This window comes from Pseudomonas sp. NPDC089530, assembly GCF_050280705.1.
GTDB lineage: Bacteria > Pseudomonadota > Gammaproteobacteria > Pseudomonadales > Pseudomonadaceae > Aquipseudomonas.
The window spans coordinates 1-55667 of sequence record NZ_JBNNVU010000035.1 but is presented as its reverse complement, the minus strand read 5'-3'; the positions used below and the strand labels follow the sequence as shown (position 1 = coordinate 55667).

Below are 55667 nucleotides of genomic sequence, written 5' to 3'. Positions count from 1 at the left end.
CATGTTCCTCGAGGCCCTGGGCCTGGAAGAGCCGGGCTTGAACCGCGTGATCCGCGCCGGTTATGAAATGCTCAACCTGCAGACCTACTTCACTGCTGGCGTCAAAGAGGTTCGTGCCTGGACCGTCCGTGTAGGGGCTACCGCCCCACAGGCTGCTGCCGTGATCCACACCGACTTCGAAAAAGGCTTTATCCGCGCCGAAGTGATCGGCTACGACGACTTCATCCAGTTCAAGGGTGAAGCCGGTGCCAAGGAAGCCGGTAAATGGCGCCTGGAAGGCAAGGAATACATCGTCAAGGATGGCGACGTGATGCACTTCCGCTTTAACGTCTAAGCGACGACCGGAATCCTCGCGGATTTCGCCAGCCCCAAAAACCCCTTGAGGAGAACGGCCTCAAGGGGTTTTTCTTTTCTATCGAGGTCCATCGGGCGGCTGACTCCGCCGGCGGGCTTTCAGGCCATGGTCATTGGCTTTGCTGCCGATCAACCTTGAGACTGAACAGGCACAAAGAATCCAATAAAGAACAAATGAATCAACAATGACTCATTTGAGCAACTACAATATCCGGATGTCAGCAAGGAGCATTCCTTGCTACGAACCTTCCACATTCGCTTGAAGCTCATGAATGACCCATGGCACTCCATGACCAACGCTTTCTCAAACAGCTGGCCACTGCACTAGTCAATCATCCCCGCGCCTCCATGAAGGAGCTGGCGCAATGGGTGGGTGTCAGCAAGGCGACCCTGAACCGCCACTACGGAACCCGCGCCAACCTGGAGCAACAGCTCGAGAGCCACGCCAAAGAGGTGCTGGCGCGGATTACCAGCAGCACCGAGCTGCACAGCGCCGAGCCACTGGACGCCCTGCACCACCTGATAACGGAACACCTCGCCCACCGCGACCTGGTGGCGCTGCTGATGTTCGAGAGTCGCCCAAACACGTCGATACAGGAAAACGAAGCGTTCTATCTCGAGAAACTGGACGCCTTCTTCCTGCGCGGACAGCAGCAAGGCGTTTTTCGCATCGACATCAGCGCCGCCGCCTTCACCGAGCTGTTCATCAACCTGATCCATGGCATGGTCGACGCCGAGCGGCGTGGACGGGCGGCCAGCTCCCACTCCGCCCACACCCTGGCGCAGGTCTTCCTCCATGGCGGCGTCGCCCGCAAGCGCCCGGTGACCCGGGGTACGCGGCCCACCGCACTGGCCAGCCACTAAAAGCGAAAATGGCTGACTGGATCGCTCCAGCCGGCCATTGCCAAGGGTTTCACTGTATCGGCGGTTCTCGATTCTCCTTCCAGCCACCGCCCAGGGAGCGGAACAGGTCCACCAGGGCGATCTGCCGCTGGGTGCTGGTTTCGATGAACGCCGTCTCGTTGACGAAGTTCGTGCGCTGGGCATCGAGGTAGCGCAAGTGGCTGTCGATGCCGCCCTCGTAACGGGCCTTGGCCAACTTCAGCGACTCATTGCTGGTGTTGGCCAGGGCGCGCCGCGCCGCTTCTTCCCGACGCAGGGTGTCGGTGGCCGCCAGGGCGTCCGCCACTTCCCGGAACGCGGTCTGGATAGTGCCCTCGTATGCCGCCACGGCAGAGTCCTTGCGCGCTTCGGCAAGGCTCAGGCCTGCGCGATTGCGCCCGGCATCGAAGATCGGCAGCGACAGCGTCGGCACGAAGCTCCAGGAGCGCGAACCGCCATCGAACAGCCCGGACATCTGCGCGCTCGAAGTGCCGAAGCTGCCAGTCAGGGTGATGCGCGGGAAGAACGCCGCCCGGGCCGCGCCGATATCGGCATTGCGGGCCTGCAAGCGATGTTCGGCGGCCAGGATATCCGGACGACGCTCGATCAGGGTCGAAGGCGATCCCGCGGCAATGTCCTGCACCAGCAGCGGTTTTTCCTGCTGCGACTGCGGTATCGACTTCGCCGCATCCGCGGTGCCCAGCAACAGCACCAGGGCGTTGAACGCCTGCTGTTTCTGCCGCAGGTTGCTCTCCTGATCGGCACGGGACTGTTCCACCAGGCCCAGGGCTTCCTGATAGTCCAGCGCCGTGGCGGTACCCGCCTGGCGACGCTGGCCGATCAGGGCCAGCGAGCTTTCGCGGCTGGCCAGGGTCTGCCGGGTCAGGTCCAGACGACGCTGGGCGCCATCGTGGACCAGGTACGCCTGGGAGACCTCGGCGATCAGCGCGATCTGCGCCGAACGCGCGGCCTCCTCGGTGGCCAGGTATTGCTGCAGCGCCGCGTCGCTGAGGCTCTTGACCCGGCCGAACAGGTCCAGCTCGTACTCCGGCAGCGACAGGCCCACCTGGTACGTGCTGGCAACCCCCGCCTGGCCATTGCTGGACAGGTCGGCGGGCAGCCGCTGGCGGTTGCCCGAGGCCCCCGCATTCAGCCCCGGCACCCGGTCGGCCCGCTGGATGCGGTACTGCGCCCGGGCCTGTTCGATGTCCAGCAGGGTCTGGCGCAGCGAACGGTTATTGTCCAGGGCGGTGCCGACCAGGCGGCGCAACTCGGGATCGACAATGAAGGTCTGCCAGTCCAGCTCGCTGGCGAGCCGACCCTGCTGGGCGGACGAGCCGCTCCAGCTGTCGGCCACCGGCGCGGCCGGGCGCTCGTAGGTCGGCGCCAGCGAGCAGCCGCCCAGGGTCAGGGCGATCAGCAGCGCCGATACGGTAAAAGCAGGGATACGCATGCTGATCACTCCTGGCTCAGGGCTGTGTTTTCGACAGGGGCCGGCTTGCTGCGCAGCACCGACAGCAACCAGACGAAGCAGATGGGCACGAACAGGACGCCCAGGAAGGTGGCACTGAGCATGCCGCCGATCACCCCGGTACCGATGGCGCGCTGGCTGGCCGCACCGGCGCCGGTGGCGATGGCCAGGGGCACCACGCCGAGGATGAAGGCCATGGAGGTCATGATGATCGGGCGGAAGCGCAGGCGCGCGGCCTCGATGGCGGCGTCACGCAGGCTGTAGCCCTTCTCCCACAGTTCCTTGGCGAACTCGACGATGAGGATCGCGTTTTTCGCCGACAGACCGATGATGGTGATCAGGCCGACCTTGAAGTACACGTCGTTGGGCATGCCCACGACCATCACCGCCAGCACCGCCCCCACGGCGCCGATCGGCACGATCAGCATCACCGACAGCGGGATCGACCAGCTTTCGTACAGGGCCACCAACAGCAGGAACACCACCAGGATCGCCAGGACGAACAGGCCCGAGGCCTGGCCCGCGGAGACCTTCTCCTGGTAGGACAGGCCGGTCCATTCGTAACCGATGCCCGCCGGCAGTTGCGACGCCAGGTGTTCCAGCTCGGCCATGGCCTGACCGGTGCTATAACCCGGACCGGCGTCACCGACGATACGGATCGACGGATAGCCGTTGTAGCGCACCAGTTGCACCGGCCCCTCTTCCCACTGGCTGATCACGAAGGCACTGAGCGGTACCTGGTCGCCCTGGTTGTTGGGCACGTACAGCTGGAGCACGCTTTCCGGCGTCATCCGCGCCCCCTGCTCGGCCTGGATCACCACCCGTTGCTGGCGGCCAGCGTTGGTGAAGTCGTTGACCACATCGGAACCGAAGGCCGAGGACAGGGTAGAACTGATGGTCTCGAAGTTGACCCCCTGGGCCCGGGCTTTCTCACGATCGATCACCAGGCGCAATTGCGGCGCCTCGGCCAGGCCTTCCATCATGCCGTAGAGAAACTTCGGATTGCCGGCGATCTGGCCCAGCAGCGTATCCCGCGCTTGCAACAAGGCCTCGCGACCAAGACCACCGCGGTCCATCAGGCGCAGGGCAAAACCACCGGAGTTGCCCAGGCCGTCGATAGGTGGCGGCGAGACCGCCATGATGGTGCCGTCGTTTGGCAACGCAAAGTGCTCGTTCAACGCCGCTACTTCGGCGCCAGCCGACTCTTCCTTGCCGCGTAGCGACCAGTCCTTGAATACAGGGAATGCCAGCGCCGCGTTGTCGCCTTGACCGGAGAAGCTGAAGCCGGAGACGAGGAACATCGAGTCCACGGCATTGCGCCCCTTGATGTACTCCTCCAGCTCCTTGCCGGTGGCATCGGTACGCATGCGGCTGGCGCCCGGAGGCAGTTGCACGTCAACGATCATGTAGCCCAGGTCTTCGCTGGGCACGAAGGCTTCCGGCAGGCGCAGGTAGGTGTAGCCGAGCACGGCGACGATACCGGCGTACACCAGCATGAAGCGCCCGGCACGCTTGACCAGCCCGGAACTGAGTACCGAGTAGCGCTCGGTGACACGGGCGAAACCACGGTTGAAGGCACCGAAGAAACCACCTTTTTCATGGTGCCCTTCAGGGATCGGCTTGAGCAGCGTGGCGCACAAGGCCGGGGTGAAAGTCAGGGCCAGGAAACCGGAGAACAGGATCGAGATCGCCAACGATACCGAGAACTGCTGGTAGATGACGCCCACCGAGCCGCTCATGAATGCCAGCGGCATGAACACCGCGGACAACACCAGGGTGATACCGACGATGGCGCCGGACACCTGCTTCATCGCCTTGACCGTGGCGTCGGTCGGGGACAGTCCCTCTTCGGCCATGATCCGCTCGACGTTCTCCACCACCACGATCGCGTCGTCCACCAGGATACCGATGGCCAGCACCATGCCGAACATGGTCATCATGTTCACCGAGAAGCCCAGCAGGTACATCACCGCCAGGGTACCGAGCAGGCACACCGGCACCACGATGGAGGGGATCAGGGTGTAGCGCACGTTCTGCAGGAACAGGAACATCACCAGGAACACCAGGACCATGGCTTCGATCAGAGTATGGATCACCTTCTCGATGGCCACGTCGACGAAACGCGAGGTGTCGTAGGGTACGGAGTACTGCATGTCGCTGGGGAAGAACTGCGACAGCTCGGCCAGGCGTGCCTTGACCAGGGTCGCGGTCTCGATGGCGTTGGCCCCCGGGGACAGCTGGATCGCGCCCCCCACCGCCGGGGTGCCGTTCAGACGCGAGGAAATGTTGTAGCTTTCGCTGCCGACTTCCAGGCGCGCGACATCGGTCAGCTTGACGGTGGAACCATCGGGGTTGGAGCGCAGGACGATCTGGCCGAACTCTTGTGGGTTGTCCAGGGTGCCCTTGACCGCCAGGGTCGCGGTCAGTTCCTGTTCGCTGGTGCCCGGCGCACTGCCGAAGGCACCGGCCGGTACCTGGACGTTCTGCCCGCGGATCGCGCTGCTCACGTCCTCGATGGACAAGCCATAACCCACCAGTTTCTGGGGATCGATCCAGACCCGCATCGCGGCTTCGGAGGAAAAGAACTGCAGCTTGCCGACACCCGGCAGGCGGCGCAGTTCGTTGTTGATGTTGCGCGCGGCATAGTCGCCCAGGGCGGTGGTATCGCTGCGCTGCACGCCTTCCTTGTAGTTCAGGGCGTAGATCAACAGGAAGCCGGCGCTGGTCTGCTCAACCTGCAGGCCCTGGGTGAGTACGGCCTGGGGCATGCGCGCCTCGGCTTTCTTCAGGCGGTTCTGCACGTCCACCTGGGCCAGGTCCGGGTCGGTGCCCGGCTGGAAGGTCACGACGATCTCGGCAGTACCGTTGGAGTTGTTGGTCGACTCGAAATAGAGCAGGCCCTTGGCACCGTTGAGCGACTCTTCGAGCACGCTGGTCACCGACTCCACCAATACCTTCGCCGAAGCGCCCGGATAAGTAGCGGTCACGGTGATTTGCGGTGGAGCAACGCTTGGGTACTGCGCCACGGGCAGCTTGGAAATGATCAGCAGGCCGGCCAGGGAGATGAATAGCGCCACCACCCAGGCAAAATTCGGGCGCTTGATGAAAAACTCAGACATCAGAAAATCCTCGTGTCGTACCCAAGCTTATTGTTGCGGCTCGGTTTCCTGAGCCAGCTTCGGAGTGACCCTGACGCCCGCTTGCACCGCGGCCAGGCCACCGACTATGACCTGGTCCCCGGCCTTGAGGCCTTCAGTGATCTGCCAGCGCGACCCCTGCATGACACCGGTGGTCACGCTACGGGCTTCGGCACGCTCGTCCGCGCCGACCACCATCACCTGGGAGCTGCCGTCGCTGCTACGCTTCACCGCGCGTTGCGGAACCAGGATGGCCTGGCTGTCGGTGCCTTGAGGCGTCTTGACGCGGACGTACATCCCCGGCAGCAATACGCCATCCGGGTTGGCGAACTTGCCACGCAGGGTGAGCTGGCCGGTGCCGGGGTTGACCGCCACGTCGGTGAACTGCAGCGAGCCCTGGCGCTCGTAGGGAGTGCCCTCGACGCGAATCGTCAGCGCCTTGCTGTCGCCCGCGTCCAGGCTGCCGGTCTTCAGGGCCTCGCGCAGGCGCAGGGCATCGGCGGCGGTCTGGGTGAAGTCGGCGTAGATCGGGTCCAACTGCTGGATACGCGCCATCAGGGTGGTTTCGCCCTGGCCCACCAGGGCCCCCTCGGTGACCAGCGCGCGGCCCACGCGGCCGGAAATCGGTGCCGTGACCGAGGCGTAGCCCAGGTTCAGGCGGGCGGTTTCCAGATCGGCCTGGGCCGAACGGGTCGCCGCCTGGGCACTGTGCATATCGGCGCTGGCGGTGTCGTAGTCCTGCTGGCTCACGGCCTCGATCTTCACCAGCGGCTCGTAGCGCTTGACCCGTGCCTGGGCTTCCTTCAACCCGGCCTGGGCCCGTGCCAGATCGCCCTCGGCGCGGGACACAGCGGCCTTGAGCGGCGCGGGATCGATCTGGAACAGCAGGTCGCCGGCCTTGACGTCGGCACCTTCTTCAAAGCGCTTCTTCATCACGATCCCCGCCACCCGCGCCCGCACTTCCGCAACGCGCACCGGCTCGATCCGGCCCGGCAGTTCCGAGGTCAGCGCCAGGGACTCCGGCACCACCGAGAACACCTCCACCGGCAGCACCATCTCGGCCACATCCTGTTGCTCGTCCGCGGGACCACACCCAGCCAACGCAATGACAGCCGCCAATGCACTGACCCTTCCTATTGCACGCAAATCGACCATGGCACACCCGACTCTTGATTGGTAATGTCCAGAATGGTACTTTCGAATCATAAATGAGTCAATAAAGACTCATATGATCTCTTTTGTCTCAGCCTCTCTGAAGCGCTGCACATTTTTCTACCTGATGCGCGTATTCGAGGACTCAATCAGGACTTGCGAATGACCCTGACGCCCCATGACGAACGATTCATCAAGGCGCTGGCCGTAGCCATCGTCGACCACCCGCGCGCCACGCTGAAGGAATTGGCCGAAGCGGCAGGCATGAGCCGAGCCACCCTGCATCGCTTTTGCGGAACCCGTGACCACCTGCTCAAAATGCTCGAGGACCATGGCAAGGACGTGCTGCACCGGATCATCGAGGCCTGCTGCCTGTCGAGCACCGCCCCACAGGAAGCCCTGCGCAATCTGATCAGGGAGCATCTGGCCCATCGCGAGCTGCTGAGCTTCCTGGTGTTCCAGTACCGTCCCGACTTCCTCGACCCGGAGCTCGACGGGGCCCGCTGGCAGTTCTATATCGAGGCCCTGGACGCCTTCTTCCTGAATGGCCAGCACCAGGGCGTGTTCCGCATCGACATCACCGCCGCGGTATTTACCGAACTGTTCATCAATCTGGTGTACGGCATGGTCGATGCCGAGCAGCGCGGGCGGGCGGCGAGCACCAACTCCGCCCATACCCTGGAACAAATGCTGCTGTATGGCGCATCCCCCCGGGACCCGGGGGAAATCTAGGCAAGACAGTTCCATGCGCTTGAAAACCGACGGCGCCTGGCAGGTGCCGCAACGGCGGGTATCGGCTCGATGAGAGGAATGACATGACTGCAAACACGCTGAGCTTCAGGAAAGAGCTCGGCCTGTTCTTGCTCGGGGTGGTGTTGTGTTACTGGCTGGCGCTGCCTATCTTGCCGTTCCTGGCTTTCCCCCATAAGGCCCTGGTGATTTCGGGCCTGGTGGTTGCCGGCGAGATCCTGCCCCTGGTCGCCATCGCCATTCTCGGCAAGGAATACTGGGGGCAGATCAAGCAATGGCCCCGGCAGCTGTTTCGCTGGCCTGGCAAAAGCCGCAACGACAATGGATAAGGCAAGCCCCCATGACACAGCTATCGGCCCTGAATGCCCGCGAAGTCTGCCAGCGCCTGCGTGACGCGCCCTGGGCGTCTATCCGCTACGCCGGATAGAGGGACAACCCACCCGCGAACGGGTACTGGTGGACATCGAAGGCTGGCAACTGGTCCTGGATTTCGACGGCCGGCACCTGCGGCACTGCCAGAGCTGTACCAGCGCCGAAGGGCGGCACTGGCAGCTCGACACTCGGCAACGCTTCGGCACCGATCCGGTCAGCCTGCTCAGCACCTGGGAATTGGCCCAGGTCGAGGGCCTGCTCGGCGCTACCGGCTAAGCGGCCTTTCATCGAGCTACAGGCATTCCTGGGCGGCCCGTTCGAACTTCGAGGGGGTGAAGCTCGACGCCAGCAAGTGGCGCTCGTACAGGAACACCTTGCCGCCGTTCGGCGCCTTGTAGGCCTCCAGCACGTTGTCCGCCGCGACTTTGCTGGGGACCACGATCCGGTAGCTGCGCTGGGTCTGGGAAACCGTCGGGGTCAGCGCCTGGCCCTGCAACTTGGGCACCAGGCAATCGGCGTATTCGGCGGGGGTCTTGTTCGTCTGCAGGACCAGCGTCGGGTCGTTCGGCGCCGAGGCGCAGCCGGCCAGCAACAGGGAAGCAAGGGTCAAGACAGATAGGGGGAAAGCACGCATCGGCGAAATCCTGGAATAACAATCGGGTTCGTTGCGCAACGGTTCGGCGTCACGGGCGCCGCCGCTGCGTTCATCTATGGGGGCCGGACGCTCATTCCTTGGGCGGCGTCTTCGACGGGGGCGATTTTCCCCGGTTGGCCGGCAAAGCAGAATGTGCATTTCTTGATTGTCACTATCACTTGAACCGATATTTGCGCTCCGTGCAGACTGTCAGGCAGTCCGACTACAACTAAAAAAGGAATTACTCGTGCGAACTTTCGACCTGATCCGTGACGCCGTCCTGCCAGAATTCCGGGAGCGGGTAGCCGATTACCTGATCGACTACGAAACCGCCCTGGCCGACCACAACATCGATGCCGAATCACGGCGGGCCGTGGCCTATCAACTGCGGGGCTATCTGCGGGGCTTGAACACCACGCGGGTGCTGGGCATGGCGGACTGGGAAGAACTCGACCGGCGGGTGCTGGCGACCTGGCTGACAACCGAGTGACGACGCGCCGAACAGATATTTTCTGGACCTGATCGGCCATTTTCGTTGAAGCCATCGGCTATTTCTGCACAATGCGTGCAATTGAAAACTGACTCGAGGCCCACCGATGCTCCTGACCCCTCACGACGAACGACTTATCAAGGCGCTGGCCCAGGCCATCGTTGACCGTCCGCGGGCGACCCTCAAGGAGCTGGCCGAAGCCGCCGGGGTGAGCAAGGCCACCCTGCATCGCTTCTGTGGCACTCGCGACAAGCTGCTGCAAATGATGGAAGACCATGGCAAAGGCGTGCTCAACCAGATCATCCAGAGCATCGACCTGCAGCAGGCCGAACCCGTAGCGGCCCTGCGCTCGCTGATCGACGCGCACCTGACGCACCGCGAAATGCTGATGTTCCTGCTGTTCCAGTACCACCCCGAGACCCTGGCCGAGGATGGCGAGGGCAATAACTGGCAGTCCTACATCGACGCACTGGATGCGTTCTTCTTACGTGGCCAGCAATCGGGCTGCTTCCGCATCGACATCACCGCCCAGGTGTTCAGCGAACTGTTCGGGACCCTGATCTTCGGCATCGTCGACGCCGAGCGCCGGGGCCGCGCGGCCAGCGCCAACTCGGCCATCGTGATAGAGCAGATGTTCCTCCACGGCGCCCTGGCCCCCGCCAAACCGGCCTGACACCCGACGCCCCCAGTCCTCCTGCACGACAAGAGCGATCGCCCACGACAACGCCGAAACGCCCCACATCGGCAACGATTCTGCTTAAATTCCACGCACTCGCTCATTGCCACGCACAGACTGAGACATAGCACTGATGCCAAAGAAAATTATCCTGGTCGACGATCACCTGCTGACGCTCATCGGCATCCGTGCCTCGCTCAGCGGTGACAGCACCCTGCAGATCGTCGGCGAAGCCCAGGATGTCGAAGGGCTGTTCCAGCTGTTGGCCGAGCAGCCCTGCGACCTGGTCATCACCGACCTGATGATGCCGCACAGCCAACAGGCCGACGGCATCCGCCTGATCGAACAATTGCGCCGGCGCTACCCAAGCGTCGCGGTCATCGTGGTGACCATGCTCAACAATCCGGCGCTGCTCGCTTCGATCCTCAAGCTGGGGGTCCAGGGGCTGATCAGTAAGCGCGGCGTCCAGGGTGACCTGCAGATGGCGGTTCGCGCGAGCCAGGCCAAGCCCTTCGTCTCCCCGTCCATCCGCCATCTGCTCAACCCCGACGACCAGCCCCTGACTCAGGCGGAGCAACTGTCCCCCCGGGAAGTCGAGGTGTTACGCCTGTACGGCGCCGGGCTTTCAGTCAACGAAATCGCCCTGCACCTCAACCGTTCCAAGCAGACCATCAGCAGCCAGAAGAGCAGCGCCATGCGCAAGCTGGGCCTGGACAATAACGCCAGTCTCTACCTGTACATCCAGGAAGTCGGGCTGACCTGAGAGCGCGAAGCCTCTATGCCGAACCCACTAGCGGGCCTGCCACGACTGATTCTCTGGATCGTGCTCTTGCTGGGCAGCATCACCGCCCTGGGCGCCGCCGAGCCGGAGCCCAGGTCGAGAAACCTGTCGCTGACCGCGCTGACCACCATGCGCCAGGCGCTGCCCTCGCGCCCGCTGCGGGTCGCCGAAGTGAGCGCCTCCAACGAGCAGCCGCAGCCCCGTGGCAACGATGTGCTCAACCAGATCAGCCACGACTACCTGGAGCACATCAGCCAGTTTCTCGAACTGCCGATCCAGCCCGTGCCCTTCCCTTCGGTGGACAGCGCCATCGCCGCCCTGGCCGCCGGGGACATCGACCTGATGCCCCGCGCCACCGAGTACGAAAGAAGGCAGACCGGGTTCCTCTACAGCACGCCCTACCTGGACAACGAGCCGATCATCGTCGGCCGCATCGCCGACAAGGACCTACCCCCGGACCTGGCCGGCAAGCGCGTGCTGGTCCCGGCCTACTACGTGCAGGCCGACACCGTCCGCCAGGCCTACCCCAAGGCCGAGCTGGTCGAGATCGACAGCATTGTCGAAGGCCTGCAACGCCTGGCCGACGGCAAGGCCGATGCGCTGATTGGCGATCAGTTGCGCAGCAACTTCTACATGCGCAGCCTGGCCAACCTCAAGCTGCAGAACAAATACGTCGCCAACCTGCCGGCGATGGGGTTCAGCTTCGCCGCCCGGGCGCAGGACGAAAACCTGGTTGCCCTGATCAATGCCGCGCTGCGGACGATTTCCCGGGCGCGCCGACAAGAGATATTGCAGCACTGGGAGCACTCGCCCTGGCTGTTCGCCCCGACCGACTCCTTTGCCTTGAACAGCGCGGAAGACAGCTGGCTCAAACGCCTGCCGTCGCTGAACCTGATCGCCCATGAAATTCCCAACTACCTGTACCGCAAGGCCGACGGCCAATGGGCCGGGCTTGCCTACAACGTGCTGCGCAGCCTGGCCGACGACTATCAACTGCAACTGAACATCATCGACAGCCAGTCTCCGGACCTCGACCAGCAACGCCTGGAACACGACGAGGCGCAGATCGCCCTGTCGCTGGCGCCGACGCCGTCCCGGCAAAAGAGCCTGTTGTTCAGCGACGGCTTCGGCACCGAGTACTGGGCCTTCATTACCCGCGACGACGCCAGTTCTCCCAGCTCCCTGGCGGCCCTGGGCGGCAGGCGCCTGGCGCTCCCGGCCGGGCATCCCCTGCAGTCGCTGCTCGAGAGCCGCTACCCGAACATCGAACTGGTGCTGACCGATCACTATTCCCAGGCCGTGCGCCTGGTGGAACAGGGCATGGTCGATGCCACCCTGAATAGCGCCGCCGACGCCCAGCAACTGGATAATCCCCAGCTGCGCACCGGCAAACAGTTCCAGGCCCAGCCCGCCCCCCTGGTGTTCGCCGTATCGGCCACCCACCCGGAACTGCTGAGCATCCTCAACAAACTCCTGTATTCATTGAAAAACGCGGACGGCAACCAGGACCGCATCAGCATCCTGGCGCAGCCCACGGCCAAGGGTTCGCTCTGGGACTACCTGCCGAACTGGGTGTGGCAGACCGCAGCCCTGGTGCTGGTGCTGGTGGTGCTGTCCCTGCACTGGAACTGGCGCCTGCGGATCCAGGTCCGCAAACGCCGCGCCGCGCAGAATCAGCTCAAGGATCAACTGGCCTTCCAGTTCGCCCTGCTCAACGGCTTGCCCATTCCCCTGTACGTACGCGACCTGCAGGGCCGCCTGAGCACCTGCAACCACGCCTACGAACAGTTCTTCGGCCAGTCCCTCGAGGAGATCCGCGGCACCACGCCCCAGGAACAGGGGATCGCCCCGCCCGCCCTGGCCCGGGAGCTGGAGGAACAGCACCAGCGGCTGCTGGATAACCGCCAGTCGCAGTTCCTCGACAGCGTGATCGAGGTCAACGGCCAGACCCACCATATCTACCAGTGGCTGGTGCCCTTCTATACCGCGCTCGGCAAGCAGCAGGGCCTGCTGGGCGGCTGGATCGACATCAGCGTGCGCAAGCACCTGGAACACAAACTGCTCGAAGCCCAGCAACAGGCCCTGGACGCCAGCGCGGCGAAAAGCCAGTTCCTCGCCACCATGAGCCATGAACTGCGCACCCCGCTCAACGCCATGGTCGGCCTGCTGGAACTGGAAACCAGCGGCGCCCACGCGCCCTCGCAAAACCTCAGCATCGCCCAGCAGTCGGCGCAGTCGATGATCGACCTGATCGGCAACATCCTCGATCTGGACAAGGTCGAGACCGGCCAGATGGAGCTGGCGCCCAGCCTCACCGCCCTCGACCAGTTGCTGGAAAACTGCCTGGAGCTGTTCGCCGTCCAGGCCCGGGACAAACACCTGGAACTGAAGCTGGAACACAGTCTGGACCCACGGCGGCGCTACCAGGTGGACGCCATGCGCCTGACTCAGATCCTGCACAACCTGCTGTCCAACGCCCTGAAGTTCACCGAGCGCGGCCGGGTCGAACTCAAGGTCCAGGAGTTGGACTCGGCGCCCCACCAGGGCCGGCTGATGTTCCATGTCAGCGACACCGGTGTCGGGATCCCCGAGGCGCTCCAGGCGCAGATTTTCGCCCCCTACCAGCAGGCCAATGCCGCCGTCGCTCACCTGCACGGCGGCTCCGGCCTGGGCCTGAGCATCTGCAAGCAACTGGTCGAACTCATGGGGGGCAACATCCGCCTGGCCAGCGCCCCTGGCCGCGGTTGCCGGGTCAGTTTCGAGCTGCTCCTGCCCTGGCAACCGGTCGCGGACGAGCCGCAGCATGTCCTCCCGGCCCGCGCGACAGGCGCGGCGCTGAAGGTGCTGATCGTCGACGACGTGTCCACCAACGGCCTGGTGCTCGAACAGCAACTGCTCAGGCTCGGCCATCGCGGCACCTACCTCGGCAACGCCAGGGCCGCCTTGCAAGCCCTGGAGCAGGAGCGCTTCGATGTGCTGGTCACCGACTGCAACATGCCGGACATGGACGGCTACGCCCTGACCCGCCACGTCCGGGCGCAGGAACAGGCACGCGGGTTGCCCAGGCTGCCGATCATCGGCTACACCGCCCGCGCCCTGGCGGATGAAAGGCAGCGTTGCCGGGCGGCCGGCATGGACGACCTGATGATCAAGCCCATCGTCCTGGAGCGCCTGCGGGAAATCCTCGACGGGCTGAAACCCCACGCACCGGCCCCCGCGCACGAACCGCCGCCCGGCGAGACCGCCCCCGCCACCTTCGACCTCTCCCACCTGGGGGGCCTGCAGGACGATCCGCAGCTCAAGAAACGCCTGTACCAGGAGCTGCGGCGCAACCTGGAACAGGAGCGCGACCTGCTGAACGCCCCGCTGCCGGACAACCCCGAGTTCATCGAACAGTGGGCCCACCGGGTCAGCGGGCTGGCCTGCACCGTCGACTCTCCGGCCCTGATGCAGGCCTGCCTCGACCTGCAAATGGCGGCCCGCGAGGGTGAGCCGAATCTGGAGGCGCCGCGCCAAGCCCTGCTGGCGGTCATCGAGCGGATGCTGGGCGACATCGAACGCCACGGCTGACCCGCTCCGGGCAATCTCCGGCGCAAGGATTGCGGCCGCCACCGGCCCTTGCGCCAGCGCCTGAAACATCTTGTTCCATTCCCTCCCCGCGCCTTTCGTACTCGTCTCATACAAGGCTCCAAACCTGCTCGGCATCCTAGGCGCCCTTCGGTACCGGGGCTTCTGGACGCCATGGAGCGCCTGGCATCGAAGACTTCAATAACTCCTAAAACAAGGTGATTCGATGCTTCATAACACCCGCGCCAGTGCCATGCGCAAGCTGCCCCTGGCCATCACCCTTGGCCTTGCATCCCTGGCCACCCAGCAAGCCTTCGCCCACGGTTATGTCGAAAGTCCGAAGTCCCGTGCCTACATGTGCTCCTCCAGCGGTGGCAACCTCAACCGCGATTGCGGCGCCGTCACCTACGAGCCACAAAGTGTCGAGTACTCGCCATCGGTCGCCCACCACTATCCCAAGGACTACTGCGCGGGTGACTTCACCCAGTGCGGCCCGGCGAACGGCACCATCCCGGCCGGCGGCATCACCAGCTTCTCCCAGCTCAACGAGCAGACCGCTACCCGCTGGCAGAAAACCACCATCAAGCCGGGCATGAATGAATTCACCTGGCACTACAAGGCCGGTCACGCCAGCGCCTACTACCAGTTCTACATCACCAAGAAAGACTGGAACCCGAACCAGCCGCTGACCCGCGACTCCTTCGAGCTCAAGCCACTGTTCGATGAAAAGGCCAATGGCGTGAATCCAGGTTCTGGCGGCAGGACCAAGCACAAGGTCAACATCCCGGCCGACCGCAGCGGTTACCACGTGATCCTGGCGACCTGGAAAATCGCCGACACCGCCGCGACCTTCTACCAGGCCATCGACGTCAACATCGACAACGAGGGCGCGCCGGTTCCTGACTGGAAAATCCTCGGCGCGGTACAACCTGAAGAACTGCGTGTCGGCGACAAGGTCAAGACCCGCGTGTTCACCAATGCCGGTGAACAGCAGAACCGCCAGACCGTGTTGAACATCGAGACCGCGGACCAGGCCAAGGCCAACAACTGGCCGTTCCTGCTGGCGCAGAAGGTCAACAAGGCCAATGCCGGTTACCTCATGGGTGAGCTCAACGCCAATAACGAAGTGGTGCCCAACTACGGCAAGAACACCATGTACGCCAAGAACAACAGCGACGTGGTGAACGTGGAAATCCAGAAAGACCAGCCGAGCATCCCCGGCGAGCTGAAGATTTCCGGCCTGCAGGCCGAGTACACCCTGAAGGACGGCGCGACCGACCTGCACTTCAACGCGATTGCCCAGGGCGGCAAGTACACCATCAGCTCGACCGTGTTCAACGGCAAGAACGAGAGCATCGCTCACGTGCAAGCCGAGCCGGGCAACAACACGCCGCACTTCTCCATCCCGCTGCGCAATGCCAGCGAAGGCGAGTACGACGTGGTGGTCGTGGCCAAGCCGGAAAAAGGCGAGCAACTGCAACAAAGCCAGCGCATCAAGCTGAAAGCCGAAGAAGTGGGTGGCGGCACCGGCGAGTACGACTTCGTGTTCCCCAAAGGCCTGAGCAGCTACAAGGCCGGCACCAAGGTCCTGGCCAAAGACGGCAAGGTCTACGAGTGCAAGCCGTTCCCTTACAGCGGCTACTGCATCCAGTGGAACGCTGGCGCCAACCAGTTCGAACCTGGTGTGGGCAGCAACTGGCAGAGCGCCTGGATTCGCAAGTAATCCATAACCTGACCAACCGCAGCGTGGGGCCTCGGCACCGCGCTGCGGACCTTGGGGAATCGATATGAGCCACCTTCACTATGCAAAACCGCGCCGGCTGCTGCACTGGACGTTCGCCGCCGTGGTCCTGTGGGCCACCCTCAGTGGCTACGCCAGCTTTCTGCTGCAGCCGCCCGCAGAGATCAAACAGACCCTGGCCTTTATCAACGTTTCGCTGACCACCTTGCTGGTGCCGCTGTTCGTCCTGCGGCTGCTGTACATGCTGCGTCACCCGGCCCCGGCCGCTCCCGCCCACCAGAGCGCGGTCGAGCGCAAGCTGGTACAGGCCGGGCACGCCGCCCTGCTGGTGACCCTCGGCACCGTGCTGTTCAGCGGCGTGCTGATGATGTCGCGCCCGATCGACGTCTTCGGCCTGCAACTGCCGCACCCCTTGCAAGACCCGGCGGCCATCGGCTTTTTCGAGGATCTGCACCACTACAGCTGCCTGGCCCTGGCCCTGCTGGTGGCCGGCCATATCGCCGCGGTGATCCTCCATCAACTTCGCGGCCATGGCGTGCTCAAGCGCATGTTGCCGAAACGCCCATGAAGACCATTTTCTCATGGCGCCCGCGCTGGCCCGGGCAACGCTGCCTGCTGCCCGTCAGCCTGATTGCCCTGGGCGTCTGGCTGACCTGGCTCGGTTTCGACAGTTGGGCCTACCAGCAAGTGATGGCGGGGCGGCCGGTGCCGGGCGCGGTGCCGACCGTCAGTGCCGAGAAACTGCTGCCCACGCCCCTGGACGAACGCAACATCGCCAAGGTCTTCGGCGCCGTGCCGGTCGAGTTCGACGACTCCCAGGCCAGCCTGCCGCTGATCCTGCTGGCCAGCCTGCAGGGCAGCCAGCCGGAGCAATCCAGGGCGCTGATCCAGTACGCCGACAGCCGGTCCTTCTACTCCCCGGGAACCCGCCTGCCCGACGGCAGCCTGCTCAAGAGCGTCAGCGCCGACCAAGTGGTGGTGCTGCGTAACGGCCGCGAACAGACCCTGTTGCTGCCCGGGCGCCAGCTGCACCTGCTCAATCCCCAGACAACCCCGACGGAGGTCGCCGACCCGAAACCCACGGCCCTTCTGCAAGCGATAGAGAACACACCATGAAACTGCCTCAGATTGCAGGCGCCGTGCTCAGTCTCGGCCTGTTGTTGAACGCCCTACCCAGTACCGCGGCCCTCACCACCCAGCGCCTGTGGACGCTGAACATGAAGGACGCCGAGCTGCGCGACCTGGCCAACGAAGTCGGCGCCATCACCGGCAAGACCCTGGTGGTCGACAACCGGCTGCAAGGCAAGGTCAGCGTGCAATCGTCCAAGGCGCTGGACCAGGACGGCATCTACTCGCTGTTCCTCAGCGTGCTGCGCAGCCAGGGTTTCGTCGCCCTGGACCAGGGCGACCGGGTGCTGATCATGCCGTCGGTGGAAGCCAAGACCAAATCCAGCGAACAGTCGGGCGATGAGTTCGTCACCCGGGTCCTGGACCTGCGCAACGCCAGCGCCGCGGAGATCTCCGGAGTGGTCCGCCCGCTGGTGGGCGACGACGCCTATGTCGCGCCCTCGGCCAGTTCCAACGCCCTGGTGGTTTCCGACAGCGCCAGCAACGTCGAGCGTATCCGCCAGGTGGTCAACGAACTGGACCAGGCCGGCAACCGCTCGTTCAGCACCGTGGCCCTCAAGCATGCCTGGGCCAACGAAGTGGCCCGCACCCTCAACGAAAGCGTCGGCCAGACGGGTAACGGCCCCAGCAGCGCCAAGGCCGTGGGCGATGCCCGCAGCAACCGGGTGATCCTCGCCGGCACCGCCCAGGACCGGCAGCGCATGGCCGCCCTGGTCAAAGACCTGGACGTGCCGGGCAACGCCAACGACAGCGCCCGGGTGGTACGCCTGCATCACGGCGACGCCAAGCAACTGTCGAAGCTGCTCGACGGCATCGGCAAGCGCCTGGAAGACGGCAAGCGCGGCACTGGCGAAAGCAAGGGCAGCGGCAGCTCGGTGCTGGTCAGCGCCGACGAAAGCCAGAACGCCCTGGTGCTGATGGCCGACCCGGCGCAACTGAGCATGCTCGACAAGGTCATCACCCAGCTGGACCAGCCACGGGCCCAGGTGCTGGTGGAAGCGGCCATCGTCGAAGTCAGCGGCGACATCAACGAAGCCCTCGGCGTGCAATGGGCCGCACGGGCCGGCAACGTCGCCGGCGGCACCAACTTCAGCGGCACCGGGTTGTCGATCGGCACCCTGCTGAACCAGGGCAAGGACAAGAGCGTCACCCTGCCGGACGGCGCCATCATCGGCATCGGTACGAGCAACTTCGGCGCGCTGGTCACGGCGTTGTCCAGCGACTCCAAGAACAACCTGCTGTCCACCCCGAGCCTGCTGACCCTGGACAACGAGGCGGCGGAAATCCTCGTCGGCCAGAACGTGCCGTTCCAGACCGGCTCCTACACCACCGACACCGCTGGCGCCAGCAACCCCTTCACCACCGTGGAACGCCAGGACGTCGGCGTGACCCTCAAGGTGACGCCGCATATCAACGACGGCAACACCCTGCGCCTGAAGGTCGAACAGGAAAGCTCGGAACTGGCCAGCGCCCCACCCGGCATCGCCACCAGCGACGTGATCACCAACAAGCGCTCGGTGAAAAGCACCATCCTCGCCGACGACGGGCAGATCATCGTGCTCGGCGGCCTGATCAAGGACAACGTCAAGACCCAGGTCAGCAAGGTGCCGGTACTGGGCAGCATTCCCCTGCTCGGCCGGCTGTTCACCAGCACCAAGGACGTCACCGAAAAGACCAACCTGATGGTCTTCCTGCGCCCGACCCTGGTGCGTGGCAGCGCCGATGCCGTCGACGTCAGCCAGCGCAAGTACGAGGACCTGCGCAAGCTGCGGGCCAACGGCGACAGCCGCAGCGGCCTGGCCCTGCCCGCCGATTCGCGCCAGCTGTTCGACGGGGCGCCGCGGGACGGGGCCATCGACATGCGCGCCAAAGAGCCACGCCGATGAACCCGGTCGCCCGCCTGCCCTTCGGCTTCGCCAAGCGCCATGGGGTCCTGTTGGAACCCCATGAGAACGGCCTGCAGCTCTACTGCCGGGCTGACACCCCGGTGGAAATCCTCGCCGAGATCCATCGCTGCCACGGCCCGCTGCTGCAGCACCGGATACTCGACAGCGAGCCTTTCGCCGAGCGACTGGCCGAGCAATACCGCGACGGCCGCGACGACGCCATGCAGATGGCCGAAGGCCTGGGCGACCAGATCGCCGGCCAGGACGACCTGGCCAGCCTGGCCGAGCAACTGCCGCAGATCACCGACCTGCTGGAGCAGGAAGACGACGCGCCGATCATTCGCCTGATCAACGCGATCCTCGGCGAGGCGGTGAAGGTCAAGGCCTCGGATATCCATCTGGAAACCTTCGAGCAGCACCTGTCCGTGCGCCTGCGGGTCGATGGTCTGCTGCGCGAAGTGCTGCGCCCGCGGCGGGAGCTGGCGGGGCTGCTGGTGTCGCGGATCAAGGTCATGTCCAAGCTCGATATCGCCGAGAAGCGCATCCCCCAGGACGGGCGCATTGCCCTGCGCATCGGCGGCCACGAGGTGGATGTGCGGGTCTCGACCCTGCCTTCGGCCTATGGCGAGCGGGTGGTCATGCGCCTGCTCGACAAGCAGGCCGGGCGTCTGAACCTGGAACGCCTGGGCATGGCCGAGACGATCCGCGGCCGGCTGGAAGACGCCCTGCTGCGGCCCCACGGCATCCTGCTGGTCACCGGGCCCACCGGTTCCGGCAAGACCACCACCCTGTATGCCGGGCTCAGCAGCCTGAACAACCAGACCCGCAACATCCTGACCATCGAGGACCCGGTGGAATACCACCTGGCCGGCATCGGCCAGACCCAGGTCAACACCAAGGTCGACATGACCTTCGCCCGCGGCCTGCGCGCCATCCTGCGCCAGGACCCGGACGTGGTCATGGTCGGCGAGATCCGCGACCGCGAAACCGCCGACATCGCCGTGCAGGCGTCCCTCACCGGCCACCTGGTGCTCTCCACCCTGCACACCAACAGCGCCATCGGCGCCGTCACCCGCCTGCTGGACATGGGCATCGAACCCTTCCTGCTCTGCACCTCGCTGCTGGGGGTGGTCGCCCAGCGCCTGGTGCGGGTGCTGTGCCCCGACTGCAAGCGCGCCGCCCCGGCCGACGCCGCGGCCTGCCAGCAGTTGCACCTCGACCCGCAGCAGCCGCCGCTGCTCCATCACCCGGTCGGCTGCCCGGCCTGCCAGCACGGCGGCTATCGCGGCCGCCAGGGCATCTACGAACTGGTGCTGTTCGACGAGCCGCTGCGCCAGCTGATCCACGAAGGGGCCGGCGAAGCCGCCCTGACCCAGCACGCCCGCCAGCAGGCCCATAGCCTGTTCGCCGACGGCCGGGACAAGGTCCTGCAAGGCCTGACCAGCGTCGAAGAACTGCTGCGCGTCACCCGGGAGCACTGACCATGGCCGCCTACGAATACCTCGCCATGTGCAACGCCGGGCGCAAGACCCGCGGCGTACAGGAAGCCGACAGCGCCCGCCAGGTCCGCCAGTTGCTACGCGAGCGCAACCTGATCGCCCTGCAGGTCAAGCCAGCCCGTGGGCACAAGGAGCACGGGGGCGGCGCGCTGACCAGCGGCCTGCACCTGAGCCCGGCCCAACTGGCCTTGCTGACCCGGCAGTTGGCGACCCTGGTCCAGGCCGCGCTGCCGCTGGAGGAAGTGCTCGCCGCCGTCGCCGCCCAATGCAGCAAGCGCGCGCAGCAGAGCATGATGCTGGCGATCCGCGCCCGGGTGCTGGAAGGGCACGACCTGGCCCGGGCCATGGGCGAATACCCGCGGGCCTTCACCGCGCTCTACCGGGCCACGGTGGCCGCCGGCGAACGCGCCGGCCATCTGGCCCAGGTGCTGATGCAGCTGGCCGACTACACCGAGGCCCGGCACGCCGCCCGCCAGCAGCTGCAACTGGCCATGCTGTACCCGAGCATCCTGCTGCTGGCGGCCTTCGGCATCGTCGGCTTCCTGCTCAGTTTCGTGGTACCGGATGTGGTCAAGGTGTTCATCGACAGCGGCCAGGAACTGCCAGTGCTGACTCGCGGCCTGATCGCCACCAGCGACTTCGCCCGGGACTACGGCCTGGCCCTGCTGCTGGCCCTGGGCAGCCTCGCCGCCGGTTTGCGCGTCGCCCTGCGCAAACCGGCGCTGGCCTTGCGCTGGCACCAGATGCAACTGCGCCTGCCGGTGATCGGCCGGGTCATCCAGGCCAGCAACAGCACCCGCTTTGTCAGCACCCTGGCGATTCTCGGACGCAGTGGTGTGCCCTTGGTCGATGCCCTGGAAATCTCCGCCGAAGTGGTCGCCAACCAACAGATTCGTACTCGTATGACAGACGTGGCCCGCGCGGTGCGCGAAGGTAGCGGGCTGACCCGGGCCCTGGAACAGAGCGGCGATTTCCCGCCGATGATGCTGTACATGATCGCCAGCGGCGAACGCTCGGGGGAACTGGACAGCATGCTCGAACGCGCCGCCCACCAGCAGCAGACCCAGCTGTCCAACGGCATCGCCATGCTGGTCGGGCTGTTCGAGCCGGCAATGCTGGTGTTCATGGGCGCCAGCGTACTGGTGATCGTCCTGGCGATCCTGATGCCCATTCTCAACCTCAACCAACTCATTAGCTGAAGAGTCCACAACATGCGCAACCCTTCCCGCCAACGCGGCTTCACCCTGATCGAGATCATGGTGGTCGTGGTGATTCTCGGGGTCCTGGCCGCCCTGGTCGTCCCGCAGATCATGAGCCGTCCGGACCAGGCCAAGGTCACCGCCGCCCGCAGCGATATCAAGGCGGTCGCCACGGCCCTGGAAATCTACAAGCTCGACAACCATCACTACCCGTCCACCCAACAGGGCCTGGACGCCCTGGTGAAAAAACCGGCCGGCACACCGGCGGCCCTCAACTGGAACCCCGACGGCTACCTCAAGCGCCTGCCCAAGGACCCCTGGGGCAACCCTTATCAATTCATAGCTCCGGGCCGCGAAGGCACGCCTTACGACCTGTACTCCTTCGGTGCCGACGGCCGCAGCGGCGGCGACGGGACCAATGCCGACATCGGCAACTGGGAGCCTTGAGGTGCGCAAGCCAATGGCCGGTTTCACCCTGCTGGAGCTGCTGGTGGTCCTGGTGATCGTCAGCCTGCTGGCCGGCCTGGCGGGACTGGTGCAGAGCGACTCCGGCGGGCAGAAGGCCCGGCGCGAGGGCGAGCGCCTGCAGAACCTCATTGGCCTGCTGCGCGAAGACGCGGTGCTGAACAGCGTCAACCACGGCCTGCGCCTGGAGCCCGACCGCTATGCCGTGCAGAACCTCGGGCGCGACGGCCAGTGGCAAGCGGACAAACGCTTCAAGGAGTACCGGCTGCCCGGCGGCCTGCGCCTGGACCTGCAGGAACCGCGGGGCCAGGGCAAGGAACCGCAGCTGTGGATAACGAGCGACGACCAGCTCTCGCCGTTCACCCTGCTGCTGGAGTACCACCAGCAGCCCCTGCTGTCGCTGTCCAGCGACGGAGTCGAGGAGGTGCGCCTTGCCCCGGTGCAATAAACAGGCGGGCTTCACCCTGCTGGAAGTGATGGTCGCCCTGGCGATTTTCGCCGTGCTGTCGCTGTCGCTCTACAGCGCCACCGAACACCTGATCGGCAACAACGGCAGCCTCAGCGAACGCACCCTGGCGCAGTGGTTGGCGGACAACCGCCTGAACGAATTGCGCGCCGGCATGCGCCAGCCGCAGAACCAGCGCCAGGAGCCGATCCGCTTCGCCGGGCGCGACTGGCTGCTGACCAGCGAAACCGTCGCCGCGCCCGACCCGCGCCTGCAAAAAATCGTGCTCGAAGTCACCACCGACGCGCCCAGCCCACGGCAACGCGCGCGTCTGGCCGGTTACCTGGAGGCACGCCCATGAAACGCCGGCAACAGGGTTTCACCCTGCTCGAAGTACTGATCGCCATGGCCCTGTTCAGCCTGCTGGGCCTGGCCTGCTATCAACTGCTGGAGCGCATGATGCACACCGACCAGCGCATTCATCGGCACGAACTGCAGCTGCGCCACCTGCAACGCGCCCTGGGCATCTTCGAGCGGGACCTGGTCCAGGCCCTCGCCTACCCGGTCAACGGCAGTTCGGCGCGCCAGGCCCTGATCGGCGAGCCCGAGCGCATCCAGCTGGTACGCGGCGGCTGGAGCAACCCGCTGCAGCAGGCGCGCAACGACCTGCTGCTGGTCAGCCATCGCTGGAGCGACGGCCAGTGGCTGCGCGAGTACCGCAGCCCGGTGCCGGGGCCGGCCCTGCCGGGCGCGGCCTCCCAGCAATTGCTGCTCGAGGGGGTCAGGCTCGAACGCCTGCGCTACATCGACGCCCAGGGCCAGGCCCACCCCAACTGGCCAGTCGGCCAGGCGCCGCTGAGCCTGCCCCAGGCCATCGAACTGGAACTCGACGCCCCCGGTTTTCCCGGCCTGCGCCGGGTGATCCTGCTGCCGGGCTTCAAGGGGCAGGACCATGGTTAAGGCCGCCCGACAACGGGGCATCGCGCTGATCAGCGTGCTGCTGATCACCTCGCTGGCAACCCTGATCGTCAGCGACATGCTGGCCCGCCAGCGCCTGAGCCTGATTGGCAGTGCCAACCAGATGTCGCAGCAACAGCTGTGGCAACTGGCGCTCAGCGGCGAAGCCTGGGCCCGGGGCCAGCTGCGTGACGACTGGCGCGACGAACCGGAGCCCAAGCGGGTGCACCTGGGCCAGCGCTGGGCGCAAAACACCCCGGTGTTCGACATCGACGGCGGGCGTATCCGCATCCAGCTGCAGGACCTGGGTGGGCGTTTCAACCTCGGCACCCTGCGTACCGCCAACGACCGCATCAGCCGCGCGCGCTACCAGCGCCTGTTGCAGACCCTCGGCCTGCCGCCCCACGACCCCGGCCGCCTGCCGCCGATCCGCGGCTACGACGGCAAGCCGCTGGCCTGGAACGACAGCAGCGAACTAATGCGTCTGGAGGCCGTCGACAGGGCGGTCATGGAACGTTTGCAGTCCTGGGTCAGGACCACGCCGGGGGCGCTGAACCTCAACACCGCCCCGGCCGAGGTGCTGGCCAGCCTCGGTAAGTTGGACCTGGCCCAGGCCGTGGCCCTGGTGCAGGCCCGGCCCGCCGATGGCTACAAGACGGTCCAGGAGTTTCTCGACACGCCCGTGCTCAAGCAGCACGAGCTCAATGCCCAGGGGCTCGACGTCAGCAGCCGGTATTTCCAGGCGGTGCTGGACGTCGAGCTGGGTGACCGCCAATTGCGTCTGATCAGCCGGCTGCGTATCGAGCCGGACGCTCAGGTCAGCGTGCTGCAACGCAGCCTAGGCGCCCCGTCCCGTATTCCGGAGTAACCCCCATGCAAGCCTGGCTTTACCTCACCAGCGTGGCCACGGACGACGATTCGCCCGTCACCTGGTGGCAACCCGACGGCGAGCCGGTACACGGCACGCTGCAACAGGCGGCGGTCCTCACCGGCCAGCGGCTGACCCTGCTGCTGCCGGCCGAAATCGCCAGCCATCACCGTTTCGAGGTACCGCCGGGCAGCGGCCGCTGGCTGCAACAGGCCATCCACTCGGTCCTCGAAGAACGGCTGCTGGACGACCCCGAGCAGTTGCACCTGGCCCGCGGGCCGTTGCAGGCGCGCCGGCACTGCCGCCTGTTCGCCTTGCAGCGGCAGTGGCTGGAACAATTGCTGGAGCGGCTGGCCAGCCATGGCCTGAACGCCGAACGCATCCATATCGATGCCGACTGCCTGCCCGACGACCAGCCGCTGGCCCTGCGCTGCCACCACCGCTGGCTGATCGGCGGGGCCTGCCAGCAGCGCCTGGCGCTCAGCGACCAGGCCCTCGAGGAACTGGCCCCGCTGCTGCCCGACAACCTGCAACGCAGCCAGGAAGAACCCTGGCCGCTGTTGACCCGAGGCAGCGCGCAGGCCATCGACCTGCGCCAGGGCGCATTCGCCCGGCGCAGCCCGTCGCGCGCGCCCTGGCCGGCGCTGCTGGCGATCCTCGCAGTCGTCTGCGGTGCTGAAGTGGCGCAAGACCTGGGCCACCGCTGGTTGCTGCAACACAACACCGCCCAGGTGACCGAGGCCAGCCTCGCCCTCTGGCAGCAGCGTTTCCCCGACGAACCCCGGGTGATCGACCTGGCCCGCCAGGTCCAGGCCCGTGCCCAGCACGCCGGCCAGCCCCTGCAAAGCCTGGCGCGCCGGCTCGACAGCCTGGCCAGCCAATGGGTCGGCAGCGAGGGCGGCGCGACCCGGATCCGCCGGCTCGACTACCAGAAGGCCCAAGGCTGGACCCTGCAAGTCAATGCGCCGGATTTCGCCACCCTCGAACACCTGCGCGAAGCCCTCGCACAACAGGGCGCGAACGTCCAGGCCGACTCCGCCGTGCTCGCCCCCGATGGGGTCAGCGCCCGCCTGAAAATCACGGACTAACCCATGAACGCTCTTCTTTCTCGCTACTCGAACCGCTGGCAACAGCTACCGGCGCGCGATCGCCTGGCCCTGCGCCTGCTCGGCCTGTTCCTGGCCGCGACGCTGTTCTGGACCCTGCTCTGGAGTCCTCAGCACCAGGCGCTGCAGCAGGCGGAACGGCAGTATCAGGAGGCCCTACAGTTGCAAACCGATCTGCTCAAGCTCCCTTCATCCAGCAACACCCGCAGTCCCCAGGCCGACAACCGGACACTGGCCGGCCTGATCACCACCAGCACGGCGGCGGCCGACCTGACCATCGCACGCATGGACAGCGAAGAGTCCGGGCGCCTGAACCTCACCCTGAGCGGCTCGCTGCAAGCGCTGCTGCAATGGCTGGACGAGGTGGAAAACCAGGGCGCCAACCTGGTGTCGCTGCAGTTGGAGGTCGACCCTCAGGCCATGGTCCAGGCCCGCCTGGCCGTCGAGTCGTACTGATCGCAGCAGGGCCCCGCGCCCCGTTGCAGCGTCTCAGCGAGTAGGCTCGGCATCGACCCGCGGCGTGCCCAGCAGGCGCGGGCCCCAGTCCTCGACCGCCGCCTGCTCGACCCGCCGTTCCAGGGTACGGCGCCAGGAAGGCACCAGCGGCAGGTCCAGGCACTGGCGGATCTCCTCCAGTGCCACCTCGCGAGAAAACAGCACCGCGCTCAGGCGCGCCAGCGGCCAGTGCTCGAACGGCCGCTCGAGGCGCTGCAACACATCCCCGGCGCGCACGCGACCGGCTTCCAGCACTCGGTAATACCAGCCGGTACGCCCGCTCTGCTGCACCCGCAGCGACATGTCCTTCACCGCAAAACGGTCGTTGAGCTTCCAGCACGGCATGCGCCCCTGGGACACCTCCAGCAACACGCTGCCGACCCGGACCCGGTCGCCCAGGCAGACGTCCTGCTCGGTCCAGCCGGTGGCGCTGAAGTTCTCGCCAAAGGCCCCCGGCTGCTCCAGCAGCGCCTGGGGCCCCAGCTCGGCAACCCAGGTGGCGTAATGCTCGCGGGGATAGTAGTGAATGGCTTTCTCGGGGCCGCCATGGACCCGCAGGTCGCCCTGCTCGTCTTCCAGCAGGCCGAGCGGACCGACCTCCAGGCTGCCGCTGCGCGGGGTCTTGGCGATCGCGCTCATGGAGCCCGGACGGCTGTAGGCCACGGCGCGGCCGGTCAACAGGGCATCGAGGGTGATGCATTCAGGGGTCATTACCTACTCCGTGGTTTCATCGGCGAACTGGTGCTCGCGACAGATCAATTCGATATCGCTACGCGCCAGCGGCTCTTCGGTCAGGCCGCAGAAAGGTCCGCCGGCGACCTGCCGGTGAAAGCGGCAGGTCTTGCACAAACCGAAGCTTGGCACGTCCGTGGTGCGCTGCACATTGCGCAGCAATTCGCCCAACAGGTGTTCAAGCTCCCCGGCCTGCCCGCCCATGCGTTGCGCGGCGGCGTCGAGGAACGCCGGCGGCATCACCGTCGCCAGCAAGGTTTTGGCCGGCTCGGTCAGCAACAGGTGCACGCTGCGCTTGTCCCGGGCGTCCTGGCTCTTGCTGATCAGCCCCTTGGCCTCCAGCGCCTTGAGCGATTGCGACACCGTGCCCTTGGTCAGGCCCAGGTAATCGGCCACCGCCAGCGGCGTATTGGAATAGCCGTTGCAGCGCGCCAGGTACAGCAGCGCGCTCAACTGGATCGGCTGGAGATCCGCCAGCAGCGGGTGCTCGCGAAACCAGACGCGGGTCAGGCTGGTCAGCCTTTCAAGCAGATCGAACAGCACAGGGGCATTCCCGGATCAATATCTGCAGCAGATAGTATCGAATAAAAACTACATTGACAAAGGGCGGAACCGATGAAAGTCTAAATACGGTATCGATCCGATACTTTTTATTGGAGACCTATCCCATGACATTCGCTCGTTACTACCACGCTGGCTGCCCGGTTTGCGTCGAGGCGGAACAGACCCTGCTGGAACTGCTGGCGCCGCAGGTCAATGTAGAAATCGTACACCTCGGCCAGGCGCCCGACCGGGTCGCCGAAGCCGAGGCCGCCGGCGTCCAGTCGGTGCCGGCCCTGGTGGTCGAAGGCAAGGTCCTGCACCTGAACTTCGGTGCGGCCCTGGCCGACCTCAAGTAGCTCCCCCATGCGCCAGCTCCAGCGCGGCTCGACGCTGGCGCCCTGTTTTCCCGATGGATGAAACCGCTATGAACGTGAAAGTCTTCGACACCCATGTGCGCACCACCGCCGGCCACTACCTGCACTTCGATGTGCTGACCGAAACCGACGATGCCGCCCGCGCCCGACAATACGCCTTTGCCTGGTTGAGCAGCCTGGGGATCCAGGAAAGCGACATCTCGCAGAACGAATGCCGCTTCTGCCACAGCCGCATCGGCGACCCGCAGGTGGCGCAAAGCATCGCCCGCCAGGGCTATTTCATCCTGCCTTTGCAAGGCTTCGAGAGCACAGCATCGAGGTGAGCCGATGAACACTTATCGCCCGCTGGACTGCGACCTGCACGACTACCTGGAAATCGCCTGCATGCACGGCTACCGCCTGCTGGTGGAACGGGTCGACGGCAGTCGTTTCGAGGCGTACGGCACAACCACTCGCACCCACGCCGGCGGCGAAGAGTTCTTCTGCCTGGAAGGCGCCGAAGGTCCGCTCGAAGTACGCCTCGACCAGTTGCTGGCCATCACCCCGCTGGACGCCAACCGCAGCTTCGGCCGGATCCTGCTGAATGGGCAACCCTGCGCGATCTGACGCGCCGAGGGTTTGCTCCAGGGGAAAAAAAGCGCCGACATCGCTGTCGGCGCCCTTTTCTTAGCTTCAGGCCATCAGGCCTTTCTGGTCCGCGGCAGGAAGATCGCCAGCAGGCCGAACAGCGGCAGGAACGAGCACAGGAAGTACACGTATTCGATGCCGTGGATGTCCGCCAGATGGCCCAGCAGCGCCGCGCCGATCCCGCCGAAACCGAACATCAGGCCGAAGAACACCCCGGCGATCATGCCGACGTTGCCCGGCACCAGCTCCTGGGCGTAGACCACGATGGCCGAGAACGCCGAGGCGAGGATGAAGCCGATCACCACGCTGAGCACGCTGGTCCAGAACAGGTCGACATGGGGCAGCAGCAGGGTGAACGGCGCGACGCCGAGGATCGAGAACCAGATCACCGCCTTGCGCCCGATCTTGTCGCCGATCGGCCCGCCGAAGAAGGTGCCGGCCGCCACCGCGCCGAGGAAGAGGAACAGGTGCAGTTGCGAGCTGGCCACCGACAGGTCGAACTTCTCGATCAGGTAGAAGGTGAAGTAGCTGGTCAGGCTGGCCATGTAGAAATACTTGGAGAACACCAGCAGCGCCAGCACCACCAGGGCGCTGATCACCCGCCCCCTGGACAGGCCGTGGGTCGCCGCCTGGCCCTGCTTGAGCTTGAACAGCTTGAGGTGGCTGGCGTACCAGCGGCTGATGGCGTAGAGCAGCCCCAGGGCGAACACCGCGAACAGGCCCATCCAGGCCACGTTGCCCTGGCCGAAGGGGACGATGATCGCCGCCGCCAGCAGCGGGCCGAAGGCGGTACCGGCGTTGCCGCCGACCTGAAAGCTCGACTGCGCCAGGCCATAACGCCCGCCGGAAGCCAGCCGCGCCACCCGCGAGGCTTCCGGGTGGAAGGTCGAGGAACCGACGCCGATCAGCCCCGCCGCCAGCAGGATCAGGGCAAAGCTGCCGGCCTGGGACATCATCAGGATGCCGATCAGGGTGCAGACCATGCCCATCGGCAGCAGGTACGGCTTGGGATGGCGATCGGTGTAGTAACCGACCCACGGCTGCAGCAGCGAGGCCGTGAGCTGGAAAGTCAGGGTGATCAGGCCAACCTGGGTGAAGCTCAGGCCATAGTTGGCCTTGAGCATCGGGTAGATCGCCGGCAGCACCGCCTGGATCAGGTCGTTGATCAAATGCGCCAGCGCCACCGCGCCGATGATGCGCAGCACCAGGGGGCTGCTTTGTGGGGGCGCGGGGGTCGCCACGGAGGCGGACTGAACGTTGCTGATAGCCATGAGAGTTTCCGTACAGCGGATGGATGCGCAAACGCAGGTAGGCCAATGTGCCATTTTTCAGTGCGCCGAGGCTATCCCCTTAGCTTGCTAACGACTTAAAAACCGGCGAACCCGGTGCATCGGCTAAAACGGGGTATCGGGAATCACCGCCGCTACGGGTCAGAACGCTAGCCGCGCCAGCGGTTACAGGAAGGAATTGGATAAACGGTTGATAGCGTAGAAAATTTTTTATAAAAACGCTTGACGCTTTGCCGTTCTACGCGAATAATGCGCGCCACTTGGCTACATAGCTCAGTTGGTTAGAGCATAGCATTCATAATGCTGGGGTCCGGGGTTCAAGTCCCTGTGTAGCCACCAAGTACTAAAAACGGCTTACCGCAAGGTAAGCCGTTTTTTTATGCCCGCGGAAAAGTCATCGACCGCTTATACGGACCTCTCATCAACGACCAGCCCGTCATCCAGCGACCGCCAAGGTCCCCTTGCCCCGCTCACTGCTGTACATTCCTCCCCACGGAAGACACCTCATTTACCCAGTGAACGGAGTTCAACGCGTGTTCTCGACCCTCCATCCGCGTCACCGTCGGCTTGCCAGTTTCTCGCTGCTGGCCGTCGCCCTCAGCCTCGCCGCCTGCAACGCCTCCGCGCCCTCCCACACAGCCTTGCCCCCGCCTCCCGAAGCCGCTTCGGGCTATCGCACCGACCTGCAGGTACAGCACGCCGACCAGCATATGGCGGCCGCGGCCAACCCGTTGGCGGCCGAAGCCGGGCGCGAGATGTTGCGCAAAGGTGGTTCGGCCATCGATGCGGCGATTGCCATGCAGGCGGTGTTGACCCTGGTGGAGCCGCAGTCCTCCGGCATCGGCGGCGGCGCGATGATCGTGCTGTGGGACGGCAAGGCCGTGCGCACGTACGACGGTCGCGAAACCGCACCGGCCGGGGCCACCGAGAAGCTGTTCCTGCAAGCCGACGGTAAACCCATGCCGTTCCCCCAGGCGCAGATCGGCGGGCGCTCGGTGGGTACGCCCGGGGTGCTGCGGGCCCTGGAAATGGCCCATAAGAAGCACGGTCGCCTGCCTTGGGCGCAGTTGTTCGAGCCGGCGATCCGCCTGGCCGAACAGGGTTTCCCGATTTCGCCGCGCCTGCACGGCATGATCGTCGCCGACCCGTACATGGCCAAGTCGCCGGACATGGCAGCGTATTTCCTGAATGCCGACGGTACGCCGAAAGCCGTCGGCACCTTATTGAAGAACCCGCAGCTGGCCGCCGTGCTCCGGCGCATCGCCAAGGAGGGCCCGGACGCGCTGTATAAAGGCCCGATCGCCGTCGAGATCGTGGCCAAGGTCCAGGGCCACGCCAACCCGGGCAGCCTGTCGCTCAACGACCTGCAAGGCTACCGCGCCAAGGAGCGCGAACCGCTGTGCACCGACTACAAGCGCTGGCAGGTCTGCGGCATGCCGCCGCCGTCGTCGGGCGGCATCGCCGTGGCGCAGATCCTCGGCACCTTGCAGGCGCTGGAAGCCCGCGATCCGCGCTATGCGCTGCCACCCTTGAAACCGACAAAGACCAATCTGCCCGCCGGCCTGGAGCCTGCCCCTGAAGCCGTACACCTGATCGCCGAAGCCGAACGCCTGGCCTACGCCGACCGCGGCTTGTACGTGGCGGACTCGGACTTCGCCCCGGTGCCGACTGCCGGCCTGGTAGCCCCCAAATACCTGGCCCAGCGCGCCGCGCTGATCGGCGAGCGCAGCATGGCCAAGGCCGAGCCGGGCAAGCCCCAGGGCGTCCAGGTGGCCTACGCCCCGGACCGCTCGCCGATGCGCATCTCCACCTCGCAAGTGGTGGCGGTAGACGACCTGGGCGGCGCCGTGTCCATGACCACCACCGTGGAAGCGGCCTTCGGCTCGCACCTGATGGTCCAGGGCTTCATGCTCAACAACCAGATGACCGACTTCTCCTTCATCCCCGAAGAGAACGGCCAGCCGGTGGCCAACCGCGTGCAGCCGGGCAAGCGCCCGCGCTCGTCCATGGCCCCGACGCTGATCTTCGATCGGGCCAGCGGCGAGTTGCTGGCCAGCGTCGGCTCGCCCGGCGGTTCGCAGATCATCGAGTACGTGGCCAAGTCGGTGATCGGCATGCTCGACTGGAACCTCGACCCGCAAGCGGCCATCGGCCTGCCCAACTTCGGCAGCCGCAACGGCCCCACCGAACTGGAGCAAGGCCAGTTCACCCCAGGCTTGAAAGCGGCGTTGCAAGCCAAGGGGCATGAGGTGACCGACATCGACATGACCAGCGGCACCCAGGCCATCGTCCGGGTGCGCGATGCCCAGGGTAAAACCTCCTGGGCCGGTGGCGCCGACCCACGGCGTGAAGGGGCTGCTCTGGGGGATTGAGGCCGACGCAAGACAGCGAAAAGGGCTTGCCGCGAGGCAGGCCCTTTTTATTGGAACTCCGTCGGCTCTGTCACTGCATCAAAATAGCACCAGCCAACAAAAGCCACCAAAAGTTGAAATCATTTGATTGGCCTCTTGTTAGCGAAATAAAAACACCATTTTGTAAAGCCAAAACAAGTTAAAGCCCTGCAATTACACTTAGAGCGAGAGGCTATTGGCAATTCAATATATTCCAAACCGTCAGCCACTTTAAGGAAGATGAATCCTCACCTTAGAGCTCCAGCAAAAAGATAAAGCATCTCATTCGCACCACTGCAAACACCTCAGTGAACGAAAAAAGTAAAACGTGGCACCAAAGGGTCCAACCTACTTAGACTAAAGAACAATTTTATTTTTTTACGCATTCCCAATGCCTTTTTTTCAACCAAACTGAATCAAAAAAAGAATTCATACTGGCATCAGCGTGAATTTGATGCTAAAAGGCCATGTCCTAGGGTGTACCTCTCTCCGGAGAGGGCATCCACATAGTGGGTGAAACTAATACAGAGGAACCTCGTGTTCCTAGCCGAAAGGCTTGCCTGGTAACAGGCGTTACTCAAAGTTACTTAAATCGCACCCTAGGACACTTTTAACATGGAGGTTATATGTCGCTTAGTGACAAAATTTGGTGGACCAGAAAATCAAGAATACAGACTGAAAAACGTTTACTATCCAACAATTTCCAAGCCCAAATTATACTACTTTGGTATGCACTTTTTTCAGTCGCCGTATCCATTTACTATCTAATACAGAAGAGCAGCAGCGATATAGCCCCCGGAATTTGGGTTATTCTTTCTGTCTTTTCACTAACTGCCTCAACCTTTGTTTCTGCATTAGACTTCAAAAGTAGGGCATCCCTTGTAAAAGAGTGTTACGAATACCTTGATACTTTGTACAACTTATCAAAAAACACTACAGACCTAGAAAAAATACAAAACATACAAACCAAATACAACAAAACATTAGCATTATGCGAAAATCACACCGAGTTTGATTATCGCGCTGCAAGATGTGAGATGCATTTCTCTGGCAACAAAAACTTCTCACCAGCAATAACAAAATATGAAATATTCATATGGGCAGCCAGCAAATTTTCTAAATTCTTATTCCTTATTATTATTTATGCTTCACCTGCAGCGTTATTCCTTGTCTTAGAGGTGAACAATGCCTGCTCTCGATAATTTCAAAAAAGCTTACTCCATAGAAGACCTTCATAAAACTTATAACGACTCCGTCATACTTTCACACGCAACCGGAATTGACAATCTCACTCACAAAAAATTCTGGCCCATCCTAAATGATCAACTAGAAATAATCTCAAGAAAAACAATAAAGGGCAATTACAAATTTACAAAATACAAACTAAAACTAATAAGCAAAGGCCGTAACAAATCACCAAGAGAAATATCCATCCCTACAATCAGAGATAGATTAGCTTTAAAAAGTCTATGTAACTTTCTGTTCGAAGTTTATCAAGACGACCTGAGCTTTGAACTACCACAATTCATGGTACGCAGAGCCAAAGAGCATATTGAATCAGGAAATTTTACCGGCTTCATAAAGCTTGACGTGCAAAACTTTTACCCTTCAATAGACCACACTACACTACTAAAAAAGCTACGCAAAAGAACTCGCTCCAAATTGATATTAAATTTTATAGAAAGAGCCATAAGTACACCAACAGTTGCAGAACCAGCAGAAGCCGGCCACATCGAAACTAGGGGAGTGCCTCAGGGACTGTCCATCTCTAATGTTCTGGCAGCAATTTACCTTTCAAGCATCGACAAAAAATACCAAAACAGGTCAGACCTACAATATTTCAGATATGTGGACGATGTATTTATAGTTTGCAAATTTGAAGAAATAAGCACAATTTCAAACAGAATCATAAAAGACTTTGAGCATTTACAACTTAATGTCCACACTCCAACGCCTCATGGTTCAAAATCAGTTTCTGGAAGAATTTACGATCCATTTGATTACTTGGGATATCACTTCAGCCATAACATGGTTACAGCTAGAGAAGGCTCCATTAAGAAACTGAAAGAGTCTCTAATCTCCATATTTTCCGCATATAAATATTCTAAAAACCAGAATGTAAAATTCTTACAGTGGCGTCTTAACTTGCGCATCACAGGCTGTGTATTTAAAAACAAAGGTAAGGGCTGGCTATTTTTTTTCTCAGAGATAAACGATGACTCTTTATTACACAATCTTGATCGGCATGTCCAAAGCTTAATTTCTCGTTTTAACGTACCAATAACACCAAAAAAATTCGTAAGGACTTTTTTCGAACTTAAACATCATAGATATACAAATAATTACATCCCGAATTATGACACTTACACCATACCGCAAATGACACAGGTACTTAGTGAGTACTTCGGCAGAGACACGTCAAAGCTGCTCCCCGAACAAATAGAATACGAGTTCAACAAAAGAATAAATAAGCAAGCAAAAGAACTACTGGTAGATATTCAAAACTTTGGGGGATCTGGATAATACTTCCCCCACAAGAACAGTAGGACCTCAAGCAACCAGCGACTCGCACATAGCACCCGCTTCAAAAAAACACTAGTCATTACTCTAAAAACAGAAACACTGCACTCCATAACATGAAGTTTCTTAGTCCATTAGACCTCCTCGCATAATTCTTACCAGTGTGCCGTCACACAATGTCGCAGCAGTACTGTTGCGATACTCCTTTCACCCCTCTATGGTTCGACCGTCGCTGCAAAATCAGCGACCAGGCTTGGCGGCCTGATAGAATCGAGGCGCAAAGCGCCCCCACCAAAATTGCAGGCGCTTTTTTTGCGCCCGCATACCCGCGTTATGACGGGTTGCGTGGGAGAACCTTTGGGTTCGCCGGTTGCCTTGATTCCCGGTCCGCCAATCCTGCGTAACCCGTCACCCTGTTTGGCGGCAGACGGTGATGGTTCCTCGAATCAAGGAGGTTCCACCATGAAACGCACTTGCAATCCGTCCCCCTCATCCCTGCACACCCTCGGCGAAATAACCTTTGCCAATTGTGGCGAAGGCAAACGCCCGCTGCTGCGGGTCAACGCCGACGTGCCCCTGGCCGACGCCCTGGAACACGCCTCGCTGCTGCTACATCTGGCAAAACAGTTGACCCTGGATGCGGCCATGGAGCCGCAAGCGGACCGCTATGCTTGGGCGGCACATTACCTGGGCGAGATGGGTAAAGCGGTGATGGATGACGTGCACACCGCGATGACAGCAGGCGCTTAGCGATAGCGCCACGACGGGCAGCCAGGAGCGCTGCCCGTCCATCGTCTTGCTCTCTCGCTCTCTTGTTTAAGTCCCACTGCGGGACTAGGATCGGGACATGAGGATTATCGCCGTCAGCCATTTGAAGACGTTCTGGGAGCAGCACCCGGATGCCGAGCAACCGCTTCTGGCCTGGCTCGATGAAGCGCGCAATGCCAGCTGGTCCACCCCGGTGCAGATCAAGGAGCAGTTTCGCAGCGCCAGCATTCTCAAGAGCCGCCGCGTAGTGTTCAACATCAAAGGCAATGACTACCGGCTGGTAGTGGCCGTGGCTTACCGCTTTGGCGCCCTCTACATCAAGTTCGTTGGCACTCACCCGCAATACGATGCCATCGACGCCGACAGCGTTGAAATGGAGTAACGACCATGCAGATTCGTCCCATTCACACCGATCAGGATTACCGCGCGGCACTCAAGCAGGTGTCTGTGCTGTTCGACAACGAGCCGGAACCCGGCACCCCGGAAGGCGATTACTTCGACGTGATGGTCACCCTGATCGAAGCCTATGAGGCCAAGCAGTTCCCGATCGACCTGCCTAACCCGATCGAAGCCATCAAGTTCCGCATGGAGCAGTCCGGCCTCTCGGCCGCCGACCTGGCCCCGGCCATCGGCCGCACCAACCGGGTCTACGAAGTGCTCAACGGCAAACGCGCCCTGACCCTGCCGATGATCTGGAAACTGCACCAACTGTTCGGCATTCCCGCCGAGAGCCTGATCAAGCCGCTCAAGTCGAGCTGAGCCGTTCTTGCGCTGCACACTTCCACAAGCACCGATCATTCCGACAGCCTCCTATGCCCTCGTCGCCGGCGAGGGCGTTCTCCTTATCCCCCATGAGCGCCATCTCGCAGTGAGTGCTGTGTCCACGAGAGTCCCCACCTCGACAACAGGTGATAACCGGAAAAATGTGGAACGCACTTGAACTTGCCCTTAGGTAAACCCCTAAAGTGCCGCCCGACCTTCACTACAAAAAAGGATGTTTGCATGCTCACCATCGGACAAATGGCCCGCTGCCATGGCCTCACCACCAAGACCTTGCGCCACTACGACAGCATCGGCCTGTTCGTTCCGGCGCTGACCGGGCGCGATAACGGGTATCGCTATTACACGCCGGAGCAGATCGGCATCCTGGGGCGCATTGTCTGGTTGCGGCAGCTGGGCATGGGCCTGGAGGAAATTCGCGGGCTGGCGGACAGCGGCGCGCTGCACAATGTGTTGAACCTGCGCCAGGCGTTGCAGGCGCAGGCCGATGAGCTGCAAACGCAGATCGCCCGCGGCCAGAACCTACTCGGCCAGTTGCAGCGTTATCTGGCGCAACCCGAGCGCAGCCTGCCGGCGCCGCAAACGCCGGTGCGGGTGACGCTGGCGGCGCAGCGCATCATCGGCATGGCCTGGCAGCAGGATGACCAGGGGACGATCGCCGAGCTGTGGCAGCGCTTCGAGCCACGGGAGCAGGAGATCCAGCGCCTGGCCGAGCCGGTGGGTACCTACGGCATCTGCCAGCCCTTGGGCGACGGCCAGTGGCGTTATGTCGCCGGGCTGCCGGTCAGCGCCGAGGCCCCGCTGGTGGACGGCATGGTGGAACTGGAGATCCCCGCCCGTCACTACGCCCGGGTCGAGCATCGCGGCACGGTGCAGACCCTGCCGGAAACCTTCCGTGCGGCCTACAGCGAATGGCTGCCGGCCGCCGGGATGCAGGCGGACGAAGGGGTGGAATTCGAGTACACCGGCGAGCGCTTTTTCGGGCCGATGCACCCGGACAGTGTGGTCGAACTCTATATCCCGCTGAAAAACTGAGGGTGCCCCTCGGCGGACCGGTGATCGGCTGACAGGCCGCTGTCAGCAAAAGGACGCACGATGTCGCTATGCTCTGGGCTAATCCACGGCAACAGAGTGAAGGATCGATGAGTTTCCAGGCGCCAGTGTTGAAGCAGATACCGGGCATCCGTCATGAGTTTTCGCGGATTGGCGCACCACCGCCCGCCAACCTGTTCTTCTGCTCCCAGGCCCATACCGGCGAGGTGGTCGAAGCCAGCACCACCCTGCCGAGTGGCATCATCCGTGGCGATGCGGTGTTCACCCGTACTGGCCGCCCCATCGCGGTGATCACCGCCGATTGCCTGCCGCTGCTGATCAGCAGCGAAGACGCGTCCTGGATCGCCGCGGTGCACGGCGGCTGGAAAGGCCTGCACAGCGGCATCATCGCCAATGTGCTGCACCGCTTCGCCGCCAAGGGCATCGCCGCCCATCAGCTGCGTGTGGCATTCGGCCCGTCGATCAAGCCTTGCTGCTATGAGGTCGGCCCGGATCTCGTCGACACCCTGTCGGCCACCCAGGGCCATCTGTGGCCAGAGGGGCAGACGCCCTGGAGCCAGGAACGCCCCACGCCGCGGCTGCCGCCGGAGATTGCCCCGCCGATCCCGACCCGGGATGACTCGCTGTGGTTCGACCTGGGCCGCTACGCCCGGCACCTGCTACACGCGGCGGGCATCGCCGACGAGCAGATCGAACACTGCGAGCACTGCACCTACTGTTCGAGCCCGACCCTGGCCAGCTATCGTCGGCGCGGCCACCGCGGCGAAGAAAAGTCCTTTCAGTATTCCTGGATAGGGCGCGCCTGAGCCGGCCTCGGTGGCGCCCCGGGATCTGACACCCAGTTTCAAACAGTGCGCGGGGTTAACCTTGCGCTCCCCAGCAGGACCAACAGAGGGAACGATCGTGTCTGACAACCTGTATGCCCCACCCCAAGCGGAGCTGGCCACGGCCAGTGACCTGCAACAGCCCTTTTATGTGGTGTCCAAAACCAAGTTCCTGACCCTGTTCCTGCTGACCTTCGGCGTCTACCAACTGTACTGGGCCTACAAGAACTGGCAGCAGTTCAAACAGGCCAGCGGCCGGGAAATGTGGCCCATCGCCCGGGCCCTGTTCGCGATTTTCTTCACCCATGCGCTGTACCGCGAGGCCGACGCGAAGATCAAGGCCAGCGGCCGCACCGTCGACTGGCGCCCGGGCGAGCTGGCAACCCTGTTCGTGATCATCGTGATTGTCAGCAACGTGCTCGACGCTCTGGTCAGGAAGAATATCGGCTACCCGGTGGTCGATCTGCTCAGCCTGGCGCTGCTGCCGGTGCATGCCTGGATCACCTTCCTGGGCCAGCGCGGCCTCAATGCCGCCGCCGGCGATCCGCTGGGGGAGAGCAACGCCCGCTTCACCCCGGTCAACTATGTATTCATCGTGCTCGGGGGCCTGGTCTGGGCCCTGGCGCTGTTCGGCCTGACCCTGCCACCGGAATGACCGGGCCTCAGACGCTCACGTACACCCATGCCTCGATCCCGGACTGCAGCACCACGCTCACGCGTTTGTAGTCCGCCACTTCGTAGCTGTCCGCCGCGGCCAGTTCCGCGGCGGTGATACGAAACACCGTCCCCGGGATCGGCACGCTGGTCGCGCTGCCCCGGCGCAGGATCGGGTGATGGGTCTTGCCGCTGGTGGCCAGTACCTCGGGGTCGGTGATTTCCACCCAGGCCTGCTCGTAGCCCGGCAGCGCGTCGGCGCTGCCACTGAGCTCACGGCCAAAATTGGCCAGTTGCACGGCCTTGTCCTGCAAGGTGCCGTAGGAAAACAGGTACTCCGACGCTTCAACGGCAACGCTCATGGTTCGCTCCTTCGCTTCAACGGTTGATGTTCAAGGCCTGGCGCGCCGCATGCCGCTCCAGCGCCAGATCGATCAGGCGGCTGACCAGTTCGCTGTAGGTCATGCCCGCGGCCTGCCACAGCTTGGGGTACATACTGATGCGGGTGAAACCGGGCAGCGAATTGATCTCGTTGATCAGCACTTCGCCGCCCTGGGTCAGGAACACATCGACCCGCGCCAGCCCCGAACAGCCCAGCACCTGGAACGCCTCGACGGCCAGGGCGCGAATGCGCTCGCTGACTTCTTCGCTGAGGTCCGCCGGCACCACCACCTGGGCCGCCTGGTCGTCGATGTATTTGCTGTCGTAGGAATAGAAACCGCTGCCGACCACGATTTCCCCGCAACCGCTGGCGATCGGCTGGTCGTTGCCCAGTACCGCGCATTCGATCTCGCGGCCGCTGACCGCCGACTCCACCAGGACCTTTTCGTCGAAGCCCAGTGCCAACTCGATGGCCGCGCGATACTCCGCCTCGCTGGTGACCTTGCTCACGCCCACGGACGAGCCCTGGTTCGCCGGTTTGACGAACAGCGGCAGGCCCAGCTTGCCTTGCGCCTGGGCAAAGTCGGTACGCGCCGCGGTTGCCCGGTTCAGGGTGATGAAGGGCGTCACCGCCAGGCCGGCATCGCGCAGCAGGCGCTTGCTGATGTCCTTGTCCATGCACACCGCCGAGCCCAGCACATCGGAGCCCACGAACGGTAGGTCGGCCATGCGCAGCAGGCCTTGCAGGCAGCCGTCCTCGCCGAGGGTGCCGTGGACGATGGGGAAAATCACATCGACATGGCCCAGCAGTTCCTGACTGGAGGTTTCCACCAGCTGCTGGCTGGCCTTGCCCGGCACCACCGCCAGTTCGCGATTGGAGCGGTTGAGGGCGATCAGCGCCGGGTCTTCCTGGTTGATCAGGAAGTTCGAAGTGTCGTTGAGGTGCCAGTGGCCGTGCTTGTCGATGCCGATCAGCACCGGTTCGAAGCGCTCGCGATCCAGGGCGTCGACGATATTGCGCGCCGACTGCAACGACACTTCGTGTTCGGCCGAACGGCCGCCAAAAATAATCCCGACCCGCAGTTTGCTCATGGTTCATTCCCGAAAAAAAGTGGTTCGCCGCTGGTATCGGACCGCTCAAGCCGGCTGCGGATACGGCAGCAGGCCCGCCACGTTGGCATTGAAGCCGGACCACGTCAAAGGCAAAGCCCGCCCACTACGACCGTATAGCCGCCTGCGGCATCGAGGCGACACAAGGCCGCCCCGAACCCTCAGGACGCCAGGCCGCACAACTATGCTGAAAGTAACGCCGGCCATTGGAGGAACCCTCATGAACGGCTTCCTGGTGATTTTTTTCACCCAGCAAAATCGCCGCTACCACGGCAAGATGCTCGGTGACTGGGTCGTCGACCTGGCCAGCGAGCTGGGCCTGCGCGGTGCGACCTTGAGCAGCGCCATCGAGGGCTTCGGCCACACGGGCCGCCTGCACTCCGCGCATTTTTTCGAACTCGCCGACCAGCCCATCGAGGTCCGCCTGGCGCTGACCCCAGAGGAATGCACCAAGCTGTTCGAGCGCCTGGATGCCGAGAACATCGAGCTGTTCTACACCAAGGCGCCCATCGAATTCGGCCTGCTCGGCAAAAAGAGCCGGGACCCCATCACAAGCGGATAACCCGCTGAAGACAGCCGTGCGTCCTTGGGTTACCGTGCTGGCCTGGCGTTGTTGCCGAGGACAGTTGCATGGGCAAACCGGCCCCCCGTACCGACTGGGTCCACCGCGCGCCTCCCGCCCGGGGGTTGGAGCGTATCGAGGCGTTTTTCGCCGGGCATGGCTACGACCTGCATCGCCACGATACCTACGCCATCGGCCGCACCCTGTCCGGCGTGCAGAGCTTCCAGTACCGCGGCGGCTGGCGCCACAGCCTGCCGGGCGGGACCATGGTGTTGCATCCAGATGAAGTCCACGACGGCGAAGCCGGCACCCAGGCCGGCTTCCATTACCGCATGCTCTACGTCGAACCGGCGCTGATCCAGCAGATCCTCGGCGGCCAGCCGCTGCCCTTCATCCAGACCGGGCTGTCCACCGATCCGCGGCTGTTCGCCGCCACCGACACCTTGCTGCGCAGCCTGGAAGGCCCGCTGGCCCCATTGGAGCAGGAAGACGCACTGTTCGACCTGGCCCATGCCCTGAATGCCGTGTCGGGGGTTGCCCGGCCGGCGCAGCGCTTCGACTATCGGGCCGCGGAGCGGGCGCGGGAATATATGCACAGCGCCCTGGACCGGAACATCACCCTCGACGAACTGGCCGAGCACAGCGGGCGCGACCGCTGGAGCCTGTCGCGGGACTTTCGCCTGTTGTTCGGCACCAGCCCCTATCGCTACCTGACCATGCGTCGCCTGGACCTGGTCCGGGCCCTGTTGCTGCAAGGTCAGTCGCTGGTCAGTGCGGCCCTGCTGGCCGGCTTCACCGACCAGAGCCACATGACCCGCCAATTCGGCAAGACCTACGGCCTGCCGCCGGCCCGCTGGCTGAAAATGCACGGCCGCTGAGCACCACCCGGCACGCACAATCGTACAAGAACCGCCATGCCGCGCCGCTTACCGTAGAGGCCCGATCCCTTCTCTACGGAGCTGTTCCATGAGCCATCCCATGAACCCGCCACGTCCCTACCAGAGCCTGAACTTCGCCGACAAACTCGGGCTGTTCAGCGACCACTGGCAAGCCCGGGTCATCGCCGAAATGAACGACTACCAGTTCAAGCTGGTGAAGCTGCAAGGGGATTTCATCTGGCACGACCATCAGGACACCGACGAGACCTTTATCGTCCTCGAAGGCCGGCTGCGCATCGACTTTGCCGACGGCCAGGTGACGATCAACCAGGGCGAGATGTTTGTCGTGCCCAAGGGGGTGAAGCACAAGCCGTATGCCGAACAGGAGGTCAAGCTGCTGTTGATAGAACCCAAGGGCGTACGCAACACCGGCGCCGAAGGCGGTGAACGCACGGCCGCCAACGACATCTGGATCTGACCTTGCCGACTGCCTCCGACCCTGTGTAGCCGCTGTCGAGCGCAGCGAGGCTGCGTACGGGGACCTAGTCCCCGCCAAACCTGCCCATGGGGTCTACCTGGAGGAATCCATTGCCCGCCTCTACGACCGCTGCGGTGCTGCTCGCAGCGGCTACAGGTTCATGCAGCGGCCTGCGCATTACTCGGCGCTGGCCGCCAGGCTTGGGGAGCCTTGCGCCGACACCCGCAAGCGCAAGGCCAGCAGGGCCCCCAGCAGGGCGAGCCAGGCACTGGCGCCGATCGCCTGTTCGATGCCGGCGGCCTGCGAGCCACCCAGCCCGGCGTTGGCCAGGGACACCAGCAGCGCCAGCCCCAGCGCCCCGCCGATCTGCTGGCTGGTGGAGGCAATGCCAGCCGCCACGCCCTGCTCGCCCGGGGCGATGCCCTGCCCGGCCGAGACCCACATGGCGGTCCAGGTCATGCCCTGGCCGATGCTCAGCACCACGATGCCCGGCAGCAGCGGCCAGAACCCCGCCCCGTCGGGTAGCGCCACATACACCCCGGCGATGCCCAGCGCTCCCAGCAACAAGCCGCTGACCAGGGTCGCCCGCAGCCCGAAACGCAGCAACGAACGTTCGGCCAGCCAGATGCCCAGGGTGCATAGCAGCGTGGCCGGCAAAAACGCCACGCCGCTTTGCAGCACGCTGTAGCCATAGACCTGCTGGAAGTACAAGGCCAGGAAGTAGTACTGCACGCCGAAGCTGCTCATGAACAAGGCGGTGAGGAACATCGCCAGGCGCAGCTCGCGATGAGCCAGCAGGCGCAGCGGCATCAACGGGTCGCGACCGCGCTGTTCGATCCGGGCGAACAGCCCGAGCAGGAGCAGCGCCAGCCCCCCACAGCCCAGGGTTGCCGGGGCGCCCCAGCCCCATTCCGGGCCCTGGACGATGGCGAACACCAGCAGCGTGCCGCCCAGGGTCACGGTCAGGGCGCCGCTGAGGTCGAAACGCCGGCCGCGCTCGCGCTCGCCGTCGGCCGGTATCCAGCGCCGAGCCAGCACGGCGCAGGCGCCGGCCAGGGGCACGTTGACCAGGAACACCGCCTCCCAGCCCCACCACTGGGTCAGCACGCCACCGAGCAACGCCCCCAGCGCCAGGCCCGCCGCCGACGCCGCGCTCCACACCGCGAACGCCCGGTTGCGCGCCGGCCCTTGGGCGTAATGGCTGTTGATCAGGGCCAGGGTCGCCGGGAACAACATGGCTCCGCCGACACCCTGCACCGCCCGCGCCAGCACCAGCAGCAAGGCGCTGCCGCCCAGGCCGCCGGCCAGCGAAGCCAGGGCGTACAGGCTCTGCCCGACGATGTAGAAACGGCGCTTGCCCAGCAGGTCGGCCGCCCGACCACCGAGCAGCAGAAAGCCGCCGAAGGCCACACTGTAGGCACTGACCACCCACTGCAGCTGTTGCGCGGAAAAGCCCAGGTGGCTGCCGATTTCCGGCAGTGCGACAAACACGATGGTCGCATCCAGGGCGATGATCAGTTGCGCGCAGGCCAGCAGGAGCAGCATCCAGCCTGACGGCCTGGCTGAAGAGGTAGCGGGCATCGTCGAGTCCTTGTGCAAGAGGGGGGGTGGAAACCAGGTCCTCAGTTTCTTTGATGCCGATTAGATGATAAATACCGTCATCGCTCTTTCAGTGATGACTTTAATCATGGATCTGAACGCCGTTCGTTTGCTGGTCCGGGTCGCCGAAACCCGCAGTTTCACCCGTGCCGCCGGCGATCTGCGGCTGACCCAGTCCGGCCTGTCCCGGGCCATTTCGCGCCTGGAGCAACAACTGGGCGTGCGCCTGCTGCAACGCAACACCCGCAGCGTCAGCCTGACCCCGGACGGCAAGCTGCTGGTGGATCGCGCCGCGCCGCTGTTGGCCGAACTGGCGCAAACCGAAAGCCTGCTGCTGGACCGCCGCGATTCGCCCACCGGGCTGCTGAAGATCAGCACGCCGTCGCTGTTCGGGCGCAAGGTGGTGATGCCGCTGATCGGCCGCCTGACCGAGCAGTATCCGGACCTGAGCATCGAAGCGGTGATGACCGATCGCCTGGTGGACATCGTCGACGAAGGCTTCGACGCCATCCTGCGCACCGGCGAGATCCAGGATCAGCGCCTGATCGCCCGGCCGCTGGCGCCGCTGCGCTGGGTCACCGTGGCATCGCCGGCCTACCTGGCCCGCCATGGCACACCGCACACCGTGGACGAGCTGCAACGGCACAACTGCCTGACCGTGCGCAACCTGCGCAGCGGGCGCCTGGTGGACTGGCAGTTCATGCTCGAGGGCAAGGTGCGCGATGTCAGCGTGCCCAGCCGGCTGATCTTCGATATCGGCGACGCCCTGGTGGATGGTGTGCTGGGGGGCTTCGGCATCGCCCAGTTGATGAACTTCGCCGTCGAGGACGCCCTCGCCGACGGCCGCCTGGTGCCGATCCTGCAGGCCTTCTCCGGCCGCAGCCGGGCGCTGTCGCTGGTCTACCCACCCTCGCGCCAGCACTCGCCCAAACTCAAGGTCTTCGCCGACGCCCTGAACAGCGTCAGCTGGTAGCCCCGTAACCTGTAGCCCTGTAGCCGCTGTCGAGCAACGCGAGGCTGCGGCTACAGGATCGTGGGGTTACGAGATTCCTTGGGGGAACGGCAGGGTCTTGCCGTCCACGGCGTCGCCAATGGTCAGGAAGTGCCCGCCCGCCACATGGTGCAGGGTGCGCAGGGCATCGTGGCCGGTGAAGTGCCAGCGACCTTCGCTGAACACCCGGTCATCGGCCTGGGCCGCGATGACCTCGCCGAGGAACAGGTCATAGCGCTCATGGTTGTCCGGCTCCGGCAGCAGGCGGCACTCCAGCCAGGCCACGCAGCCATCGAGCAGCGGCGCGTCGATCAACTCGCCAACAAAGGTCGGCAGGCCATACAGTTCGAACTTGTCGCGGCCCTGGTCGCGGGTCAGTTCCAGGCCGGAGGTGGAGCCCACGGTCTGCACGATATCGGCCTGGGCGGCGCAGGGCACGTTGAGCACAAAGGTGCCGGAGGCTTCCAGCAACTGGCGGGTCCAGGTGGACTTGTCGAGCACCACCGCAACTTTCGGCGGCTCGAAATCCAGGGGCATGGCCCAGGCCGCGGCCATGATGTTGCGCTGGCCGCCATGGGCGGCGCTGACCAGCACGGTCGGCCCGTGATTGAGCAGACGGTAGGCCTTGGCCAGGGGAACCGGCCGACGATGGGATGCGCTCATGGAAAAGGCTCCAGGGGAAAAGCACCGATTGTAGCGAGATCCGTGCCTCGGGCAGCAGCCGGGATTGGATGGTTTTTTCTGGATAATCCATCCAGATTGACCGGGCTTTTCCACAAACCGAAGCTGCTTAGACTGGGCCCTCACCTCACAGGCTGAAGGAGCTTTTCCATGGCAGACCATTCCCTGAAAAACCATTCCTTGAAGAACAAGGTCGCGTTGATCGCCGGCGGCGCCAAGAACCTGGGCGGCCTGATCGCCCGGGACCTGGCCGCCCACGGCGCCCAGGCCATCGCCGTGCACTACAACAGCAACGCCAGCCAGGCCGATGCCGAGCACACCGTGGCGGCGCTCAAGAACCTGGGGGTCGATGCCCACGCCTGGCAGGCCGACCTGACCACCGCTGGCGCCGTGGAGCGACTCTTCAGCGAGGCCAAGGCCCGTTTCGGCAAGATCGACATCGCTATCAACACCGTGGGTAAAGTCCTGAAGAAACCCATAGTCGAGATCAGCGAAGCCGAGTACGACGACATGTTCGCGGTCAATTCCAAGAGCGCGTTCTTCTTTATCAAGGAAGCCGGAAAACACCTGGAAGACCACGGCAAGCTGGTGAGCCTGGTGACCTCGCTGCTCGGCGCCTACACGCCGTTCTATGCCGCCTACGGTGGCGCCAAGGCGCCGGTAGAACATTTCACCCGCGCCGCCTCCAAGGAGTTCGGCGCCCGGGGCATCTCGGTCACCGCCGTGGGCCCGGGGCCGATGGACACGCCGTTCTTCTACCCCGCCGAAGGGGCGGACGCGGTGGCCTACCACAAGACCGCCGCGGCCCTGTCCGGCGCCAGCAAGACCGGCCTGACCGACATCGAAGACGTGGTGCCCTTCATCCGACACCTGGTCACCGAGGGCTGGTGGATCACCGGCCAGACTCTGTTGATCAACGGCGGCTACACCACCAAGTGAGGGTCGCCTTCTGATCGACGGTTGCCATCGAAGCAGGTAATCCGCCGGGGCGCGAGGTAGATTGGCGCTAGGGAAAAAATCCCCCTCTAGCGCCACATGATCCTGTAGGAGCGAGGCTTGCCCGCGATAGCGGTGTGTCAGGCGAATCGCAATCGCGGGCAAGCCTCGCTCCTACACTCACGCGCACCGCCAGCTTCGGAACACGCCCCATCCATGGACAAGCTCGAGCAATACCGTGTGTTCATCCAGGTGGCTGAAATGGGTAGTTTCATCAAGGCCGCCCACCGCCTCGAACTGCCCAGGGCCACCGTGTCGGCAGCGGTCCAGCAGCTGGAAACCGCCCTCGCCACACGCCTGCTGCACCGCACCACGCGCCAGGTGCAACTGACCGCCGACGGTGCGGTGCTGCTGGAGCGCGCGCGGCTGTTGCTCAGCGATGCGGTGGAACTCGAGCAGCTGTTCCACACCCGTCAACAAGATGTCTGCGGCCGGCTCAACATTGACGTGCCCAGCCGGATCGCCCGGCGCCTGATCGCCCCCGCCCTGCCCCAGCTCCTCGCCCGTTACCCCGGCCTGAAACTGGCCCTGGGTTCCACCGACCGCTCCATCGATCTGGTGCAGGAAGGCGTCGACTGTGCGATCCGCGTCGGTGCCCTGCGCGACAGCAGCCTGATCGTCCGGCGCCTGGGCCACCTGGCCCTGATCAACTGCGCCAGCCCCGCCTACCTGGCCGAGCACGGCCTGCCACGAACCCCGGGCGACCTGACCGACGGGCACTGGATGGTCGGCTACGGTGCCCCCACCACCGGCCGCGAACAAGCCTGGGAATACCGGGCCGACGGCCGCGAGCTGGAGCTGAACCTGCCCAGCCGGGTGGTCGTCAACAACGCCGAAAACTACATCGCCTGCTGCCGCGCCGGGCTGGGCCTGATCCAGATCCCGCGCTTCGACGTGCAGTACCTGCTCGACAGTGGCGAACTGGTGGAAGTCCTGCCCGGTTTTCGCGCCGCGCCCATGACGATTTCCGCGCTCTACCCCAATCGCAACCACCGTTCGCGCCGGCTGAATGCCTTTATCGAATGGTTCGAGAGCCTGGTCGCGCCCCATCTCGAAGACGTGGGGCAAGACTGACGCCCGAACCTCAGCCGGACAACTGATGGGCGAACTGGCCCACGGCACTCACCACCTTCTGCGCGCCGTCCTGGATCTCGACAATCACCGTGCCGGCTTCGGCGGCCAGGGCCAGGCCCTGCTCGGCCTGGGTCTTGCCGTCGGCCATCAGCACCACCGCGGCGCGGGCCATGTCCTGGTTGCGCCGGACCACACCGACGATTTCGTCGGTGGCCTTGCTGGTGCGCGAGGCCAGTTGCCGGACCTCGTCGGCCACCACCGCGAAGCCACGTCCCTGGTCGCCCGCGCGGGCCGCTTCGATGGCCGCGTTGAGCGCCAGCAGGTTGGTCTGCTCGGCAATGTCGCTGATGGTCTTGACGATGCTGCCGATCACTCGCGACTGCTCGTTCAATGCCTCGATGCCGTCGCTGGCCTGCTGCATGTGGGTGGCCAGGTCACGCATCACCTCCACCGCTTCGGTCACCACCGAGGAGCCGCGCTGGGCGCTGCTGTCGGTCTGTTGCGAGATGCTGTAGGCGATGTCCGCCGCCTCGGCGACGGACTGTTCCTGCTTGACCTGCTCGGTGATCACCGTGGCGAACTTCACCACCTTGTAGAGCTTGCCGTTGGCGTCGACCACCGGGTTGTAGGAGGCATCGAGCCAGACCACCCGGCCGTGGCTGTCGATGCGCTTGAAGCGGTCGGCGACGTACTCGCCGGCATTCAGGCGCGCCCAGAACGTTTGATAGGCCGGGCTGTTGTACTCCTGCGGCTCGCAGAACAGGCTGTGGTTCTGCCCCAGGATCTGTTCGAGGCTGTAACCCATGCAGCCCAGGAACCGCTGGTTGGCGGTCAGTACCCGGCCCTTGAGGTCGAACTCGATCACCGCGGTCGAACGCAGCAGCGCGGCGATCAGGTTGTCGTGCTCGCAGGCGGTTTCCACGGTCTCGGTCAAATCGTTGCCGATCATGGAAAAAGACATGAGTTGCCGCTCGGTATTGAAGATCGGCTGCAGGACCACACTCAACCAGGCGTCACCACCGTCACCGCGACGCAGCCGCAGGGTCTCGGCGAAGGGCTCGCCCGCGCCGAGCGCGGTCATGAAACGGGTATGGGCCTCTTCCGGGCGGGCATCGTCCGGCAGCAGGTTGTCGATGGGCCTGCCCAGCAGCGCCTCGGGGGCATAGTGCAGGCACTGGGTGAAGTGACGGTTCACCGACAGGACCCGGCGCTGCGGGTCGAGCTCGATGCAGAGCAGGGTGCGCTCGAAACCTTCCTTGACCTGCTCAAGCGCGCGAAACGCCTCGCTCAAGGCGAGGAGCTTCTGGTTCAGACGTTTATTGAACATGGGGACACCGATAGCCTGTGATTGGAGACTGCAGCAGCCTCACCATCGGCGTTGGGCAAGCATTCTTGACGCGCTGAAGACGCTTTGGGATTTATCCCTGATAGAGATAGGAAAAGTCCTAACTCAAGGGCTAGCGGCAGGACGCCCCCATGGAGCCTGCGACTGGAAACCCGGTACCAACGTCTGGCACCGGGTCAGGGCGACACTCAGTTCGACAGCTGGCTGGCGAACTGGCCGACGGCATCCACCACCTTCTGCGCGCCGTCCTGGATCTCGACGATCACCGTGCCGGCTTCGGCGGCCAGGGCCAGGCCTTGCTCGGCCTGGGCCTTGCCATCGGTCATCAGCGCCACCGCTTCGCGCGCCATGTCCTGGTTCTGGCGCACCACGCCGACGATTTCGTCGGTGGCCTTGCTGGTGCGCGAAGCCAGTTGCCGGACCTCGTCGGCCACCACGGCGAAGCCACGCCCCTGCTCCCCGGCCCGCGCGGCCTCGATGGCCGCGTTGAGCGCCAGCAGGTTGGTCTGCTCGGCAATGCCGCTGATGGTCTTGACGATGGTGCCGATCACCAGCGACTGCTCGTTCAGCGCTTCGATCCCTTCGCCGGCCTGTTGCATGTGCTTGGCCAGGTCGCGCATCACATTCACCGCTTCGGTCACCACGGTGGTGCCGCGCTGGGCACTGTTGTCGGTTTGCAGCGAGGTGCTGTAGGCGATGTTCGCCGCCTCGGCGACTGCGTGTTCCTGGTTCACCTGATCGGTGATCACCGTGGCGAACTTCACCACCTTGTACAGCTGGTCGTTGGCGTCGACCACCGGGTTATAGGACGCCTCGAGCCAGACCACCCGGCCATGGCTGTCGATGCGCTTGAAGCGGCCGGCGACGAACTCACCAGCGTTCAGGCGCTTCCAGAACGCCTGGTACTCCGCGCTGTTGTACTCCTCGGGTTCGCAGAAGGTGCGGTGATGCTTGCCCTGGATCTGCGCCAGGCTATAGCCCATGCCGTGGAGGAAGCGCTCGTTGGCGGTCAGCACGTTGCCGTTGAGATCGAACTCGATCACCGCGGTGGAGCGAACCAGTGCGCCGATCAGGTTCTCGTGCTCGCGAGACGCCTCGATGGTGCGGGTCAGGTCGCTGGAGTAGATCGAGAAGTGCTTGATCCGGCCCAGGGAATCGCGGATCGGCTGGGAGATCGAGCGCAACCAGGCTTCCTGGCCGTTGCCGCGCAACAGGCGCACCGCCCCGGCAAAGTGCTCGCCACGGGTCAGGGTCGCCTTGAAACGGTGGTGGAATTCATCGGACTTGACGTGGGCCGGCACGATGTCCTCGATGTGGCGGCCAATCAGGTCGCTGCTCCGGTAGAGCATTTCCCGGTTGAAGTTGTCGTTGGACGACAGGATACGTCCATCGGGATCGAGGCTCAGCACCAGCATCTCGCTGTCGAGACTCTCTTTCACTTGCTGCAGGCTCGAGAGTTCTTCGCGTAGAGCCAACAGCTCTTGCTTCAGGCTTTTGTTGAACATGGGATGCACCGACGGGCAGGAATTGAGATGAATCTAGCCTCTCCATCGGCATTCGCGAATTTTTCTGGAGGCCCCGCCGACCGCCGTCCGGAAAATTTTTTACTCGGCGAATCGGCCTTGAAAGACAGGGGTTCGGGGGCCGATTCCGGCAGCCCCTGCGCAAGCGTTCCCGCACAGGAGCTGCCGTCCTCCAAAGGGCCCGGGCAAGGGTTCTAGAAAGGCTCTAGAACTGGTATTGCGCCCGCATGACCAGGCCGTTGCCGCTGTCGTCGCCCACGGCATTGCTGAGGTTGTCGGTGCGGGCCTTGACGTAGTTGGCGCTGAGCTTCAGCGCCTCGTTGGCGTACCAGTTGACCCCCAGGGTGTGGGTCTTGCCCTCGGTGTCGCCGACCTGGCGTGTGGCGCTGCTGACCAGCACATTGTCATCCTCGACCGTGATCGAGTCGTAGCGGTAGAACAGCTCCCAGGCCCCCCACTGCTTGTTCTGCGGCTTGATGGTGTCGAACCGGGCGCCGTCCAGTTTGTAGATACGCGGCTCGCCCGTCAGGGTATAGGCCAATTGCGCATAATAACCGGAAGCCTTCATGTCGCTCTGTGCGGCATCGGCCTTGAGGGTGCGGCGCAGGTACTCGCCCTGTACGGATAACGCATCCATGGCCCAGGCGCCTTCCAGGCCCCAGACCGAGTCGTCCGTCCACAAGCCCTGCTGCGCCGTACTGCCGCCAAACACCGCGCGATTGCCGTTGCTGCCGGCGCTGTTGCCGCCATTGGTCTCCACGCCGCGCATCCCCATGCGCGAACGGATACGGGTATCGACGGCCGCGTCCTGGAGGTCGCGGTAGGCGTACTGGGCACCGAAGTGCAGTACGTTGCCGGACTCATGCAGTGGGGCGAACACAGCCCGCAGGTTGTAGCGCTTGACGCTGTCGCCATCGGTGTCGTTGTTGTTTTCGCTGAACACACTGCCGGACAGATACGCCATGCCGCCCACCACGCCATTGGCCTGCACGCCCATGCCGCTGTTGTCGTTGATCCACTCCGCCAGGTCATAGGACAGGTTGCGCTCCAGGGCGGTGACCCACTTGGAGCTGGTGGCCTTTTCCAGGCCGAAGTCGGTGTAGAAGCGCCCCACTTTCAGGTTCAAAGGCTCGAAGCCGGTGTAGGTCAGGCTGCCCTCGTCGAAATAACCCGTGCTGTCATTCCCCACGTTACGGGAGAAGTCGTAGTTGATCTGGTACTTCCAGTCCCGGTAGAGCGTGCCCCCCAGCTCCAGATAGGCGCGGCGAAAGTAAGCCGCATCCGCGGAGTTGCCATTCTTGGTGTAGTAACCGTCGAAGGTGCCGTAGTCCGCCTGCACCCGACCGCCCAACTTGAAACTGAACGCTTTGTCGGTGGTGGCCAGTTCCAGGCCGCCCTTGGTCTTCAACACAATGTCGGCGCCATCGGTGGTCACCGTACCGGCCTGAGCCGTCGCCGACAGGGTCGCGCCGAGCACCCCCAGGGCAATAGCGCTTCCCCACCCTGCATAGCGTTTTTTAATAAACATCCGAGACTCCCCTTTGGTTTTTAGTGTGGCGGCCACCTGCAACCAGGAGATCCAATGACTGGATCAGGTTGACCGGGGGCTATCCTGGGAATCCGGCATGACACTTTTTGTTTATTGAAAAGATACTTTGATGACAACTCACTCCATGCAGACTTCGCTCTAGCCAGGCCTATTGAACCTACAGGCTTGCGAGAGATAACCCGCGTTCGCGCTCATCCGCCGCCGATATGTCAGAAACATTGCATTTATTAAACACCGTGGATAACCGCTGAAGTCGAGCGCTGGGCCGGGCGCCTGAAAACAAGCTTTGCCAGGCCAGTCAAAACCATTCCTGACGTTCTGCGAAAGCCTGGCGAATCAGCGCCACCAGGGTCTGCACCTCGGCCCGCTTGGCCGACTGCGCATGGGTGCTCAACCAGGCATTACGTTCCATCTTCTGCGGGAACAGGGCCGGCAGCGCCACCAGGTTGCTATCCAGGGAAGTGATGTAGGCCGGCAGGACGCCGATGCAGGCACCGCGCCGGATCAGTTCCAGCGCCAGCTCGTGGGTGTGCACCTGCGCCACGCCGGCCGGTCGCTGGCGGATCAGGCGGTTCCAGGGTTCGAGAGCCGCCACGCCGAGGTATTCACGCACCTGCACCAGCATGTAGTCATCCAGGTGTCTGGCCTGGTTGGGCAATGCCGCCGCTCGCGAATAACGCTTGGCGACGCAGGCCTGATAGCCGATGCGGGCCAGGGCGACGGGCGTGGTCGTGGCGAACCCGGGGTCGGGGCGCGGGCTTCCCGGCTCGGCGAGCCAGAGCATGATGTCCGCCGGACGTCCCGGGGCATGGGGGGTGGGACTGACTTCCAGGTCCAGGCGCACGGCCGCGTTGCGCCGCACAAAGGCCAGCAGGTCACGCAGGACAAGGTCGTGCAGCAGGGCGTCAGCCGCCATCAGGCGCACCACGGGCACCACTGTGCGGTCGGCTTTGGTGGGGAGGGGGGCTTCTGGTTGCGCCGACAACAGCGTCTGCAATCGCTGCCCCTTGAGGGTCAGGCGCAGAACGTTTTGCCGGTAGACGAACAGCGGACCACCGAGGCGTTCCTCCAATAGCCGCAACTGCTTGCGCAACACTGTCACTCGGGTATTCAGGCTGCGCGCGGCCTGTTTGAAGCATGCGCAGCGAGCACTGGTCAGAAAATACTCAGCTACATCTTGGTCAATCAGCCCAGGGGGCACCGATTCAGGGGCCAATGCTCGCGATTCTTCGCTCATGGGCAGCCCATTCAGCCGCCGTTGGTACGGCACACCCCCAGCACGCTGTATTCGATGGTGTTGAGCTTGCCCGCCGAGTCCTCATAGGTCATGCGCGAAGGCACGACGTCGCAAGACTTGATCGGCGGGGTGACGTTGACCACCTTCTTGATATCCAGCGGCATATCGTAGCTGTAGTTCTCGACGACTGGCGCCTCCTTGCCCTGCCGCGCCGCATAGGCCGCCATGGCCCGCTCGTTCTCCTGCATGGCACGGGCGAACGTGCGGTCGCCGCCGCCTTCGGCCATGGCCAGGGACGACACGGAAAGGACCAGGGCGGCAAGACTCAATTTAAACAGTTTCATGGTTGTTTCCTCGCTTGGGTTAGTTGCGACGAGGATAACCAGCCGACCCTGTCAGGAAGATCACGCCTGTATTACTTATATGTAATGTTTCTCAAGCCCTTGTTTGCCATCTGGAAAACTCCATATAAAACAACACCCACGGCTATTATCGAAAACAACTTTCGACTGCCAGCCTTGCGAAATTGTAATAACCGGGTCACCTCCGTGTTATCTGTTGTTTGCAACTATCGGCGCTGACTCCAACCGTTAACCAGACGGTTCGCGAGTACAACTAACAAGAACGCCCCAGGCGACATAACAGCTGATAGCTGCCCATATCCAGGAGCAAACAACATGCGTACTCAGACCCGCTTGTCCCTGTCCGTGTTTACCGCGGTACTGGGACTCGGCCCATTGGCCGCGAGCGCTGCGGAAGAGAAGCCCGAAGGTTTTATCGAAGGCAGCAGCCTCAACGTGCTGGCTCGCAACTACTACTTCAATCGCGACGATCGCAAGGGCCAGTCCAGCCCCACCGGCAACGGCTATTCCGAAGCCTGGGCCCAGGGGCTGATCGGCAAGTTCGAATCCGGCTTCACCCAGGGCACCGTCGGCTTCGGCCTCGATGCCTTCGCCATGTATGGTGTCAAGCTCGATTCCGGCGGCGGTCGCAGCGGCGGCAAGGGCTCGTTCGGCATGCTGCCGGTGGACAGCGACAACCACCCGGCCGACAACTACAGCAAGCTCGGCGGCGCGGCGAAAATGCGCCTGCTCGATACCGTGGTCAAGGTCGGTGACGTCTTCCCGAAAACCCCGGTGGTGCATTACGGCGACTCGCGCCTGCTGCCGGAGAGCTTTCGCGGGGCCACCTTCGAGAACACCAGCATCGACGGCCTGAGCCTGCAGGGCGGACGCCTGCACAGCATGAGCCAGCCCGACAGCAGCAGCCTGCGCGACGGCTTCGCCACCTTCTATGCCGGCAAGGTCGACTCGCCCTGGGTCGCCTATTTCGGTGGCGACTACAGCCTGAACAAGCACCTCAGTGTCAGCCTCTACAGCAGCCGCCTGAAGGACGCCTGGGACCAGTACTACTTCGGCACCGCGGCCACCTGGCCGGTCTCGGACGAGTTCTCGCTGTTCGCCGGGTTCAACTATTACAAGGCCGTGGACGAGGGCAAGAAGCTGCTCGGCGAGTTCGACAACAACATCTGGAGCGCCAAGGTCGGCGCCACCTACGGCGCCCATACTCTGTCGCTGTCGCACCAGCGCAACAACGGCAACGACGACTTCGACTACCTGCGCCAGTCGGACTCGATCTTCCTCGACAACTCGATCCAGTACAGCGACTTCAACTCGCCGAAGGAACGTTCGTGGATGGTCCGCTATGACCTCGACATGCAGCCTCTTGGCATCCCCGGCCTGTCCTTCATGACCCGCTACGGCAAGGGCAGCGACGCCGACTACAGCAACGCCAACGCGGTCTACATGCGCCGCGACGCGGACGGCAATCCATTGACCGACCAGCGCCGCTGGGAGCGGGACATCGAAGCCAAATACGTGGTGCAGGGTGGCACCCTCAAGGACCTGTCGCTGCGCCTGCGCCAGGCGACCGTGCGCTCCAGCAGCTTCGAGTCCGACCTGGAGGAATTCCGCCTGATCGTCGAGTACCCGCTGGCGATTCTCTGAGCCGACGCGCCGGGTGGGCAGGAGGGTCTGCCCGGCGTTAAAACTTCTTCACAGACCCCCGCCTTTCAGAACTGTAATATCACCCTCACCTTCCCGTCAGGTTGGCCTTCGTATACTGGGGCCCTGCCTGAGTCGGCCCTTCGCCGGCGCCGATCCACCACTTGCCGGGAGACCCTGCGTGAAGCCGTCCCCTCCGTTTTCGCCCGTCCCGTCCAGCGTGATCAAGGCCGATAGCGAACGTTTCAGGCATGCACTGCAACAGTTCTGGCTCAGCCAGCCCTGCGCTGCGGATGCCGGGCAACGCAACACCCCGGCCACCGCCGACCAGCCCGACACCCACCGGCCGCGAGCGTCCACCCAAGCCCTGTGACGCCGGCCCCGAGCACATTCATCTCTTGAAGCGTTTTTTGAATGCTCCTTTGGAAAAGAGATGAATTTTTAGCGCCCCATCCGGGGCGCTTTTTTTTGCCTGCCCCCTTCCCAAACCCTGGCGCCCGCTGCGCGGTCGATCGCAGCCTCGCGCTGCTCGGCAGCGGCTACAGGGATATCCGCAGGCAGGGACAACGCGGACGATGTAGCCGCTGTCGAGCGCTAGCGAGGCTGCGATAGGTCCGCAGGACCTCTGGCTCCCTCAAGAACGGCGCCCGC

55 protein-coding genes, 1 tRNA gene and 5 pseudogenes (1 of these 61 running past the window's edge) are annotated in these 55667 nt (G+C 63.7%); 43 read left to right on the top strand and 18 right to left on the bottom strand.

What is annotated here, in order from left to right:
- Positions 1–334 carry the 3' portion of a redox-regulated ATPase YchF gene (gene ychF / locus ACQKQA_RS15475; RefSeq protein ID WP_427559007.1) on the top strand. Its footprint begins 749 nt before the window's first position, so only the last 334 of its 1083 coding nucleotides appear in the window; its start codon lies off the left edge, out of view; its stop codon occupies positions 332–334.
- 299 nt (positions 335–633) lie between these two features.
- Positions 634–1218, top strand: coding sequence for a TetR/AcrR family transcriptional regulator (locus ACQKQA_RS15470; protein WP_427559001.1), 585 nt, complete (start codon positions 634–636; stop codon positions 1216–1218).
- Positions 1219–1267: 49 nt separating this feature from the next.
- Here ACQKQA_RS15470 and ACQKQA_RS15465 read toward each other — a convergent pair whose 3' ends face one another.
- Genes ACQKQA_RS15465 through ACQKQA_RS15455 form a run of 3 tightly spaced genes read right to left on the bottom strand, consistent with a single transcriptional unit; the run spans position 1268 to position 6999 of the window.
- A complete protein-coding gene (locus tag ACQKQA_RS15465) occupies positions 1268–2689 on the bottom strand; it encodes an efflux transporter outer membrane subunit (protein ID WP_427558998.1) in 1422 nt (473 codons plus the stop codon).
- Positions 2690–2694: 5 nt separating this feature from the next.
- A complete protein-coding gene (locus tag ACQKQA_RS15460; RefSeq protein ID WP_427558995.1) occupies positions 2695–5826 on the bottom strand; it encodes a multidrug efflux RND transporter permease subunit in 3132 nt (1043 codons plus the stop codon).
- 27 nt (positions 5827–5853) lie between these two features.
- Positions 5854–6999, bottom strand: coding sequence for a MexC family multidrug efflux RND transporter periplasmic adaptor subunit (locus tag ACQKQA_RS15455; protein WP_427558992.1), 1146 nt, complete (start codon positions 6997–6999; stop codon positions 5854–5856).
- Positions 7000–7158: 159 nt separating this feature from the next.
- On the opposite strand from ACQKQA_RS15455, the gene ACQKQA_RS15450 reads away from it, so the two are divergent.
- The 3 genes and pseudogenes from ACQKQA_RS15450 (at position 7159) to ACQKQA_RS15440 (ending at position 8394) form a co-directional block, all read left to right on the top strand.
- Positions 7159–7728 carry a TetR/AcrR family transcriptional regulator gene (locus ACQKQA_RS15450; protein WP_427558989.1) on the top strand — a complete coding sequence of 190 codons (570 nt, stop codon included), beginning with the start codon at positions 7159–7161 and terminating at the stop codon, positions 7726–7728.
- 83 nt (positions 7729–7811) lie between these two features.
- Positions 7812–8075: a transporter suffix domain-containing protein gene (locus ACQKQA_RS15445; RefSeq protein WP_427558986.1), complete on the top strand. Its 264-nt coding sequence runs from the start codon at positions 7812–7814 to the stop codon at positions 8073–8075.
- A gap of 11 nt (positions 8076–8086) precedes the next feature.
- Positions 8087–8394, top strand: a pseudogene (locus tag ACQKQA_RS15440) (DUF7693 family protein).
- Between the two features lie 16 nt (positions 8395–8410).
- Here ACQKQA_RS15440 and ACQKQA_RS15435 read toward each other — a convergent pair.
- Positions 8411–8752 (bottom strand): hypothetical protein, encoded by a 342-nt coding sequence (locus ACQKQA_RS15435; protein ID WP_427558984.1) that lies wholly within the window; start codon positions 8750–8752, stop codon positions 8411–8413.
- A gap of 247 nt (positions 8753–8999) precedes the next feature.
- On the opposite strand from ACQKQA_RS15435, the gene ACQKQA_RS15430 reads away from it, so the two are divergent.
- The 17 genes from ACQKQA_RS15430 (at position 9000) to gspM (ending at position 26016) form a co-directional block, all read left to right on the top strand.
- Complete coding sequence (locus ACQKQA_RS15430; protein WP_427558981.1) at positions 9000–9242, top strand: hypothetical protein; 243 nt, start codon at positions 9000–9002, stop codon at positions 9240–9242.
- Between the two features lie 106 nt (positions 9243–9348).
- Positions 9349–9915 (top strand): TetR/AcrR family transcriptional regulator, encoded by a 567-nt coding sequence (locus ACQKQA_RS15425; RefSeq protein ID WP_427558978.1) that lies wholly within the window; start codon positions 9349–9351, stop codon positions 9913–9915.
- A gap of 136 nt (positions 9916–10051) precedes the next feature.
- Positions 10052–10681: a response regulator gene (locus tag ACQKQA_RS15420; RefSeq protein ID WP_427558975.1), complete on the top strand. Its 630-nt coding sequence runs from the start codon at positions 10052–10054 to the stop codon at positions 10679–10681.
- Positions 10682–10696: 15 nt separating this feature from the next.
- Positions 10697–14269, top strand: coding sequence for an ATP-binding protein (locus ACQKQA_RS15415; protein ID WP_427558972.1), 3573 nt, complete (start codon positions 10697–10699; stop codon positions 14267–14269).
- A 223-nt stretch (positions 14270–14492) separates the two neighbouring features.
- Complete coding sequence (gbpA, locus tag ACQKQA_RS15410; RefSeq protein WP_427558969.1) at positions 14493–15989, top strand: N-acetylglucosamine-binding protein GbpA; 1497 nt, start codon at positions 14493–14495, stop codon at positions 15987–15989.
- A gap of 64 nt (positions 15990–16053) precedes the next feature.
- The gene (locus ACQKQA_RS15405) at positions 16054–16575 is read left to right on the top strand and encodes a cytochrome b (protein WP_427558966.1); all 522 of its coding nucleotides are present in this window, start codon (positions 16054–16056) and stop codon (positions 16573–16575) included.
- The gene (locus ACQKQA_RS15400; protein ID WP_427558963.1) at positions 16572–17123 is read left to right on the top strand and encodes a type II secretion system protein N; all 552 of its coding nucleotides are present in this window, start codon (positions 16572–16574) and stop codon (positions 17121–17123) included. The genes ACQKQA_RS15405 and ACQKQA_RS15400 overlap by 4 nt, the downstream gene beginning before the upstream one ends.
- Positions 17120–19021 carry a type II secretion system secretin GspD gene (gene gspD / locus ACQKQA_RS15395; RefSeq protein WP_427558960.1) on the top strand — a complete coding sequence of 634 codons (1902 nt, stop codon included), beginning with the start codon at positions 17120–17122 and terminating at the stop codon, positions 19019–19021. Before ACQKQA_RS15400 ends, gspD begins: the two co-directional genes overlap by 4 nt.
- On the top strand, positions 19018–20502 hold the full coding sequence (gene gspE, locus ACQKQA_RS15390) for a type II secretion system ATPase GspE (protein ID WP_427558957.1): 1485 nt from the start codon (positions 19018–19020) through the stop codon (positions 20500–20502). Before gspD ends, gspE begins: the two co-directional genes overlap by 4 nt.
- A 2-nt stretch (positions 20503–20504) precedes the next feature.
- Positions 20505–21719 carry a type II secretion system inner membrane protein GspF gene (gene gspF, locus ACQKQA_RS15385; protein ID WP_427558954.1) on the top strand — a complete coding sequence of 405 codons (1215 nt, stop codon included), beginning with the start codon at positions 20505–20507 and terminating at the stop codon, positions 21717–21719.
- Between the two features lie 12 nt (positions 21720–21731).
- The gene (gene gspG / locus ACQKQA_RS15380; RefSeq protein WP_427558951.1) at positions 21732–22166 is read left to right on the top strand and encodes a type II secretion system major pseudopilin GspG; all 435 of its coding nucleotides are present in this window, start codon (positions 21732–21734) and stop codon (positions 22164–22166) included.
- 1 nt (position 22167) lies between these two features.
- Complete coding sequence (gene gspH / locus ACQKQA_RS15375) at positions 22168–22632, top strand: type II secretion system minor pseudopilin GspH (RefSeq protein WP_427558948.1); 465 nt, start codon at positions 22168–22170, stop codon at positions 22630–22632.
- Positions 22616–22990 (top strand): type II secretion system minor pseudopilin GspI, encoded by a 375-nt coding sequence (gene gspI / locus ACQKQA_RS15370; protein WP_427558945.1) that lies wholly within the window; start codon positions 22616–22618, stop codon positions 22988–22990. Before gspH ends, gspI begins: the two co-directional genes overlap by 17 nt.
- Positions 22987–23589 carry a type II secretion system minor pseudopilin GspJ gene (gspJ, locus tag ACQKQA_RS15365; protein WP_427558942.1) on the top strand — a complete coding sequence of 201 codons (603 nt, stop codon included), beginning with the start codon at positions 22987–22989 and terminating at the stop codon, positions 23587–23589. Before gspI ends, gspJ begins: the two co-directional genes overlap by 4 nt.
- Positions 23582–24454 (top strand): type II secretion system protein GspK, encoded by an 873-nt coding sequence (locus ACQKQA_RS15360; RefSeq protein WP_427558939.1) that lies wholly within the window; start codon positions 23582–23584, stop codon positions 24452–24454. The genes gspJ and ACQKQA_RS15360 overlap by 8 nt, the downstream gene beginning before the upstream one ends.
- Positions 24455–24459: 5 nt before the next feature.
- A complete protein-coding gene (gspL, locus tag ACQKQA_RS15355; RefSeq protein WP_427558936.1) occupies positions 24460–25542 on the top strand; it encodes a type II secretion system protein GspL in 1083 nt (360 codons plus the stop codon).
- A gap of 3 nt (positions 25543–25545) precedes the next feature.
- The gene (gene gspM, locus ACQKQA_RS15350) at positions 25546–26016 is read left to right on the top strand and encodes a type II secretion system protein GspM (protein WP_427558933.1); all 471 of its coding nucleotides are present in this window, start codon (positions 25546–25548) and stop codon (positions 26014–26016) included.
- A gap of 33 nt (positions 26017–26049) precedes the next feature.
- Here gspM and ACQKQA_RS15345 read toward each other — a convergent pair whose 3' ends face one another.
- Positions 26050–26766 (bottom strand): MOSC domain-containing protein, encoded by a 717-nt coding sequence (locus ACQKQA_RS15345; protein WP_427558930.1) that lies wholly within the window; start codon positions 26764–26766, stop codon positions 26050–26052.
- A 3-nt stretch (positions 26767–26769) separates the two neighbouring features.
- Positions 26770–27330 carry a MarR family winged helix-turn-helix transcriptional regulator gene (locus tag ACQKQA_RS15340; protein WP_427558927.1) on the bottom strand — a complete coding sequence of 187 codons (561 nt, stop codon included), beginning with the start codon at positions 27328–27330 and terminating at the stop codon, positions 26770–26772.
- A 125-nt stretch (positions 27331–27455) separates the two neighbouring features.
- Here ACQKQA_RS15340 and ACQKQA_RS15335 point away from each other — a divergent pair, with 125 nt between their 5' ends.
- The 3 genes from ACQKQA_RS15335 (at position 27456) to ACQKQA_RS15325 (ending at position 28310) form a co-directional block, all read left to right on the top strand.
- Positions 27456–27686, top strand: a complete 231-nt coding sequence (locus ACQKQA_RS15335; RefSeq protein ID WP_427558925.1) for a thioredoxin family protein — start codon at positions 27456–27458, stop codon at positions 27684–27686.
- Between the two features lie 68 nt (positions 27687–27754).
- Positions 27755–28027: a DUF2024 family protein gene (locus tag ACQKQA_RS15330; RefSeq protein ID WP_427558922.1), complete on the top strand. Its 273-nt coding sequence runs from the start codon at positions 27755–27757 to the stop codon at positions 28025–28027.
- 4 nt (positions 28028–28031) lie between these two features.
- The gene (locus tag ACQKQA_RS15325; protein ID WP_427558919.1) at positions 28032–28310 is read left to right on the top strand and encodes a Rho-binding antiterminator; all 279 of its coding nucleotides are present in this window, start codon (positions 28032–28034) and stop codon (positions 28308–28310) included.
- A gap of 74 nt (positions 28311–28384) precedes the next feature.
- Here ACQKQA_RS15325 and ACQKQA_RS15320 read toward each other — a convergent pair whose 3' ends face one another.
- Positions 28385–29602 (bottom strand): MFS transporter, encoded by a 1218-nt coding sequence (locus tag ACQKQA_RS15320; protein WP_427558916.1) that lies wholly within the window; start codon positions 29600–29602, stop codon positions 28385–28387.
- 280 nt (positions 29603–29882) lie between these two features.
- On the opposite strand from ACQKQA_RS15320, the gene ACQKQA_RS15315 reads away from it, so the two are divergent.
- The 10 genes from ACQKQA_RS15315 to ACQKQA_RS15270 all read left to right on the top strand — a co-directional run bounded on the left by ACQKQA_RS15315 (position 29883) and on the right by ACQKQA_RS15270 (position 38610).
- A tRNA-Met gene (locus ACQKQA_RS15315) sits at positions 29883–29959 on the top strand.
- A 194-nt stretch (positions 29960–30153) separates the two neighbouring features.
- Entirely contained in the window at positions 30154–31992 is a 1839-nt protein-coding gene (gene ggt / locus ACQKQA_RS15310; RefSeq protein ID WP_427558913.1) for a gamma-glutamyltransferase, read from the top strand.
- A gap of 644 nt (positions 31993–32636) precedes the next feature.
- A complete protein-coding gene (locus ACQKQA_RS15305; RefSeq protein ID WP_427558911.1) occupies positions 32637–33212 on the top strand; it encodes an SLATT domain-containing protein in 576 nt (191 codons plus the stop codon).
- A complete protein-coding gene (locus ACQKQA_RS15300; protein ID WP_427558908.1) occupies positions 33196–34533 on the top strand; it encodes a reverse transcriptase domain-containing protein in 1338 nt (445 codons plus the stop codon). The genes ACQKQA_RS15305 and ACQKQA_RS15300 overlap by 17 nt, the downstream gene beginning before the upstream one ends.
- 459 nt (positions 34534–34992) lie before the next feature.
- Positions 34993–35280, top strand: a complete 288-nt coding sequence (locus ACQKQA_RS15295) for a DUF3077 domain-containing protein (protein ID WP_427558905.1) — start codon at positions 34993–34995, stop codon at positions 35278–35280.
- A gap of 97 nt (positions 35281–35377) precedes the next feature.
- Positions 35378–35680: a type II toxin-antitoxin system HigB family toxin gene (locus tag ACQKQA_RS15290; RefSeq protein WP_427558902.1), complete on the top strand. Its 303-nt coding sequence runs from the start codon at positions 35378–35380 to the stop codon at positions 35678–35680.
- A 5-nt stretch (positions 35681–35685) separates the two neighbouring features.
- The gene (locus ACQKQA_RS15285; RefSeq protein WP_427558899.1) at positions 35686–36057 is read left to right on the top strand and encodes a helix-turn-helix domain-containing protein; all 372 of its coding nucleotides are present in this window, start codon (positions 35686–35688) and stop codon (positions 36055–36057) included.
- 243 nt (positions 36058–36300) lie between these two features.
- Positions 36301–37113 (top strand): MerR family transcriptional regulator, encoded by an 813-nt coding sequence (locus tag ACQKQA_RS15280; RefSeq protein ID WP_427558896.1) that lies wholly within the window; start codon positions 36301–36303, stop codon positions 37111–37113.
- A 107-nt stretch (positions 37114–37220) separates the two neighbouring features.
- Positions 37221–37937 (top strand): polyphenol oxidase family protein, encoded by a 717-nt coding sequence (locus ACQKQA_RS15275; protein ID WP_427558893.1) that lies wholly within the window; start codon positions 37221–37223, stop codon positions 37935–37937.
- A gap of 97 nt (positions 37938–38034) precedes the next feature.
- On the top strand, positions 38035–38610 hold the full coding sequence (locus ACQKQA_RS15270; protein WP_427558890.1) for a hypothetical protein: 576 nt from the start codon (positions 38035–38037) through the stop codon (positions 38608–38610).
- A gap of 7 nt (positions 38611–38617) precedes the next feature.
- Here ACQKQA_RS15270 and ACQKQA_RS15265 read toward each other — a convergent pair whose 3' ends face one another.
- Positions 38618–38971: a gamma-glutamylcyclotransferase family protein gene (locus ACQKQA_RS15265; protein WP_427558887.1), complete on the bottom strand. Its 354-nt coding sequence runs from the start codon at positions 38969–38971 to the stop codon at positions 38618–38620.
- A 16-nt stretch (positions 38972–38987) separates the two neighbouring features.
- Positions 38988–40082 carry a D-alanine--D-alanine ligase gene (gene ddlA, locus ACQKQA_RS15260; protein WP_427558884.1) on the bottom strand — a complete coding sequence of 365 codons (1095 nt, stop codon included), beginning with the start codon at positions 40080–40082 and terminating at the stop codon, positions 38988–38990.
- Between the two features lie 238 nt (positions 40083–40320).
- Here ddlA and ACQKQA_RS15255 point away from each other — a divergent pair, with 238 nt between their 5' ends.
- From ACQKQA_RS15255 to ACQKQA_RS15245, 3 genes are all read left to right on the top strand, one after another.
- Complete coding sequence (locus ACQKQA_RS15255; protein ID WP_427558882.1) at positions 40321–40662, top strand: DUF190 domain-containing protein; 342 nt, start codon at positions 40321–40323, stop codon at positions 40660–40662.
- A 68-nt stretch (positions 40663–40730) separates the two neighbouring features.
- Positions 40731–41540, top strand: a complete 810-nt coding sequence (locus ACQKQA_RS15250; RefSeq protein ID WP_427558879.1) for an AraC family transcriptional regulator — start codon at positions 40731–40733, stop codon at positions 41538–41540.
- A gap of 88 nt (positions 41541–41628) precedes the next feature.
- Positions 41629–42018, top strand: coding sequence for a cupin domain-containing protein (locus ACQKQA_RS15245; protein ID WP_427558876.1), 390 nt, complete (start codon positions 41629–41631; stop codon positions 42016–42018).
- Between the two features lie 177 nt (positions 42019–42195).
- On the opposite strand, the gene ACQKQA_RS15240 is transcribed toward ACQKQA_RS15245, so the two are convergent.
- Complete coding sequence (locus tag ACQKQA_RS15240) at positions 42196–43599, bottom strand: MFS transporter (protein ID WP_427558873.1); 1404 nt, start codon at positions 43597–43599, stop codon at positions 42196–42198.
- Positions 43600–43705: 106 nt separating this feature from the next.
- Between ACQKQA_RS15240 and ACQKQA_RS15235 the strand changes: the two genes are divergently transcribed.
- The gene (locus ACQKQA_RS15235) at positions 43706–44590 is read left to right on the top strand and encodes a LysR family transcriptional regulator (RefSeq protein ID WP_427558870.1); all 885 of its coding nucleotides are present in this window, start codon (positions 43706–43708) and stop codon (positions 44588–44590) included.
- 66 nt (positions 44591–44656) lie between these two features.
- Here the strand turns inward: ACQKQA_RS15235 and ACQKQA_RS15230 are convergent, their stop codons facing one another.
- Positions 44657–45271, bottom strand: a complete 615-nt coding sequence (locus ACQKQA_RS15230; protein ID WP_427558867.1) for a flavin reductase family protein — start codon at positions 45269–45271, stop codon at positions 44657–44659.
- Between the two features lie 183 nt (positions 45272–45454).
- Here ACQKQA_RS15230 and ACQKQA_RS15225 point away from each other — a divergent pair, with 183 nt between their 5' ends.
- Positions 45455–46228 (top strand): SDR family oxidoreductase, encoded by a 774-nt coding sequence (locus ACQKQA_RS15225; RefSeq protein WP_427559004.1) that lies wholly within the window; start codon positions 45455–45457, stop codon positions 46226–46228.
- A 213-nt stretch (positions 46229–46441) separates the two neighbouring features.
- Positions 46442–47359: a LysR family transcriptional regulator gene (locus tag ACQKQA_RS15220; RefSeq protein WP_427558864.1), complete on the top strand. Its 918-nt coding sequence runs from the start codon at positions 46442–46444 to the stop codon at positions 47357–47359.
- Between the two features lie 10 nt (positions 47360–47369).
- Here ACQKQA_RS15220 and ACQKQA_RS15215 read toward each other — a convergent pair.
- From ACQKQA_RS15215 to ACQKQA_RS15185, 7 genes and pseudogenes are all read right to left on the bottom strand, one after another.
- A pseudogene (locus ACQKQA_RS15215) lies at positions 47370–47807 on the bottom strand (methyl-accepting chemotaxis protein); the annotation flags it as partial.
- A gap of 105 nt (positions 47808–47912) precedes the next feature.
- Positions 47913–48686: pseudogene (locus ACQKQA_RS15210) on the bottom strand (PAS domain-containing protein); the annotation flags it as partial.
- A 206-nt stretch (positions 48687–48892) separates the two neighbouring features.
- Positions 48893–49324, bottom strand: a pseudogene (locus ACQKQA_RS15205) (methyl-accepting chemotaxis protein); the annotation flags it as partial.
- Positions 49325–49435: 111 nt separating this feature from the next.
- Positions 49436–50119 (bottom strand): annotated as a pseudogene (locus ACQKQA_RS15200) (PAS domain-containing protein); the annotation flags it as partial.
- A 313-nt stretch (positions 50120–50432) separates the two neighbouring features.
- A complete protein-coding gene (locus ACQKQA_RS15195; RefSeq protein ID WP_427558862.1) occupies positions 50433–51755 on the bottom strand; it encodes an OprO/OprP family phosphate-selective porin in 1323 nt (440 codons plus the stop codon).
- A gap of 319 nt (positions 51756–52074) precedes the next feature.
- The gene (locus tag ACQKQA_RS15190; protein WP_427558859.1) at positions 52075–53013 is read right to left on the bottom strand and encodes a LysR family transcriptional regulator; all 939 of its coding nucleotides are present in this window, start codon (positions 53011–53013) and stop codon (positions 52075–52077) included.
- A gap of 11 nt (positions 53014–53024) precedes the next feature.
- A complete protein-coding gene (locus ACQKQA_RS15185) occupies positions 53025–53357 on the bottom strand; it encodes a DUF2790 domain-containing protein (protein ID WP_427558856.1) in 333 nt (110 codons plus the stop codon).
- A 333-nt stretch (positions 53358–53690) separates the two neighbouring features.
- Here ACQKQA_RS15185 and ACQKQA_RS15180 point away from each other — a divergent pair, with 333 nt between their 5' ends.
- Together ACQKQA_RS15180 and ACQKQA_RS15175 are read left to right on the top strand one after the other, a co-directional pair.
- Entirely contained in the window at positions 53691–55019 is a 1329-nt protein-coding gene (locus tag ACQKQA_RS15180) for an OprD family porin (protein WP_427558853.1), read from the top strand.
- Between the two features lie 178 nt (positions 55020–55197).
- The gene (locus tag ACQKQA_RS15175; protein WP_427558850.1) at positions 55198–55389 is read left to right on the top strand and encodes a hypothetical protein; all 192 of its coding nucleotides are present in this window, start codon (positions 55198–55200) and stop codon (positions 55387–55389) included.
- Positions 55390–55667 lie beyond the last annotated feature (278 nt).

Excerpts from the sequence above, each read along its gene's own strand:
- ACQKQA_RS15470 (WP_427559001.1), top strand. The coding sequence starts at position 634 with ATGGCACTCCATGACCAACGCTTTCTCAAACAGCTGGCCACTGCACTA.
- ACQKQA_RS15465 (WP_427558998.1), bottom strand. The coding sequence starts at position 2,689 with ATGCGTATCCCTGCTTTTACCGTATCGGCGCTGCTGATCGCCCTGACC.
- ACQKQA_RS15460 (WP_427558995.1), bottom strand. The coding sequence starts at position 5,826 with ATGTCTGAGTTTTTCATCAAGCGCCCGAATTTTGCCTGGGTGGTGGCG.
- ACQKQA_RS15455 (WP_427558992.1), bottom strand. The coding sequence starts at position 6,999 with ATGGTCGATTTGCGTGCAATAGGAAGGGTCAGTGCATTGGCGGCTGTC.
- ACQKQA_RS15450 (WP_427558989.1), top strand. The coding sequence starts at position 7,159 with ATGACCCTGACGCCCCATGACGAACGATTCATCAAGGCGCTGGCCGTA.
- ACQKQA_RS15445 (WP_427558986.1), top strand. The coding sequence starts at position 7,812 with ATGACTGCAAACACGCTGAGCTTCAGGAAAGAGCTCGGCCTGTTCTTG.
- ACQKQA_RS15435 (WP_427558984.1), bottom strand. The coding sequence starts at position 8,752 with ATGCGTGCTTTCCCCCTATCTGTCTTGACCCTTGCTTCCCTGTTGCTG.
- ACQKQA_RS15425 (WP_427558978.1), top strand. The coding sequence starts at position 9,349 with ATGCTCCTGACCCCTCACGACGAACGACTTATCAAGGCGCTGGCCCAG.
- ACQKQA_RS15420 (WP_427558975.1), top strand. The coding sequence starts at position 10,052 with ATGCCAAAGAAAATTATCCTGGTCGACGATCACCTGCTGACGCTCATC.
- ACQKQA_RS15415 (WP_427558972.1), top strand. The coding sequence starts at position 10,697 with ATGCCGAACCCACTAGCGGGCCTGCCACGACTGATTCTCTGGATCGTG.
- gbpA (WP_427558969.1), top strand. The coding sequence starts at position 14,493 with ATGCTTCATAACACCCGCGCCAGTGCCATGCGCAAGCTGCCCCTGGCC.
- ACQKQA_RS15405 (WP_427558966.1), top strand. The coding sequence starts at position 16,054 with ATGAGCCACCTTCACTATGCAAAACCGCGCCGGCTGCTGCACTGGACG.
- ACQKQA_RS15400 (WP_427558963.1), top strand. The coding sequence starts at position 16,572 with ATGAAGACCATTTTCTCATGGCGCCCGCGCTGGCCCGGGCAACGCTGC.
- gspD (WP_427558960.1), top strand. The coding sequence starts at position 17,120 with ATGAAACTGCCTCAGATTGCAGGCGCCGTGCTCAGTCTCGGCCTGTTG.
- gspE (WP_427558957.1), top strand. The coding sequence starts at position 19,018 with ATGAACCCGGTCGCCCGCCTGCCCTTCGGCTTCGCCAAGCGCCATGGG.
- gspF (WP_427558954.1), top strand. The coding sequence starts at position 20,505 with ATGGCCGCCTACGAATACCTCGCCATGTGCAACGCCGGGCGCAAGACC.
- gspG (WP_427558951.1), top strand. The coding sequence starts at position 21,732 with ATGCGCAACCCTTCCCGCCAACGCGGCTTCACCCTGATCGAGATCATG.
- gspJ (WP_427558942.1), top strand. The coding sequence starts at position 22,987 with ATGAAACGCCGGCAACAGGGTTTCACCCTGCTCGAAGTACTGATCGCC.
- ACQKQA_RS15360 (WP_427558939.1), top strand. The coding sequence starts at position 23,582 with ATGGTTAAGGCCGCCCGACAACGGGGCATCGCGCTGATCAGCGTGCTG.
- gspL (WP_427558936.1), top strand. The coding sequence starts at position 24,460 with ATGCAAGCCTGGCTTTACCTCACCAGCGTGGCCACGGACGACGATTCG.
- gspM (WP_427558933.1), top strand. The coding sequence starts at position 25,546 with ATGAACGCTCTTCTTTCTCGCTACTCGAACCGCTGGCAACAGCTACCG.
- ACQKQA_RS15345 (WP_427558930.1), bottom strand. The coding sequence starts at position 26,766 with ATGACCCCTGAATGCATCACCCTCGATGCCCTGTTGACCGGCCGCGCC.
- ACQKQA_RS15335 (WP_427558925.1), top strand. The coding sequence starts at position 27,456 with ATGACATTCGCTCGTTACTACCACGCTGGCTGCCCGGTTTGCGTCGAG.
- ACQKQA_RS15330 (WP_427558922.1), top strand. The coding sequence starts at position 27,755 with ATGAACGTGAAAGTCTTCGACACCCATGTGCGCACCACCGCCGGCCAC.
- ACQKQA_RS15325 (WP_427558919.1), top strand. The coding sequence starts at position 28,032 with ATGAACACTTATCGCCCGCTGGACTGCGACCTGCACGACTACCTGGAA.
- ACQKQA_RS15320 (WP_427558916.1), bottom strand. The coding sequence starts at position 29,602 with ATGGCTATCAGCAACGTTCAGTCCGCCTCCGTGGCGACCCCCGCGCCC.
- ACQKQA_RS15305 (WP_427558911.1), top strand. The coding sequence starts at position 32,637 with ATGTCGCTTAGTGACAAAATTTGGTGGACCAGAAAATCAAGAATACAG.
- ACQKQA_RS15300 (WP_427558908.1), top strand. The coding sequence starts at position 33,196 with ATGCCTGCTCTCGATAATTTCAAAAAAGCTTACTCCATAGAAGACCTT.
- ACQKQA_RS15295 (WP_427558905.1), top strand. The coding sequence starts at position 34,993 with ATGAAACGCACTTGCAATCCGTCCCCCTCATCCCTGCACACCCTCGGC.
- ACQKQA_RS15290 (WP_427558902.1), top strand. The coding sequence starts at position 35,378 with ATGAGGATTATCGCCGTCAGCCATTTGAAGACGTTCTGGGAGCAGCAC.
- ACQKQA_RS15285 (WP_427558899.1), top strand. The coding sequence starts at position 35,686 with ATGCAGATTCGTCCCATTCACACCGATCAGGATTACCGCGCGGCACTC.
- ACQKQA_RS15280 (WP_427558896.1), top strand. The coding sequence starts at position 36,301 with ATGCTCACCATCGGACAAATGGCCCGCTGCCATGGCCTCACCACCAAG.
- ACQKQA_RS15275 (WP_427558893.1), top strand. The coding sequence starts at position 37,221 with ATGAGTTTCCAGGCGCCAGTGTTGAAGCAGATACCGGGCATCCGTCAT.
- ACQKQA_RS15265 (WP_427558887.1), bottom strand. The coding sequence starts at position 38,971 with ATGAGCGTTGCCGTTGAAGCGTCGGAGTACCTGTTTTCCTACGGCACC.
- ddlA (WP_427558884.1), bottom strand. The coding sequence starts at position 40,082 with ATGAGCAAACTGCGGGTCGGGATTATTTTTGGCGGCCGTTCGGCCGAA.
- ACQKQA_RS15255 (WP_427558882.1), top strand. The coding sequence starts at position 40,321 with ATGAACGGCTTCCTGGTGATTTTTTTCACCCAGCAAAATCGCCGCTAC.
- ACQKQA_RS15250 (WP_427558879.1), top strand. The coding sequence starts at position 40,731 with ATGGGCAAACCGGCCCCCCGTACCGACTGGGTCCACCGCGCGCCTCCC.
- ACQKQA_RS15245 (WP_427558876.1), top strand. The coding sequence starts at position 41,629 with ATGAGCCATCCCATGAACCCGCCACGTCCCTACCAGAGCCTGAACTTC.
- ACQKQA_RS15240 (WP_427558873.1), bottom strand. The coding sequence starts at position 43,599 with ATGCCCGCTACCTCTTCAGCCAGGCCGTCAGGCTGGATGCTGCTCCTG.
- ACQKQA_RS15235 (WP_427558870.1), top strand. The coding sequence starts at position 43,706 with ATGGATCTGAACGCCGTTCGTTTGCTGGTCCGGGTCGCCGAAACCCGC.
- ACQKQA_RS15230 (WP_427558867.1), bottom strand. The coding sequence starts at position 45,271 with ATGAGCGCATCCCATCGTCGGCCGGTTCCCCTGGCCAAGGCCTACCGT.
- ACQKQA_RS15220 (WP_427558864.1), top strand. The coding sequence starts at position 46,442 with ATGGACAAGCTCGAGCAATACCGTGTGTTCATCCAGGTGGCTGAAATG.
- ACQKQA_RS15195 (WP_427558862.1), bottom strand. The coding sequence starts at position 51,755 with ATGTTTATTAAAAAACGCTATGCAGGGTGGGGAAGCGCTATTGCCCTG.
- ACQKQA_RS15190 (WP_427558859.1), bottom strand. The coding sequence starts at position 53,013 with ATGAGCGAAGAATCGCGAGCATTGGCCCCTGAATCGGTGCCCCCTGGG.
- ACQKQA_RS15185 (WP_427558856.1), bottom strand. The coding sequence starts at position 53,357 with ATGAAACTGTTTAAATTGAGTCTTGCCGCCCTGGTCCTTTCCGTGTCG.
- ACQKQA_RS15180 (WP_427558853.1), top strand. The coding sequence starts at position 53,691 with ATGCGTACTCAGACCCGCTTGTCCCTGTCCGTGTTTACCGCGGTACTG.